This window comes from Roseburia sp. OM02-15, from assembly GCF_003481835.1.
Classification (GTDB): Bacteria; Bacillota; Clostridia; order Lachnospirales; family Lachnospiraceae; genus Eubacterium_I; species Eubacterium_I ramulus_A.
The window spans coordinates 1-55,000 of the sequence record NZ_QULX01000017.1 but is presented as its reverse complement, the minus strand read 5'-3'; the positions used below and the strand labels follow the sequence as shown (position 1 = coordinate 55,000).

Here is a 55,000-nt window from a genome sequence, read left to right as displayed (position 1 = left end):
GACGAAAAACGAATCAATAATCCAGTAGCCGCCAGCGCTACTCCAAGAAAGACGATCTCAATATAAAATGCGATTCGATATTCTTTCCATATTTTCTTCTTCCACAATTTTTTTAACTTCTTCATACCATCCCCCCTGTCATCACAAATTTTCAAGGTTCATTGATCCTTTTTTCGTTCCGTTTTTCCATAGATCATTTAACACTATCTTTCACTATATCTACAATTTTTAAGGTTCATTGAATCATATTTGCTTCAAAAATATATCCCTTTTTCACGATCGTGCGAATACAGCTTCCGTAATCCCCCAGTGCTTTCCTCACATTTTTCACATGCGTATCCACTGCACGGTCATTTCCTGTATATTCATAACCCCAGAGTTTTAAAATAATCTGCTCCCGCGTCAGAATGCGATTCGGATTTTTGAAAAAATAAGATAACAGACGATAGTCCAGAGACTGTAATTCCACCGGTTTTCCATCACAGAAAAACTGCTGTCGCTCCTCATTCAAAACAAGCCCTTTTTGAACCTCATACTTTTGCCCCCGCTGATATCGCTCCAATACTGCCTGGCATTTCGCCAGAAGCACCCGCAAAGAAAATGGTTTCAAAATATAATCATCGGCTCCAAGTTCATATCCCCGCAGCTGATCTTCCTCCAGCACACGCGCAGTCAGAAAAAGCACCGGCACCGATTCCCGTTCCCGGATTTTTCTGCAAAGCGTAAATCCATCCATTCCCGGCATCATAACATCCAGCAAGATCAGCTGATAACTTTTTGTCAGCACCATTTCCCATGCGTCCTCCCCATCTGCCACGGCATCTACTTCATATTCATGCTCCGACAGAAAATCCGTGATCAGCTCACGTAAATTGTCATTATCTTCTGCCAGTAAAATTCTGTTCATCTCAAAGCCCCCAATACACTTCTTTTTCGTTGTATTTATTGTACCATAACGATATGTATTCTTTATGTACTTTTTTGATAGTTTTGAAAATAATAGAAGATTGGATTAATTATCAAAGGATATTCGCAATCCGCCTTCGCTACTTGCTCATAACCAAATAGCTACTTCGCAGCTTATCAGAAGGGGCTTGCACCCCTCCTGATACAAGCAAGTCCCTACCCCTGCTTATTGCTTTTCGCAATTGAAGCAGGGGACTTCCTTGATTTGGTTAATATATGAAAGCAAAGTCGGAGAAAGTTTCATCGTTCACTTTCAAGAATGCTCCGGCATTCTTGTTGCGAGGTGCGCGTCATGCAATTGCATGACATACTTCAACTGCGCACCTCTGTAATCCTGCCGGAGGCTATATCAGATGGGGGATTGGCTCCCACCACTGATACTAGCTTGTTTCTCACCACCTATAGTAGAGGTGGGAGTCATCTCCCATCTGATATATCATAGATTGCAAATATTGTATTCACTATGTAAATGACGAAAACGAAGAATCCTGTCAGGGCAAGCGTTTCAGTGAGCAACTGAGTTTCACAAGGTTTTGCGCGAACGGGAAACGACCAGCTTTTATAGGAGTTGGAAGTGAGCGCGATGAAACCGCAGTGAAATGAAGGTAGTCGAACGGCTAGCTGTCATGACAGGATTCTTCGTTTTCGTTTTAAAATATTAAATTTTCACCAATAAATCACCCGGAAATACGTGAAATCGCTTCCCGCACATTGGATACTCCGATCAGTTGAATGCCATCGGTACGCACTTCATCAGTCAACGATACTTTCGGCAGAATACAGGTTTCAAATCCAAGTTTCTTTGCCTCCTGTACCCGCTGTTTTGCCATATTGACTGCACGCACTTCGCCACTTAAACCAACTTCACCAAAACAGATCGTCTTATCGGAAATCGCAATTTCCCGATAGCTGGACACAATTGCCAGAACGATTCCAAGATCAATCGCCGGCTCATTCATCCGGATTCCACCTGCAATATTGACATAAGCATCACAGGAGGATAACGGCATTCCGGCTCTTTTTTCCAGAACTGCCATCAGCAGATTGACACGATTCAAGTCTGCTCCTGCTGCGGTTCTGCGCGGCAGTCCAAATCCGGTTTTGCATACAAGTGCCTGGATTTCCAGCAAAATCGGTCTGGTTCCTTCAATGGAACAGGTTACAATGGAACCGGAAGCCCCTTCCGGACGACCGTTCAACATATATTCCGATGGATTTTTTACTTCCACCAGACCTGCCTGCTGCATTTCAAACACACCGATTTCATTTGTAGAACCAAAACGGTTTTTAACGCCACGCAAAATTCGATAAGCAGCATGACGATCTCCCTCAAAATATAAAACGGTATCCACCATATGTTCTAACACACGCGGTCCGGCTACCACGCCTTCTTTTGTCACATGACCGACAATAAAAATGGTAATTCCAAGCGATTTTGCCAGTTGCAGCAAAAGTGCGGTTGCCTGACGCACCTGAGAAACGCTGCCCGGTGCGGAATTGACATCCTCGCTGTACATGGTCTGGATGGAGTCAATCACTACCACCCTCGGTTTCTTTTTGCGCAATACCGACGCAATATCTGATAAATTTGTCTCGCAGAACAATTCCAGATCATCCGTAAAAGAACCGATCCGTTCTGCCCGGATCTTGATCTGCTGCATGGATTCCTCTCCGGAAATATACAGCACGCTATGATGTGCTTCTGCCAGATTTCGGCAGACCTGAAGCAACAGGGTAGATTTTCCGATTCCCGGATCTCCACCGACCAGTACCAAAGACGCCGGAACGATTCCGCCTCCAAGCACCCGGTCAAGTTCTCCGATTCCTGTGGTAAACCGCTCCTGATCCGTCATCTCTACTTTTGACAACGGAAGTGGTTCCACCGTCTGTCCAACACGCGAAGCACTGCTATGTGTACTGCGTTTTTCTTCTGCCGGTTCTTCTACAAATGTATTCCATTCCCGGCAGCCCGGGCACTGTCCCATCCACTTGGCAGACTCATACCCACATTGCTGACAGAAAAATACTGTTTTTTTTGCTTTTGCCATACGCTGTTTTTTATGTTTCTCCTCATTTATTGATACGGCAATTCTGATACTTTTTTCTCAAAAGTGCCGTTTTCTATCCTTCATTTTAACGCTATAAATTCATCATACAAAATCCGTTTTTTATGCTTCATTTTAACGCTATAAATTCATCATACAAAATCTGTTTTTTACCGCTTTATCTTAATGTTCAAAAACAATCTCATCTTTTTTCACACGGACTGTAACGGTATCTCCTCTGTGAACATTGCCGGATAACAGCTCATCTGCCAGCGCATCCTCCAGTTTTGTCTGGATCATACGGCGAAGCGGACGTGCTCCATATTTCGGATCATATGCCTTATCCACAATATACTGTTTTACTGCATCGGTAAGTTTCAGTTCCAGATCAAGCTGCTCTTTGCATCTGTGCTGAAGCTCTTTTGTCATAATGCCGACGATTTTCTTCATATGTTCCTTGGTCAGAGAATGGAACACGATGATCTCGTCGATTCGGTTTAAAAACTCCGGTTTGAAAATACGGCGTACTTCCTCCATTACATTAGATTTCATTCGATTATAATCGGCTTTTTCATCTTCTTTTGCCGCAAAGCCCAGTTTTTTCGGTTCCATGATAGACTGTGCACCGGCATTGGATGTCATGATGATGATCGTATTTTTAAAATCTACTTTTCGACCCTGTGCGTCTGTGATATGACCATCATCCAGCACCTGAAGTAAAATGTTAAACACATCCGGGTGAGCTTTCTCGATCTCATCAAACAAAATAACCGAATACGGATGACGGCGCACTTTTTCGCTGAGCTGACCGCCTTCATCGTATCCCACATATCCTGGCGGGGAACCGATCATTTTTGACACACTGTGTTTCTCCATATATTCAGACATATCCACACGGATCATTGCCTCTTCCATGCCAAATACTTCCTGCGCCAGTGCTTTGGAAATCTCTGTTTTGCCGACACCGGTCGGTCCAAGAAACAGAAAAGAACCAATCGGTCTGGACGGATCTTTCAGTCCGACTCTGCCACGGCGAACGGCTTTTGCCACCGCTGAAATCGCCTCATCCTGTGCAATCACACGCTTATGTAACGTCTTTTCCAGATGCTGCAGGCGCGCTGCTTCCCCTTCCGTCAGACGTTTTACCGGGATATGTGTCCAGTCAGATACCACATCTGCCACTTCATTTTCACCCACCTGAATTTTTTTCCGGGCAAGGCTCTGTCTGTATTTTTTCAAAACAGCTTCACTCTGCTGCTGTTTTTGCTGTTTTTCCTGACGAATCTGTTTTGCGTGGCTTAAATCTCCATCGATCAGTGCCTGCTCCAGCTCTGCATCCAGTGCTTCCAGTTCTTGCTTATACGCCTCTAACTGCACCGGTTTATCCATATTTCCCACATGTGCTTTCGAAGCTGCCTCATCCATCAGATCAATGGCTTTATCCGGCAGAAAACGGTCATTGATATAACGCTCTGACAGTTCTGCTGCTGCCCGGATGCCCTCCTCTGTGATCTGCACATGATGATGTTTTTCATAACGTGGGCGCAGTCCACGTAAAATCTCCACGGTCTGCTCCACCGTCGGTTCTTCCACTGTCACCGGTTGGAAACGCCGCTCCAGCGCTGCATCTTTTTCAATATGCTTACGGTATTCTTCAATCGTTGTTGCTCCAATGATCTGGATCAGTCCACGGGACAATGCCGGTTTCATAATATTTGAAGCGTCCAGCGCACCTTCCGCGCCGCCTGCACCAATGATCGTATGTAACTCATCGATAAACAGGATCACGTTTCCGGCTGCCTGCACTTCCTGCATCATGCCTTTGATCCGTTCCTCAAATTCACCACGGTATTTTGTGCCTGCCACCATACCGGAAATATCCAGCGTCAGAATCCGTTTTCCCTGCAAATGTTCCGGAACTGCCCCGGTTGCGATACGGCTTGCCAGACCTTCTACGATCGCGGTCTTTCCAACACCCGGTTCTCCGATCAGGCACGGATTATTTTTGCCACGGCGGCTCAGGATCTGAACCATCCGCTGCAATTCTTCGCTTCGTCCAATCAGCGGATCCAGTTCCCCTTCCGCTGCCCGTACCGTCAGATCCACAGTATATTTTTCCATCAGCGTTCCTTTGGCTTCCGGTGCTTTCTTTCCGGTGCGGAATTCTTTGCCTTCTTCCTTGGAAAACAGATTCTCTTTGCCCATCGCTGCCAGAATATCCGCATATACTTTTCCAAGATTAATATTCATGGCAAGCAGCATGCGTGCTGCCGCACTGGTTCGATGCTCAATAATAGAAAAAAGCAGATGCTCTGTTCCAACCAGTTCGCTGTCAAACCGCTCTGCAACTGCATAGGCTTCTTCCACAATGGCGCGGCTCTCCGGTGTCAGGAAATCCCCGTCTGCCACCTGTTCCTCTGTCTTTGGCAGAGAAATCTCGTGAATCAATGTCAGTATCTCCTCACAGTTTACAGAAAGCTGCTGCAGGATCTGTCCTGCCACGCCATCGTTTTCCTGCAGCAGACCTGCCAGAATATATTCACTTCCCATCCGCAGCTGCTGTTCTTTCTCTGCCAGACGTTCCGCGATCCGCATAACTTTTCGTGCCTGTCTGGTAAATCCTCTATACTGCATATATGTTCCTCCAAAAATTACTCATACTCATCAAATATCTCGTCCACAAGTTCATGCACTTCTGCACGGTTAATGCCTTTGCAAAATCCGCGTGCCAGAACAACGCGCAGACTGTCCCGCATTTCTTCCTCCGCTTTCAACCGGTCAATATCCAGCGCGATAACCGTTCCGCGGCGGCGGTCTAGGCGGAGCAGTCCTTCCTGTCGAAGAACTGAATACGCTTTATTTACAGTATGCATATTAATGCCGATCTCCTCTGCAAGCTGTCGCACAGATGGCAGCGCATCTCCTTCATGGAACTGTCGTGTCGCAATCCCATATATGATCTGATTGCGAAGCTGAATGTACAGCGCCTCATCACTGTTAAAATCTATTTCGATTGTCATATGTACCTCTTCTCCCTTTTTCTTCAGACTGTTATATCGATGATATAACAACCACCTCTGCCTGTCAAGCAGTACCAACTACTTTTTATAACGCTACATTGATATATGCAAATCTGCATCACTTTCACATAATCATTCTTTTCATTTTTTATAGATCGCTCTGTACCGTTTTCTACCAATCAAGAAAGTGTGCTATCACACACTTATGCGAATAACATTATTAATAGCACATCTTTCTTGCCCGCGCCGAACACGATTGCGAAGCAATGATTTCTTCTCGTGTGAGTGTGCATCGTCTGCACGAAGTGCTTTTATTTGATAGGAAATCCTTGTAATTTCCTATCAAATAAAAAACTGTGAAGCGATCATACTTACGATACGCCTCACAGTTTTCAAACTTCCTTTTAACTTATAAAATTATAAAAATTCAATATCATCCCAGGAACCGCCTTTACCGGATTTGGAACCTTTCTTTTTCTTCTCTGTCTGTTCCGGTTCTTCCGGATCTTCCTCATCGTAGAACTCATCTTCTTCATCATCAGGTCTCATCGTGGTCTCCACTTCCTGAATCATTTTTTTCAGATCCGCAACCAGTTTTTCTGTCTCCTCACTGACTACTTTCTCCGATGGATCATCGTCCTCTGCAAAAAGTTCTTTCGCTGATACATCTTTTGCCGGTTTTTCCGGAACTTCCTCTACTGGAGCTTCCGGGGCAGATGCTTCTTTCACCGCTGCCTCAGCTTTTTTCTTCTTCTCCGCTTTCTTTGCCTTTTTCTCATTCTTAACAGAATGATCTGCATCTCCATCAAAATCAACAATATCCACGGTGCTTCCAACGATATCTACACCAATGGTCGTATCATCATCAAACAGATCATCGTCCTCTGTCTCATCTTCATCCTCCGGGAATTCTTCTGTATCCAGATATTTCCGCAGACGATGATAACGAACGGATGTAACAATAAAAAGGATCAGCAGCAGTAATGCCACAATGCCAAGTCCTGCTGTCAGCATTCTTGTCATGCTGTCCAGTTCAAACACAGAATTATTGTCTGTCTGATCCGTTGCTTCTGCATTGTCAGCATTCTCCTGATACTGCATATTGGCAATGCTTCTCTGAATTGTCTGATCTGCGGAATCATATGTATACCAGCCACTTTCTCCCCGACTGTTTGTACCATATACATAGTAAAAATCAGAAATTGACGCATCTGAATCTGTCAGATCTCCGTCCGTTTTTCCCTGATATGCCATGATGCTTCCTTCTGAAAATGCACATTCTGTCTCCTGATAATAATCAGAAATCTCTGCTGCCACATCTTCCGGCACATTTGTCACTACAACAAAGGAATCCTGCACATCAATGCTTACAAACGGCACCGCCTCATCACGTTCCGTATCATATACAAATACATGTTTCTCACTGCTATCTTCTGTGTTCTGCAAATAAAGTAAGGTCACATCGCCCTGTTCCATTTTTGCTGCGGAAACGTCTTCACCTGCGTAGGTAATAGTCGTTGCCTCAAACCCTGTCGGAATCTCAGCTGTCGGAAATTTATCTGCGATTTCATAAGTTTTTCCAGAAATCTGGAATGTTCCGTCCTGTGCTTCTGTATTTTGATCTGATGTATCAGAGGAATCTGCCTGATCTGATGTGTCATCTTTTGCTGCTGTTCCGTTTCCGGATGAGATCATATCGCTTCGCACCCATCCGTCAGTCTCTGCTCCATTCCAGTCAAAGGTGATTTCATACCAGGTATAACCATCACCAGAAGTCTGCTCTCCTTTGATGGTTACCTCCTGATTTGCTTTCAGGGAACCGATCGGGCTGCCACCGATAGCACTTCTGACCCTTGTATTGTCATTAATAGCAGTTCCGGATGTCGGCGCTGCCCATGCTGTGATACTGCTTCCATTCCAGCATAATGCACCTGCAAGACAGATTGCTGCGCAGGAAACTGCCGCTTTTTTCATGTTTATTTTCTTAATTTTCATAGATCCTCCACTGTTGATTACTATTTTTTTCATCAATCCCCCTTATTATAAGGACGGGTTTCTCAAATGTCAACCGAACGCAACATTTTTCATTTTTTCATAAAAATTTCTTGAAATGTTCACATTTTTGTATCATTCTATAGGGTAGAGATTACAATAAGAATTTCAGGAAAGGAAAAGAGGAATTATCAAATGAAAAAGAAAAAATATATCGCACTGATCGCCGCACTGACACTTAGCAGTGCTTTTGTATTAAACGGATGCAGTCTTGCACTTCCGGGCGAAGAAACAAAAATAAGCACCGGTGCAGAGCTTTCCGCAGAGCAGGAAATCCTGACAGATGGAAATGTACAGCTCCATACCCGTTGGTACAATGCAGACGGTTCCAGACTTGCCGGCGCCACAGTCACTGTTTATGACGGTAATGACCAGTTATTCCAGGGGACGACAGATGAAAACGGAAATCTGGAAGCATGCACACTTCCGGGCAACAAAGAACTTCGTTGTGTGATCACGGATTCTTCTGAAAATGAACTTGCAAAATCTGATATTTTGTATAAGATTTCCGATAACTATCAGGCAATTACCGTTTACACAACACATGGTGAAGCTGATACGCAGAAAGTGGAAATTCCGACTTCCAAGACAGTACTCAGTGCCGCTATTTATCTGACAGAGAATAAAACACTCTCCCATGCAAATATTACAGAATATATTGCTTCTGATGAAGAAAATACGACAGATGCTGCAACAGACGGTACTGCAACAGATGCTGCGCAGCCGACAGATGGTCAGCAACAGGCAGATCCAAATTCCGCTGATGCAAATGCAACGGATGCAAATCAACAGTCCGATGCGGCTACCCAGAGTACCGATCAGGGAGCAGATCAGGCACAGACACAGCCGGCAACGGATCAGCAGCCGGTAGTAACACAGTAGATCTTGCTTGGGATGGCTTAAAATTTTCGGTAATGAAAGCGCCCAAAATTTATTTTACCTTGCTGGCTAACAATTGCTCATCAAGGAAAAATAAATTTTGGGCGCATTTACGTTGTGTTTGATCATAAAATTTAATTCCACGAATTAAGTAACAAAAAATCACGTATATTATAATGCTTGATCCCGTTACGACTCAGATCTAATTCGTCCAAAGATACTACATACTTCGGAAAATTATCCCGTATATTATCATACACACCAAATTCACGCTGAATTGTTTCTTCTGTGACTTTTTCTCAAGGAGCGATTGCCAGCGACTGAGATAAAATCGCAGGAGTTCCTATAAAAACCTAAATAGTAAATTTTTAAGCCACCCTAAACAAAGATTTCGCCCAGCACCCCAGCCACTTCCAGCATATGGCTCTCTTCCAGTCCGGAATAATTCAACACCAGCACATGCCGGTACAATTCTTTCTCCCCGATACAAAATTCAGAAAGACAGCACAGATTAATCCCTTTCATCCTTGCCCGCAGCTTGATTTCTTTATCGGAAAGCTTCGTTTTTAATTTTACCAAGATATGTGTACCGGTCTCCATACCCAAAATTTCTTCTGCCGGAATGGTCGGTGTCATCTGGATCGCATTTTTCAATTTTTCTCCCTGACTCAGATAATAGCGCCGCATACGATTTAAATGCCGGTCAAAATATCCGTCCCGCAGAAACGCTGCCAGTGTATGCTGCTCTAAATTAGAAGATGTATTTGAAAAAAAGTTCGCGGAATTGACGTACTGCTCCAGCAATTTTGGTGGCAATACCATGTAACTGATCCGGATTCCTGGGCTCAGTGTTTTGCTGAAGGTATTCATATAAATAACGCGCTGGCTTGCATCCAGACCATACAACGCCGGGATCGCATGTCCGCTGTATCGAAATTCACAGTCATAATCATCTTCTATAATATAGTGGTCCGCGGATTCCTCCAGCCACTTCAACAATTCCTGTCGCCGTCTGGCAGTCATGACAGTTCCAAGCGGATAATGATGCTCCGGGGAAGTATGTACCACCGTTGCACCGCTTTTTCGCAAACTTCCCATATGAATTCCATCTTTGCTCATGGACGTCCAGGTCCATTTTACCCCCAGGTCTTCATAAATCAGACGGATTTTTCGATAACCGGGGTTTTCCACCGCATACACTGCATTTGCAGGAAGCAGACCGATCAGTTTTGAATACAAGTATTCGATTCCGGTTCCGATGACAATGCAGTCCGGTGACACCACCATACCTCTGTTGTGATACAAATATTTTGCAATTTCATAACGCAGCTCCGGACTTCCAAGAAATTCTCCCCGCTTCATCAAATGCAGATTGTAGTCTCCAAGCACCTGACGCATGACTTTTGTCCACATGGAAAACGGGAACTTCTCATATACTGTGGTGTTTGCCGTAAAATCTACCATCCAGTTTTCATCCTGTTCCGGAGAGGCTTCTTTTATCTCTACCTTCTGGTATCTTAATGGTGAATCAAAATCAGATACCACATAATAGCCACTCCGCTCTCTGGATTCCAAATATCCCTCCATCAAAAGCTGTTCATAAGCATTCATAACCGTTCGAATACTGATGCCGTTTGCCTCAGAAAGCCGGCGTTTTGAGGGCATTTTCTCCCCTTCTGCCAGTTTTCCACTCAAAATATCTTCTTTCAGACATTGATACAGATATTCATATTTCGATTTTTTTCCCCTGTTTGTCAAATCATACACTAACACGATTCTGGTCTCCTATAAAAACATTTTTCTGGTTATTGTAAGATATCAGATTCTATTGTAATATAACATCAAGCAAAAGTAAAGCGCATCACAAATAAGGAGGTATCTATTATGAGTTGTAACAATCAGTTAAAAGAAAACTATGGGTTATTTATCGGCGGAGAATGGCGTCCGGCATCTGACGGAACAACCTACCAGAGTACCAATCCGGCAAACGGTGAAGTCCTTACACAATGCGCACAGGCTACCAAAGAAGATGTCGATGCAGCTGTCGCAGCAGCATGGAAAGCATTTCCGGAATGGAAAAAGACAACAAAAGAAGAACGTGCCGCAATCCTTGATAAGATTGCTGACCGCGTAGAAGAAAATCAGGAATGGCTGGCAAAGGTTGAGACCATGGATAACGGAAAACCGATCCGCGAGACAATGGCGATCGATGTTCCTTATTCTATCCGCCACTTCCGGTATTATGCAAGTCTGATCCGTACAGACGAAGGTGTTGCTTCTATTCTGGACGGCGGTATGATGAGTCTGGTTCTTCGTGAGCCGATCGGTGTTGTCGGACAGATTGTTCCATGGAACTTCCCATTCTTGATGGCGGCATGGAAACTTGCTCCGGCTATCGCTGCTGGTGACTGTATCGTATTCAAACCGTCATCCACAACATCCCTCAGCATGCTGGTATTTACCGAACTGATCCAGGATCTGCTTCCGGCAGGCGTATTAAACCTGATCACCGGTGCAGGTGGAAAATCCGGACAGTATCTGTTAGATCACCCGGATCTGTGTAAACTTGCTTTCACAGGTTCTACAGAGATTGGTAAAAACGTTGCTCTGGCTGCTGCCAACAAACTGATTCCGGCTACTCTGGAACTTGGCGGCAAGAGCGCAAATATTATTTTCAACGACTGCAACTGGGAAGCTGCCATCGACGGCGTACAGCTTGGTATCCTGTTTAATCAGGGACAGGTTTGCTGTGCTGGCTCCAGAGTATTCGTTCAGGAAGATATTTATGACAAATTCGTTGCAGAACTGGTAAATGCATTCCAGCATATCAACGTTGGTGATCCGTTAAATCCGGAAACTCAGATGGGTGCTCAGATCAACAGACATCAGGCAGACAAAATCCTCTCCTACGTACAGATTGCCAAAGAAGAAGGCGCAACCATCGCATGCGGCGGTGACTATTATACAGAAAACGGCTGTGAAAAGGGAAGTTTCGTTCAGCCGACACTGATCACAAACGTTACCAACGATATGCGTGTGGCTCAGGAAGAAATCTTTGGACCGGTTGCTGTTGTGATCAAATTTAAAACAGAGGACGAAGTCATTGCTCTGGCAAACCAGTCTACTTATGGACTTGGCGGTGCTGTATGGACCAAAGATATCCATCGTGCGCTCCGTGTCGCAAGAAGTATTGAGACAGGACGTATGTGGGTCAATACATACAACCAGATTCCGGAAGGCGCACCGTTCGGCGGTTACAAACAGTCCGGTATCGGTCGTGAAAACGACAAGGCAATTCTGGATGCTTACAGCCAGACAAAGAACATCATGATCAACTTAAATGATGCACCAAGCGGATTTTATCCGGCAAAATAAAACACTATAAATCAGCAATATCTTTATCGTGTAAAAATCAACATTGTAATATTGCAATTATGAGATTCAAGAATGCTCCGGCATTCTTGTTGCGAGGTGCGCGTCATGCAATTGCATGACATACTTCAACTGCGCACCTCTGTAATCCTGCCGGAGGCTATATCAGATGGGGGATTGGCTCCCACCACTCAGTTTTTATTGTAATATAATAACCGGAATAAGTACAAAAACTTGTCCGAACCAATTTCTGTCCAGCAGGACAGAGGTCCAACTTTATCCAGTCCTAATATAGTAAATGACAGACATTCCCAAGTTTCTGTCGATGTAAGAAAGCCTGAACTTTCTTATAAAAGGAAAAAAACGGAGCCGACAATATGCCGACTCCGTTTTACATTTTATCATTTACATATTTTCAATTTTCTTCACTGCATCTTCCAGATATGGATTATCTGCTTTGTAGAATAATCCCTGATCTGCCAGTTCTGCATAAGCCGGATCCAACGGCATTTTGCCAAGAACCTGCATTGCCAGCTCAGAAGCTACCTCATCAATATGACTCTCACCGAACAGTTTGATCTCTTTTCCACAATCCGGACATTTCAGATAGCTGTAATTTTCTACGACTCCAAGTACCGGAATGTTCATCATACCTGCCATATTGTAGGCTTTCTTTACGATCATCTGTACCAGTTCCTGCGGAGATGTCACGATCACGATACCATCCACCGGAAGAGACTGGAAAACAGTCAACGGAACGTCACCGGTTCCTGGCGGCATGTCTACAAATAAATAATCAAGGTCGCCCCATACAACATCACTCCAGAACTGTTTTACGGTTCCTGCGATAACCGGACCTCTCCAGATAACCGGAGCTTCCTCATCTTCCATCAGTAAGTTGATGGACATGATCTTGGTTCCGTCCTCTGCTGTGATCGGTAAAATTCCCATCTCGCTGCCCATAGCCGGTCCGTGTACACCAAACATTTTCGGGATGGACGGTCCTGTGATATCTGCATCCAGAATACCTACTTCGTATCCTTTTTTACGCATTGCAGTTGCCAAAGATGCGGTTACGAATGATTTTCCGACACCACCTTTACCACTGACAACACCGATTACTTTTTTTACGGATGAATACTCATTTAATTTTTCCTGAAAGCTCTGCGGCTGTTTGCTGCTTGGACATCCTTCACAGCTTTCGGAAGAACAGCTTCCTGCACTGCTGCAGCTGCTGCATGCACTGTCTGCCATATTTATACCTCCTGTGATTCTCAATAAGCATTATAATGATTCAGCATAGATTTATTATATCCTGCAACCAAATGCTGCTTGATATAAAAATAATTTTCTTTCCTGAGAACTTATCTCTGCTGAACCATTACTGCTTATTATACCCCACTCTTTCAAAAAAGTGAAGCATTTATTTCCTATATTCTACTAGGATTATAGGAAATTATACCATACGATTTGTTATACTTATTTATTTTTCTGAGCTGCCTCTTTTTTTGCAAAAATCTCTTTGAAAGATTCTGTGTAAGGAGGACGTGCGATACCGAACTCTGTTACGATACCTGCGATCAGCTCATGATCTGTTACGTCAAATGCCGGGTTGAACACTTTGACACCTTCCGGAGCCATGCGCTCTTTGTACCACATCTCTGTCACTTCTTCCGGTTTTCTCTGCTCGATCTTAATCTGATCACCGGTCGGTGTGTTCATATCGATGGTGGATGTCGGTGCTGCAATGTACATCGGCACATTGTACTGTTTTGCAACGGCTGCAACTACGGAAGTACCAATTTTATTTGCGGTATCGCCGTTTGCTGCCACGCGGTCACAACCTACGAAAATAGCGTCTACCCAACCATTTTTCATAACAGTTGCAGACATATTGTCACAGATCAGTGTTACGTCAACGCCGGAAGACTGAAGCTCGAAAGCAGTCAGACGTGCGCCCTGAAGCAGCGGTCTTGTCTCATCTGCAAATACGCGGAAATTGTAGCCACGCTCCTGTCCCAGATAGATCGGAGCTGTTGCTGTACCATATTTGCTTGTTGCAAGTTTTCCTGCATTGCAGTGTGTCAGAATACCATCACCCGGTTTTACCAGTGTCAGACCATACTCACCAATGGCTTTGCATACGCGGATATCCTCGTCCTGAATCTCGATGGACTCCTCTTTCAGAAGCTGTTTGATCTCAGAAACGGACTTGTCCGCATTGTTTAATATAACCTGCTCCATACGGTTTAATGCCCAGGAAAGGTTAACTGCTGTCGGACGGGAAGAATCCAGATATTCTTTCTGCTTCTTGAACTCTGCGTAAAACTCATCGTAGTTGTCTGTATCAATGCCTTTTGCCAGAACATAGATACCGTAAGCTGCTGCTACGCCGATGGCCGGAGCTCCACGTACCTGAAGCAGATAGATTGCATCCCAGATTTCCTGTGCAGTCTTTAATGCGATGATTTCTGTTGTTCCCGGTAATTTTGTCTGATCAATAATTACTACGGCACTGCTCTCATCGTCTAAGGAAACAGTATCGTAATCCATAATGTTTTTTTTCTGTTCCATTATTTATCCTCTTTCTGTTATTTTTCTGTCGTTTATGCCCTATTGTACATGAAATCGCAGAAAAATGCCAGAGGAATTATAATCTCTCCGGCATTTTCTTATTTAATTCTTCGCTACACATCCAGAGAATTCTTCCATGCAAGCATGATTATTTCCTGAATACATATAATAAGAACTTGTAAATCTAATTCAATTCTGCGATCCGCGTCACACCCACATAGATCTGAGAAATCTTATACCAGGTTGGGAAATCCACCACTCCAGACACCGGCAAATCAAAAATCCGCTGAAATGCTTCCACCGCTTCCCGGGTTCGTTCCCCGAAAACACCATCTGCGGTAATGGTTGGAATGGCAGGGTATGCCTGAGAAATCCGTGCAAGCTGCTGCTGCATCTGCCGCACTTTTGTTCCGGAAGATCCAACTGTCAGATCCGTTCCCGGCCAGGAAGATGGAATTCCTGCTATCTCCTCCGCGGAATTGATATAAATGCTGCTTCCGTAATAATAACGCAGAATCTCAATCGGACTGTAACCCTGATCTCCCAGATACCGCGATCCCCACTGAGTCATCCACCCGCTGCAGGTCACATTTTTACCATCACAATACTGTGTTAAAATCGGCTGCTGCACATTCGGGCGGGACAGATAATTGTTAAATATTTCGTCAACGATTCTGGAAATATTTCTGAAAATCGTACGACCAAAAGACCACTTCTGATCGTAAGCAGTAGAAGATGTAATGGTAAAATCGTAGCCTTTTCCTCTGTACCACTCCGTGTATACACGGTTCAGGGCAAAAGACATGATCGCCAGAATGTTTGCCCGTAGCGTTGCATCCGGCCAGGTCGAATAGATTTCACTGGAAGCTACATTTTTGATATAATCCCGGTAATGCACATAATAATCCTGTGCCCGGGTGTCTGTCGGTGGTCCGTCATGGACGATCACATACTCCGGAATTACTACACGGCTTAATACAATCTCTCCGGATTCATTGACCGGTTTTACTTCCTCCTCCGGAATCTTCGGTGGAAAATCACCCCACAGCGTATTCGGCGGAACAACAATATTTTCCTCCCCTTCTCCCTGCGAAATATCCAGCGGTTCCATGCGAATTTCCTGCAACGATGTTACGTCCGCAAAGACATCAACGGCTGACACCTCCACCGGACGATAACCATCTGCCTGTACGGTTACCGTATATTCTGAAAACGGCTGTGGCTGGTTTGGTTCCTGTGAATATTCCAGTGGCGGCGTGTCTAATGTCACCTCTTCCGTCTGACCGGAGGAATCCGTCTGCAATTCTTCTAATGTCCGCTGCCCTTCCCCTGTGTACGCAATACTGACGCGCGCATTTACAACAGGCTGCAAACCCAATGTTGATGTTACATTGACTTGCAGCCTTCCTCTGTCCACATTTTCTGTTTGTTGTACGTGTAAACCTCTATCTTGCATAAAAACCTCGCGTAAAATCCTGTTTACCATAATGTATGCGTTGGTTTCGAAAAAATGTATTTATTTCGGGTATTGTATACCGAGGGCATTGGGAATTTTGTCTCCTCCGCTAGCAATCGCGTTCGGAGAAAAAATTTCCAGCGCCCTCTGATTTACACAGTGGAAGTCTCCACAAAATTACTTTTCACTTATATTTCATAATATACATAATGTAAAAATCTACACGTAAATAGGGTTCCCTTTGATTTTTTCTTGGCAGGCGATTATTAGCCAGAAAGACAAAATCAAAGGGAACCCTTTCACATTTTTTTCCAAGAAGCAGCCTTTTAAATACCCCATTCGATTGCCATAGTTCCCCATGTCAGACCTGAGCCAAAGCCTGCAAGCATCAGTTTGTCTCCTTTTTTCAGCATACCTTTTCGATTGACTTCATCCAGAAGAATCGCCACACTGGCTGCGGATGTGTTTCCACATCTGTCCACGTTCATCGGGATTTTCTCATTCGGCACTTTCAGACGTTTTGCAATGGTTGCCGTAATTCGGGCATTTGCCTGATGGAACAAATACCAGTCAATGTCTTCGGTGGTCAGCTTTGCTGCTTCCAGTGTCTGTAAAATAGACTGTGGTACTTTTTTTACTGCAAATTTGAATACTTCACCGCCGTCCATGTACAGATAATCCATTGGTTTCTGCTCTGTCACAAACGGATTATAATTTTCTCTGTTTTTGACATAAATCGCACCGCCGCGGGTTCCGTCGCTTCCCTGTGTGGACGCGATCACACCGCGCTCTGCCGCGCGCACGACTGCTGCACCTGCACCATCCGCAAATAATACACAGGTAGAGCGGTCGCTCCAGTCCACAATACGGGACAACGTCTCCGCACCGATCACAAGTGCCGTTTTATAAATTCCTGCCTGCATGTAAGCATCCACCATATTCAATGCAAATACAAAACCGGAACAAGCTGCGCTGATGTCAAAAGCAACCGCATTGACAGCACCAAGCTCACTCTGTACCAGACATGCCGTATTTGGAACCAGCGTATCCGGTGTACAGGTTGCTACGATAATCAGATCCAGATCCTCCGCTTTCACTCCGGCTGACTCCAGTGCTTTTTTTCCGGCTTCTGTAGACATGGACGCCGTTGTCTCATTTATTGCAATATGACGCTGACGGATACCGGTTCTGCTGCTGATCCACTCATCGCTTGTCTCCACAATGGTGGAAAGAAAATCATTTGTTACTATTTTTTCCGGCAGACAACTACCGGTTCCTATAATCTGTGCTCTCATCTATCCCTCCAATTAGTTTGATTATCAAAACTTTCTATCATCAAAGTATACAAAAAAACTGTTTTCTTGTCAACAAAAAACACGTTACAAAGTCAGACAGCATCACCTGAGTCAAATAGTGATACTCCTATTTCAAAAATCTTCTCCGCATTCTTGTCACTAAATATGTAAAATCTACATCAGGTAAACGATTGCATTCCGCCATTAACATCATTTTGTTATTCAACTCCATAAATACAGAATCATCTCACATCTCATGTACTATTTTGAAAAAGCAAACATATATTACTTACATGTAACAACGCAAAATCAGAACAGGCATACAGATCATGCCCTTTCATCTCAGGTGAAAAGGCTTCCACTTCTATAAGTGGCGTGTACCAACATTTTTTCAGCAGAAATATCCTCTAAGACGAAGATAAGTGCTCTGTAAGGATGTGATCTGGGAATTCTATTATTTAAGGGGGAAAACTATGGAGGTAGATATTATTTTAGACGCCGGACACGGCGGTTTTGACAACGGCGCATCATATATGGGACGTGCAGAAAAAGATGATGTGCTTCGACTGACACTGGCAGTCGGTGCCAAATTAAAAGAAGCCGGGTACAATGTTTATTATACCCGCACAACAGATGTATACAATTCACCAAACGAAAAAGCACAGCTTGCAAATCTGTCCGGTGGAAATTATTTTATCTCATTTCACCGAAACTCCGGCATGGAGGATAATCTGTACAACGGTGTGCAGACACTGATTTACCAACATAACGATACCGTTGACACTCTGGCAGAAAATATCAATCGCCAGCTGGAAAATGTCGGATTCAAAAATCTTGGTGTTGAGGAAGTCCCGGGGCTCATCGTCCTGCGAAAAACAGAAATGCCGGCAGTTCTTGTGGAAACCGGTTTTATCAACAGCGACATTGATAACCAGCTTTTTGACAAAAAATTTGATGCCATCGTGGATGCCATTGTCACAGGCATCGAAGAAAGTATTCCACTTTCCGCACAACAGGTTCCGGAACATTATTACGTGCAGACAGGACTGTTCAAATATGACGTCAATGCCGCTTACCAGTTAGAACGCCTGCAAATCCTCGGCTTTGACGGACAGATTCACTACGAAGAACCATATTACGGAGTCTGGATTGGCAAGCCCAAAACATTAGACGAAGCCGTCTTATTACAGGACGAACTTCGCCGTTCCGGTTACAGCACCTTAATCGTAAGTAAAAGTTAAAGTAAAACGTAAATTCATAAAAGAAAAAATAGTACTAATGACCATGACATAACATCCTGAAAATTCCTTTTTCTACAAAAGATTATTAAGGAAAAAGTATCGCCAATAACTGTATCTATAATCAAAGGTATCTTTTTTATCAGTGATTATGGAAATAAACAGCAGCAATAACTGAAATTGGAAATCGGGAGAAATTTTTCTCTGACAGCGATTGTTAGCGGCAGAGATAAAATTTTCCCGATTTCCATTCACTACCTATCGTTTAGTCATAATTCCCGCATTTACTACCTATCGTTTAGCCACCTAAATTTTAAATTTATCTTTACATTTCCGAAATTCGCATATATAATAAATTTGTCTTTATCTTTTTGATGTCTAATCACATGAAACAATCATATATCGTTGCATTCTGGAGTCCGCTTGCGGCTTCCCATCCACATTTTTGTCTGGATTTTTTCATCCCATTTTTACAAAAATATGGCGACATCCAATGTCTCGATCTGCAATCCCGTCAGGATGCACGCACCATTCGTTTGCTCCGACAGGCAAATCTGGTCATTATCGGTCTTCCACCGATTCCCGCAGCATTCCGCCGCTATTTCTGTGACAACTGGATTCCGTTTTCAAATGTCTGTTATGCCTTTCTGGATTATCTTCCGGCTTTGCAGACAGATATACGACGTATCTGTCACACATATCGACTGGCAGAACCTTCTGTCATGCGAATTCCCTATAATATCCGTTTTCGTGAAGCCGTGCGCTCCGGGCAGTCCCACGACTATCTGAAAGAAGAACTCCCCCAATATAAAACAACAGATTTTCATCTATGTATCCAGGAGCTTACCCGTTCCGGTAAACTGATCCTGAAAACACTTGACGAAAATCTGCTGATTCGTTCCAATGGTTTCAAAAATGTCCATCACATATAATTTATCAAATCCCATCACCATTCAAGAATGCTCCGGCATTCTTGTTGCGAGGTGCGCGTCATGCAATTGCATGACATACTTCAACTGCGCACCTCTGTAATCCTGCCGGAGGCTATATCAGATGGGGGATTGGCTCCCACCACTGATACTAGCTTGTTTCTCACCACCTATAGAGATGGGAGTCATCTCCCATCTGATATAATTTTGTTCCTCATCACATATAGAGATGGGAAGTCATCTCTCATCTGATATAAAAACCATATTCAGACTGAATTATCCTACTTCTACTGACGACTCATCTGTGCCGCAAATGCCTCCCAGCTTCCGCCAAGGAATCCACCTGCTGCCTGTTTTGGCTCATCATCCAGATGATCTAATTCTTCCATCCAGATTCTTGCACTTGCATCAGACGGCATACGCAGATCACCACGCGGGGATACTGCAACTGTTCCGACTTTTGGTCCATCCGGCAGACAAGAGCGTTTGAACTGCTGGCTGAAAAATCTCCGATAGAAAGTTTTTAACCATTTCTGAATTGTCTCTGTATCATAGGTTCCGTCAAAAGCATATTTTGCCAGACGGTAAATTTTCTTCGGTGTACATCCAAATCTCAGAATATAATACAGGAAGAAATCATGTAACTCATATGGTCCCACGATATCTTCTGTTTTCTGGGAAATCTTGCCATCTTCCGGTGGAAGAAGTTCCGGGCTGACCGGAGTATCCAGTACATCATACAGTACCTTCTGAAGTGTCTCGTCTCCGCAGGTATCCGCATAATAGCGCACCAGATGGCGCACCAGTGTTTTCGGTACAGAAGCATTGACACCATACATAGACATATGATCGCCATTATAAGTCGCCCAACCAAGAGCAAGTTCTGACATATCTCCGGTTCCAATGACCATACCGCCACTCTTGTTTGCAATATCCATCAGAATCTGTGTACGTTCTCTGGCCTGTCCGTTTTCGTAAGTCACATCATGCACAGCCTCGTCCTGACCAATATCACGAAAATGAGTACGGACAGAATCTACGATGCTGACTTCCCGGAAAGTTGCTCCCAGAGACTTGATCAGACTGACGGCATTATCATAAGTGCGGTCTGTGGTTCCAAATCCAGGCATTGTCACTGCCACAATGTCTTTGTGATCCCGGTTCAACAGATCAAATGCTTTTACCATAACAAGCAATGCCAGTGTAGAATCCAGTCCACCGGAAATTCCAACCACTGCTGTGGCAGCATTGGTGTGCTCCAGACGTTTTTTCAATCCCATTGCCTGGATCATAAAAATTTCTTCACAACGTTTTTCGCGGTCTGCCTTATTGCCCGGTACGAACGGTGCCGGATCTACAAAACGGGTCAGTTCCGTCTGTTCTTCCTTTAAGCTGAACTCAATATTGATATAAGTCTCATTGGATGCCGGGAACGTACTCATACGGCGACGCTCCTCATTCAGACGTGCAATATCCAGTTCTGTATAAATGCTCTCATTGCAGAAACGTCTGGATTCTGCCAGCAGGGAACCGTTTTCCGCGATCAAGTTATGACCGGAATAAACGACATCCTGTGTGGACTCTCCATCGCCCGCGCTGCAATAAATATAGCCGCAGATCAGGCGACCGGACTGACCGGTCACAAGACTCTTGCGATAAATATCTTTGCCCGTTGTCTCATCGCTGGCAGACAGGTTTACCAGAACGGTTGCTCCTGCCAGTGCATGATCCACTCCCGGCGGATTTGGTGCCCAGACATCCTCACAGATCTCTGCTGCAATTTTTAATGCAGGCATCTGACGGCACTGGAATAAAATCTGTGTGCCCATCGGCACGATAATATCCTCGTCCAATGCAACCGGAACCGGCTGTTTCATGCCGGATACAAAATGTCTGCGCTCATAAAATTCATTATAATTCGGGATGTGTGTCTTTGGAACCAGTCCAAGTACTTTTCCCTGTGCGATAGCTGCTGCCACGTTATACAATTTTCCCTGATGCTCCAGTGGAAGTCCCACAAACACCAGACAATCTTTGCGCTCGGTATATTTTGCGATCGCCAGCAGCTCTTTTTTTGCTTCTCTTAAAAGTAATTCCTGATAAAACAGATCTCCGCAGGTATAACCTGTAATGCACAGCTCCGGAAATACCAGTATTTTGGCACTTTTTTCCTGTGCTTCATCGATCAGCATGCAGATCTGTTCCCGGTTATATGTCGTATCCGCAACTTTCACCTTCGGTGTCAAAGCCGCTACTTTGATAAATCCCTGTCTCACTGTTTTAAGATCTCCTTTAATTCCTCAATGCTGAATGTGTATGCGGTATTACAGAAATGGCATTTTACTTCGATCGGTTTGCCGTCTGCCACCATTTCTTTTAAATCTTTCTTTCCGATGCTGATGATCGCTTTTTTCACGCGGTCTTTGGAACAGTTACAGTAGAAAGATGCCGGGATTTTCTCTGTAATTTCCACACCGAAATCGCCTAAAATGTACTCCAGCATGCTCTCCGGGGTATGTCCTTCTTCCAGTAAATTGGTAACAGAAGTGATCTCGGAAAGTTTTTTCTCCAGCGCATCAATGATCTTATCATCCGTAAATGGCATTAACTGGATGATAAAACCGCCTGCCTGACGTACCGTATTGTCCTTGTTCATCAGAACGCCAAGTCCCACAGAGGACGGTACCTGCTCCGATGTGGCAAAATAGTATGTTAAATCTTCGGCAATCTCACTGGTCTGTAAAACGGTGGTTCCCACGTATGGCTCTTTTAACCCCATATCTTTGATGACACGCATCATACCGACACCGACTGCTCCGCCTACATCTAATTTGTGCTGTTTGTTTGGCGGCAGCATAACATCATTTACCACCGGATAACCTTTGACATGTCCTTTGGAATCCGCGGTAACGGTCATTCCTTTCATCGGACCGCCAGACTGGATCTGTACAGTCAGCAGATCCTTGTCCCCTTTCATCATGACACCCATCATAGCTCCGCCGGTCAGCAGTCTTCCAAGTGCTGCTGTCACTACCGGACTTGTCTGATGGCGCTGTCTTGCTTCCTCTACAATTCCTTTTGAAGTCATGGCAAATGCGCGGATAGAACTGTCTGCCGCAGTTGCCCTTACAATATAATCTTCCATGTTTTTCATTCCTTTTTCTATTATGTTTTTAAAATATATGCGGCTGTGGTCTTCTTGCCACAAAATATGCCCGCTCACAATCTGCCTTTGGCGGCTCTTTGGTTCCTTCGCCACAGACTGCCAGTAATTCCAGACCTGATGCCTTGATCAATTCTTCTACCTTTTCCAACTCATAAGCTCTCTGATAATGAAACTCCTCATAACGGGCATACAAGCCACTTTCCTGCTCGACAAACAGCGTCAGCGCATATTCGTTGATACTGCTTTCTTCGTCAAAACAATTTTCCCAGATAAAACTTTCATGCTCCCGGTTCTCACAGATGGTCGCATCTCCGATCAGATCCCGGTATTTGTACAGCGTATTCATATCAAAAATAAAGATTCCGTCCTGATCCAGATAATTATGCACCAGTGAAAATACTTCTGCAAGGTCTTCCTCCTCCAGAAGATAATTCATGGAATCACAGACACATACCACTGCCTTCACGGTTCCATATAATTCAAATTCCCGCATATCCTGCTGTAGATACAGGATTCCGTCATCCGGATGTTCGCGTGCGATCTCCAGCATCTCTGCCGAATTATCCACACCGATCATGTCATATCCTTTTTCTCGCAGCAGACGTGTCATCGTTCCGGTTCCGCATCCCAGATCCAGCACCAGACCGTCTTCTATCCCATGTGATCGTAAAATCTCACAAATCGCCTCACACCATTTTTCGTAAGGCACGTTATCCATAAATTTTTCGTATACATTGGCAAACTCTGTATAAGCTTCCATTTTTCCTCCATACTGCGCAATTTTCTGTCTGAATGTTTGTCACTTCCATTTTTATCATACAAATTCATGTTTTATACAATTCAAGTCGAACGCACGTGAGACTTGGTGCGTGATTCTGGTCAGCGCAAGCTGACATCTTCTTTTCAGAATCACTGCACTCTACACTCCGTTCCGGTCGGCGCAAAACACCATCCTTATCTCTGGAACAGACCCTTAATAAACGCGATCAGCTTTGCAAAAAATCCCTGCGCCTGATCTGTCAGCGCTGCCGTATCAATATTCAGTCCCATATCTTTTAATTTTCCATACAGGTTCTGTGCCTGATTTTTCAGGTTACCCCAGTCCAGATCCAGTCCCTGTAACTTTTTCAGAAGTTCCAGAAGCTGATCGATCTGATCCTGTGTCAGACTGACATTAAATTTTTCAGAAGCCTCATCAATGGCATCTTTGATCTCGGAATCAGACAGATTTTTACCGCCCACCTGATCTTTCAGATACGCAACCATTCCCGCTACCTCATCGGTATTTCCAGTCTCATTTCCAATGTCACCGGTTACGACGATCTCGTTGACGGCTCCGTCAATGACATCAGTATCTACCTGTTCTCCACTCATAACAGAATATGCTTTGATGGCTCCGATCAGCGCTGCGGTTCCCGACATATCAAACGGTCCCACAACGACAACATTGGCATCTTCCACGCCTGCGGTTGCCAGCGCATTTTCATACATGCTCGCGGTACAGTAATTGATATTTTTGGTTGTTACTTTGATACCGCTGCCTTTTTTCGCATCCATAACGGCTACAGAAGACAATGCACGGCTTCCGATATGATCATTGGTCACATAGGCATCCAGATACTGATGTTCTTCTGCGTTTGTGACTGTATTTACATTGCATTTTTCCAGATCCGCTTCTGTCAGTCCAAAATAGTCCAGAACCTTTGCTTTCTCATCTACCCGCAGATCCGCACCAAAGGAAATATATGGTGTCTCACCGTCTGCGATCGTTACTTTTGTATCACTGTTACTGTCACTCTCACTGGCAAACGCTGTCAGGCATGTGCCAAGACTCATCACGACTGCCAGCATCAGCGCCAAACCTCTGTGTAATACCTTTCTTTTTTTGCTCATATTGAACCTCCGTTCCAGTCTGATATCTTTTTCTTTCTCAGACCTGTTGCAAAAAATTCTGCAAAATCATTATATTTACGGATCAAGCAGAAATTCCCGTTATTTTCAGTTTCACCCGCGGTGTCTCATAATAAGTATCAATCTCAGGATAATAAGTAAAATGCAGTGCCGCGTTGTGGACACAACGATTTGCCATCGTATCGTCTGCCACTACCTTACCATATTTTTCTTCCAAAGGTAACCGTAAATTGTCCGGATCTCCAAAATATACTGCCTGAACTTTTGCTCCGGACGAACTGTGTAATGTTAATTGTACCACACGTCCCGTTGGTCCGTAAATTTTCAACCGCTCGATCACCAGATTTCGATCCGCAAACACTGGTTTATCATTGCCTTTTCCGAATGGTTCCAGTAATTTTAACTGCTCGATCAGTGGGAATGTGATATATCCGATAGGCATCGGCACATCGATCACAACTTTTGCCTGTAATTCTTCTTCCGTCAGGGTACACACTTCATTCAATCTGCGGCGGAATGCCCCAATATTTTCCTCCGGCAGAGAAAATCCCGCTGCCATGGGATGTCCGCCAAACGAACTAAGCAGATCCGCACATTTATTCAGTTCTTCAAACATCGAATAACCCTCGATGGATCTGCCGGAGCCTTTCGCGCCTTCTTCCCCACGGGTGATTACCAGGGTCGGTCGATGGTATGCCTCCCGGATTCGTCCGGCTACAATACCTGCCAGACTTTCATGGCAGTCCGGCAAAAAGATGACAAACACCCGGTCGTTTTCATATCCGCCATCCGCGATCATCTGTTTTGCCACTTCTACGGCCTGCTCCGTCAACAGCTTCCGGCTGTTATTCAGATCCACCGCTTCCTGCGCCAGCACTGCCGCTTCCGCTTCTGACTCACAAAGCAGCAGTTTTAAGGCAATACGCGCGGTTTCCAGTCGCCCGGTGGCATTTAAGCATGGTCCCAGTCCGAATCCGATATCACCGGAACGGATCTCACCCAGTTTTCGATTACTCTGCAGGATCAGTGCCTTCATACCGATATTTTGTGTCTGATTTAACATTTTTAATCCCAGTTTTACCAGCACGCGGTTCTCGCCCTGCAGATCCATGACATCGCCTACTGTCGCAAAACCGGCATTTTCAATGAATCGATCTGCTTCTGACACCGAAATCCCTGCCTGTTCATATAATACCTGTACCAGCTTCCATGCCACCGCTGCGCCACAAAGCTTTTTAAACGGGTACTGACACGCTTCCTGTTTCGGATTTACAATGGCATCCGCCTCACTGATTTTTTCCCGGCGCACGCCATTTTCTTCTATGTAAGGCACCTCATGGTGATCGGTCACCACCACCGTCATGCCAAGTTCCTTTGCCAGATGGATCTGATCAATGGCAGAGATTCCGTTATCACAGGTCAAAATTGTGTCGATTCCGGCTTCTGCCGCCTGTGTGACCAGATGCTCGTTCATGCCATAACCATCCCTGATCCGATGTGGAATGACATAATCTGCCTCTGCTCCGATCCGTTTCAGCGCACAGTATAAAATGTACGTGGACTGGATGCCATCTATATCATAATCACCGATAATTCGGATTTTCTTCTGTTCTTTTACTTTTTTCAGAATGATCTCGGCTGCCAGATCCACATCTTTGAGCAAATGCGGATCGATCAAATCCTTTTCATCCCCATGCAGGTAATACTCCATTTCATCCAGATCCGTCAGACCGCGGTTTCGCATGATCCGGGCAATCACCGGATCAATCCCGAAATGTTCACCGATTGCTTTAAAATCAGCACCTTTAGCTGATACAACCCACTTTTCTTTCAATCGTATACTCCTTTTTCCATCACTTTCATGATGTACGTAAAACTTTTCATGTAATTCAACAAAATGCACGGATCTGTTTTTTCCATAATTCATGTGCATCAATATACTACTTCCCACAAGGTCAGTCCCTGTGCCGGCATTGTCGGACCTGCCTCTGCCCGGACTTTTGACTCCAGGATCTCAGCTACATGCTCCGGCGGATAAACTCCGGTTCCCACATCCACCAGCGTTCCGGTCACAATGCGGATCATATTTTGCAAAAATCCATTTCCGGTATAAGTGAAACGGATCTCACCGCCGATTTCTTCTATGGAAATCTCATGAATCGTTCGCACCGTGGATTTCTTCATCTTCGCATTTCCGCAAAATGCCGCAAAGTCATGTTTTCCAAGCAGATATTCTGCTGCCTGACGCATAGCTTCCACATCCATGTGCCGCGTATCATGCAGCATGTATTTCCGTTCAAATACGTTTGGATATGCCGCGTTCCAGATCCGGTATACATAAGTCTTTTTCACGACGTTTAATCGGCTGTGGAACCGTTCTGATGCCACCCGCACCTCTGTCACTGCAATGTCTTCCGGCAGATACTCTGCAAAAAGCGCCAGCAGCTCATCACAAACATCTTCTGGTGCCTTTCCATCACACAACGCCTCCGGAATCCGAAAATTTGCCACCTGTCCACGGGCATGTACCCCTGCATCCGTCCGGCCGGAACCATCGATTTCAATGGTGCGCCCATACCGTCTTGTTAAAATTGCCTCAATCTTGCCCTGAATCGTCTGATCCGTGGTGCGCTGTCTCTGCCATCCTTTGTAGCGGGTTCCATCATATTGAATATATATTTTGTAATTCGCCATAAATGTCCTCTTTGTCTAAGAAAGGGAGGTCGGCATGCACCAAACCTCCCCTTTTTCATTTTTTATTACAGTTCGCAGTTATTTACTGTTCTTGGGAACGGGATTACGTCACGGATATTGCCCATACCTGTCAGGTACATCACGCAACGCTCAAATCCAAGTCCGAAACCTGCATGTCTTGCAGAACCATATTTTCTCAGATCCAGATAGAAGTCATAATCTTCCTCTTTCAGTCCAAGTTCTTTCATTCTGCCAAGCAGTTTGTCGTAGTCATCCTCACGCTGACTTCCGCCGATGATCTCACCGATGCCCGGAACCAGACAGTCCATAGCGGCAACGGTTTTGCCATCCTCGTTCAGTTTCATGTAGAACGCTTTAATCTCCTTCGGATAATCCGTTACGAATACCGGACGTTTGAAGATTTCCTCTGTCAGATAACGCTCATGCTCTGTCTGCAGATCTGCGCCCCAGAATACTTTGTAATCGAATTTATCATTGTTTTTCTCAAGGATCTCGATTGCTTCTGTATAAGTTACATGACCAAAATCAGAATTTAATACATGGTTCAGACGGTCAAGTAATCCTTTGTCAACGAACTTGTTGAAGAATTCCATTTCTTCCGGCGCATGCTCTAATACATAACGGATCACATATTTTAACATGCTCTCTGCCAGTACCATATCGTCCTTCAGATCTGCAAATGCGATCTCCGGCTCGATCATCCAGAACTCAGCTGCATGACGGGTGGTATTGGAATTTTCTGCACGGAAAGTCGGTCCAAAGGTGTAGATATTTTTGAATGCCATGGCGTAAGTCTCACCGTTTAACTGTCCACTTACGGTCAGGTTGGTCGGTTTTCCAAAGAAGTCCTGTGTAAAATCAACGCTTCCATCGTCTTTTTTCGGCACATTGTTCAGATCCATGGTTGTTACCTGGAACATCTCACCGGCACCCTCACAGTCACTTCCTGTGATCAGTGGTGTGTGTACATACACAAAATCACGCTCCTGGAAGAATTTGTGAATTGCGTATGCGATCAGGGAACGTACACGGAATACTGCCTCAAAGGTATTGGTACGCGGACGTAAATGAGAAATTGTTCTCAGATATTCAAACGTATGACGTTTTTTCTGCAGCGGATAATCCGGTGCGGATGCGCCCTCGACCTCAACGCTTTCTGCCTGGATTTCAAACGGCTGTTTTGCTTCCGGTGTCGGAACCAGTTTACCGGTTACGATGATGGCAGCACCCACGTTTAATTTGGAAATCTCTGCAAAGTTTTCCAGATGATCCCCATAAACAATCTGTAATGGTTCAAAAAATGTACCGTCATTTACGACGATAAATCCAAATTTTTTGGATCCGCGAACGGAACGTACCCATCCTCCGATGGTTACTTCTTTGTCAAGATACTCTTCTTTGTTTCTGAATATGTCACGAATGTTTGTCAGTTCCATAATCATTGCCTCCCAACTGTTAGCCCCTCAGCTAATTTCATCAATCTTTTTTGTTTTTTTCAAGTCGAACGCACGTGAGACTTGGTGCGTGATTCTGGTCAGCGTAAGCTGACATATTCTTCTCAGAATCACTGCACATTCTCGCGTAGCGTTTATCTCAGTCGGAGATTATACTCCGACTGAGATAAAACAGATCTTCACGATCCACTTTTTTCTAAAAGTATTACCTGCTGTCAGATTTTTACTCTGCATCTGCAGAGCTGTCATCTGCACCGGTAGAAGAATCAGAGGAAGATGTGTCTTTTACAGTTGTCTTTACGCTGTCCATAATTTTTGACAGTGCCTGATTCTCAGCGTAGCTTAATTTGATGTAATCCTCTCCGCCGTACTCCTCATAAAATGCATCTCTGCTGTCAAAATTGTAGCTGGATACATACTGATCTACGAAGGATTCAAAGCTCTTTTCTGAAATAGAAAGTTTCATATCTCTTACGATTGCTTCCAGGATCAGCTCCTGTTTGATACTCTCTTCCATTTTAGTATCAATATTTTCGTAAAACTCATCTTCTGTCTTACCGGTGTAATCCTCAAAGCTCTTACCACTGTCCTCTACAATCTTGTTAATACGATCTTTATACTCTGCGATTCTCTGGTCAAGCAGTCCATCCGGAATTGTAACTTCACACTCATCTAAGAGTTTTGCAAGAACCTCTGTCTGAACCTCCTGCATTTTTGTAGAGTAAACCTGCTGCTCCAAGCCGCTACTTACCTGGGATTTCAGCTCATCAACGGTTGTGATTCCCTGTGTTCCAAAGTTTTCGCTGACATATTCATCGGTCAGATCTTCGTATCCGATATCTTTCTTTGTCTCAATACCGTTAATTGTTACTGTAAATACAACATCTTTGCCTGCCAGATCAGTATTAGAATAACTATCCGGGAATGTCAGGTTCAGATCTACTGTATCACCAACATTTTTTCCGATCAGACCATCCTCGAATCCATCGATAAAAGATCCGGAACCAATTTCCAGATGCTGTCCTGTTGCGCTTCCGCCGTTGAACTCCTCGCCGTCTACTTTTCCGACATAATCAATATTTACGATGTCACCGTTCTCTACGGTTGTCTTGTCAGTGGTCTCATATTCCGGATACATGGACAGCAGGTACTCAATGTATTCCTGAATCTGTTCATCGGTAATAGAATAATCCTGGGATAATTCTACCGTCATATTCATGTAGTCATTCAGTTTTACATATTTCTGCACTTTATAATCTGTTGCTTTCATCAGCTCTTTATAGCTGATCTGCACATCTTCTTTCTCAGCAGATACGCTGGTTCCTGTTTCTGCACCTTTCTGTCCACAACCGCCCAGTGTTGCAGAAGCGACCATGACTGCCATCAGTATCATTACAAGTTTCTTCTTCATCTTTTATAGTTTCCTTTCTTACGAACACGTTCTGTTCCATTTCTGTATTCTTTTCAGAAGACATCACTGCTTTTAAAGATACCATATTTCCCTATAAATGAAAAGTCATTCTTCTTAATTTTTTCTTGAGTTTTCATATAATCAATGATACAATAGCATACAGACTTAGTATTACTATCGACTAAAAATACCGATGAAGGAGGAAATATATCTGTGACAACAGCACATATCATTACACTTATTGTTGTTATTGCCGCTTGTGTTGGCGCAATCATCCTGCTCTATTTCATGGGCAAAAGAAATATGAAGAAACGTGACGAACAGCAGGCTGCCATCGACCAGGCTGCACAGTGGGTCAACATGCTGATCATTGACAAGAAAAAACTCCGCATGAAAGAGTCCGGACTGCCACAGCAGGTCATCGACCAGACACCGCGTTTTGCAAGACTTGCCAAAGTGCCGGTTGTAAAAGCAAAAGTTGGACCTCAGATCGTTACTCTGATTGCTGATAACCAGATTTACGATCAAATCCCAGTGAAAAAAGAAGTAAAAGCTTCTCTGAGCGGTCTGTTCATTTCAGATGTTCGCGGTGTACGCGGACCTTTGGAAAAACCGGAAAAGAAACGCGGATTCTTCGCAAAACTTACCGGACAGAAATAAGTTTGTAATGGAATACAGCATAACAAATAAAAACATCGGTGAATGGATTTCTGATCAATCCACTCACCGATGTTTTTTATTATCACATTTTTTGCTATGTATTGCGCTTACAATCTTTTTTTATTCTAAACATATTCATTCAAGTCGAACGTATGTGGGACTTGGTACACGATCCTGGTCAACATAAGCTGACATATTCTGCTCAGAATCACTGCCTTTTAATAATCTTCAATGTGGATCAGTTGTGTGGTATCCACGCCATACGGCAAAATAGAATTTGCAAAATTCTTAAACTTGTTTGCCGCATCACTGACATAAAACTCATGCATCGCACCCTCATAAGATTGTTTGCCATCATTATTTAATCCGTCCCGCTCCAACAATGCTTTCAGCTCTCTGGCAGTCTCATATGCCGGATTTACCAGATTGACTTTTTCTCCCATGATCTGACGAAGCGTAGAGCGAAGCAATGGATAATGAGTACATCCCATGATCAGTGTGTCAATACCGGATTCCAGCAATGGCTCCAGATAACGGTTTGCCACTTCTACGGTTACCGGATCTTTTAACCATCCTTCTTCCACCAACGGCACAAACAACGGACATGGCTTGCCCAACACCTGAGCGTTTGGTTTATGGGAATGGATCTCTTTTGTATACAACTGACTTTCAATGGTACTTTCGGTAGCGATCACACCGATTTTTCCATTTTTTGTTACTTTTGCAGCTTCCTTTGCACCTGCTTTGACCACGCCAAGAATCGGAATGTCAAATTCCGGCTGCACAGTCTCCAATGCCAGCGCACTGGCGGTATTACAGGCGATCACGATTGCCTTTACCCCTTTGCTCTGAAGGAAACGGATGATCTGTCTGGAAAAACGGATGATCGTCTCCTGCGATTTGCTTCCATAGGGAACGCGGGCGGTATCGCCAAAATAAATGATGCGCTCCTTTGGTATCTGACGCATGATCTCACGCGCCACGGTCAGTCCACCCACACCGGAATCAAAGACGCCGATGGGTGCATATCTAAAATCCTGATTTTCTGCCATTTTTCTATCCTTCCTGTTTATAAGAATATTTTTCTGTTTATTTGTAAATCGGTAAACACATTTCTGTGTGTTGTCTTTCTTATTGTTTGTATTTTTTCTTATTTTTTATGCCGTACATCTTCGTGGAACTTTTATCTCAGTCGGAGATTGCGATAAAATCAGACTATCTCGGCTGCTTTGCCTGAACTTTTAAAGTCAGGGAACATTTTGCCAGATATTCTTCCTCCACTTCCAGATCATACTCCAGATTCAGATGGATCATATCCTCTGACTCCAGCACACGGATCATTTTGGAATCAAATCCAAGCATCAGACTTCCATACGGTGTCTGATAAGAGGTACGTGTCTTCTTATCTCTCTGAAATATCATATGTACCCCGGATGCACCTTTTTTTGACAGGTCTACACTGTCATCGCCAATCTTTATCATGCATTTGGTTACTTCCGCAATTCCCTCCTGAACTTCTTCATAGAGAATATAATGTTTTCCGTTGCGGAAATAATATTCACCCGGTGTGACGGTTTCAATCGGCTCATCTGTCTCACCGTCTCTTTTCTGAATCCCGCAAATGGTAATCAATACATCTTTTGTCATATTTTGTCCTCATCTTCATATCATGCACATTTCCTGTTCTGACTTATCGGTCAGATCCTATTTTCAAACAACTATCTGCAAAGGAAACAACAGACTTCCTTTGTTTAAATTCCTTTTGGTCAAGCGGATATTCGCAATCCGCTTCGCTACTTGCTCATAACCGAATAACTGCTCCGCAGTTTATCAGAAGGAGCATGCACTCCTCCTGATACAAGCAAGTCCCCACCCACTGCTTATTGCTTTTCGCAATTGAAGCAGGGGACTTACTTGATTCGGTTAAAATTGTGCTATCCCACATTGTAATCGTTTTTCCCTGATTATTCAAGCACGCGATTGAGAAATCCAAGCATTTTAAAACGCACCTTATAATTTCCGCTTTCCAGAACTGCTGCATACTCCTCCGGCTCCAGCACTTCCCGCAATTTTTCCCCTGAGGAAGCATCTACCTCATACATACTGTTTGCAAAACAGAGATTCGGGTACATGACGCACCACCAGTTATGCCCTTCCCCGGAACCGATCACAACCCGCAGTGCTTCATAGGTTCCGGATGGGAACGTATAATCACCGTAACTTTTTTCCGGAAATGCACAGTTTTCCAGCGCCGCATGTACCGGATAATCATAACCGTTTTCCCTGATCACATTTGCTGCACAGGTTTCAATTTCCTGCAGGTTTTCCGTCACCACATCAGTACTTTCTTCCAGTGAATCTGCATTTTGCAATTTTTCTGCCATCATGGTTCCGACACGGTCTCTGACGGCACATTTTAACGCCTGATCTGCCTGACTGTCGCTGTTTGCCAGCACATGAAACCGCAATACTTTCTGTGACATATCCCGCTGCAGCATGGCTGTGTGTATCGTTGTGGAAAGCAATACGCAGGCTGCTGCCGCCAGACATACTGCAATAAATCTTTTTTTCATGGTCTTTCCCCTGTTCTTTCTATACATAATTTTATAAAATAGCGCTCATCACTTATATCATCCAAGTCAACTGCTTATAAAATTTTCTGCACGATTCTGAGCAGTATAATCATACATTTTTTTCTTGAACTCACATTATATTCTCAATGAGCTTTATTCAGAGTCTTGCCATATTTTTCCAGTTTATTCCATAAACATTTATTCCACAAAAAGCCGGATTTTCAAATCCGAAAGATACTGCGCCGGTTCCTCACGATACTGTTCCCACAAACTGCGCTCCTGCCCTGCCAGAAGCAGAAATGAATTCGCCAGATCCATGCCCGCTTCCTTTTGCTGCGTAGTCAGAAACGTCAGCAAACGGTCTGCCAGTTCCTGTTTTCCCTGCTGCCTTTGGTCTTCTTGATCTGCATCCCAACTCAATGCACTCACGGTACTATTTCCCCGAACCGTTACTGTCAACACCGGATATTGATTCCCTGCTTCATCCACCGCCGCCGTGATCTCACGCTCTGTCTGTACCTGTTCCAGCAAAAAACGTGTCCCATCCTGCATCGTAAATGCATAACGTTTCAAATTATTTTGCAGAAGCATCAACTGCTCTCCTTCCCGCAGTGACAGTTCTCCCATCGGCTGCAATCCGAACAACACACAAAAGCCACCGATCTGAGGCTTTTCTTCCGCATCCGAAATCTCCAGAACTGGCACACACAGCGTTTCATTCCTGCTGTAATACTGACTCATCAGCGTTCCCACCGTCACCTGCGCTCCCTGCCGCACATCTTCCCACTCCTCTAACAGATCTTCCAGATAGATACCAAGGGACTCCGGCAACTTCAGATCTTCTGAAAAAATATCCTTCAGCGGTTCTTTTGTCACCATCACATACGTATTCCAGGCTGCATCCTGTTCCTCCTGAAAAAAATGCAGTAATTGTTCTGTCTTGGTCGTATCTTCCAGAATTGCCTGATCCAGAATCAGCACTTTCAGGTGATTGAAATCCGCATTTTTATTGCTATTTGCTGACATCTGTTCCTTTCCGGTAAACAAATCCTGCCCTTTGCCATTCCAGAACACATCAGAGGACAACGCATTTTCTGCTGCCTTGTCATCCTGCAGATCCGGATACGCCATATAGATTTCCAGATCATCCTCTGACGTTTTTTCCACGCCAAGTGCCAGCGGAAACGCATGATTTTCCAGTTCATTGGCGCCACATCCCGTCAGAAAAACAAGCCAGCAGATGATCATCATGATCCCAATTCCATAAAACAGATACCTCTTTTCGCTTTTCATGCCCTTTTACTCCTTCTATTTCTGCCTGATACGTTTTTTCAGACATTCCACGATTGCCTGCACCACCGGCAGAAAAAGCAGCAGCGGCACAACGAACCATACACAGACCTGAAACATGCGCTCCGCCCGTTCTGCCGAATGTAACAGCCATACTGCCAGCGCTGCCATTGCCAGACAGCAGATTCCCGTTGCCTTTGGTCTTCCCTTTTCAGAAAACAGCTTTTCCAAGGGTGCCGACGCATAATACAGCATTGAATTTAACAATGCAAACAGACAGAAAAACCAGATTCCCATCATCAGCGCATCCTGCCGCTCCAGAAAGTTTCCCGGCAATTTGACCACCGCCATCAGATCAATGATCGGATAAGACAAATGACTTAACAAGCCCACTTGAAACACACCAAGTAAAATCAGATATATGATGGCGTTCCATATCACAACGGCACACAGACTCCACCTTGTCGCCCGTAAAAGCTGCTCCGGTCTGCTACACTGACTTTTGCTGCAAAATGCCAGCAGCGACAATGAAAATATCAATACACATAACAAGATCCCTTTTCCAAAATTCTGCCAGGAAGTGTCTACCACCGGCGTCCAGTAATCCGTGCAAACGCCACTGCAGGCAGCAAGCAAAATGAAACCCAGGGGCAGTATCAAAATCCAAAAAAGCACCTCATATACACGAAGCCGGCTCTCCAGTCCTTTCCATAAGCCCCAGAATGCCGCACCTGTCAACGTCAGAACAATCGCCGCTTCATAGGATTTTCCCAACAATTGTTCTTCAATTAAGGTGCTCAGAAAATACATCACATAGGCGGCGATTCCAAGAAACGCACCTATATATATTACCATGGTCGTATTTTTCAATACTTTTGTATTGCAATATTGCTCACTTGTATCATTTTGTTTTACATTTGTATCGTACCGATTCCACGCAACAGACAACAGATAGGTCAAAACACCGCCAAATAAAATGGCAAATACACCATCTGTCCCGCACAGACGCGCCAGTGCCGGTGGCAGCAACAGCGTACTGAGCCCAAGCATTTCCAGAAAAAGCGCACGACTGATCTGTCTGGCAGAAACCTGTTGATTATCCGAAAAAATAATTCGATCCCGCATTGTTTTCCTCTACATCCTTCTGAAATCTTCTATTCCCGCTTTTCAACTTGACTTTTTTCCAAAGAACAATTCTTATTTTTCCCTATCGGTATTCGTATTTTTTCCCTGCTTTTTGATTCGTAACCGAATACGGTTATTTCTTTTTGCATAGATTGGACGTCTGTGCAACGACCACATAGGTGGACGCATCAATGTATCCTGTGCGTCCTTATATCCACTGAGTTCTGCCCCCACAACCGGCATCAGATACGGAATACCAAAGCTCTCCAACTGCGCCAGGTGAATGAGCAGCACCAGAATTCCAAGCAAAAATCCATAAAATCCAAGCGCCGCTGCCAGACCGATAAAAGCAAATTTCAGCAGACGAAACGCTGTCGCAAAGTCTTCATTCGGAATTGCAAAAGAACACAGCGCCGTAAATGCCACTACGATCACCACCATGGGACTGACGATATTCGCATCCACCGCTGCCTGCCCGATGATCAGTCCGCCCACGATTCCAATGGTATTTCCCATGGCTCCGGGCAGACGTACCCCCGCTTCCCGCAAAAGTTCAAAAGACAGCTCCATCAAAAGAATCTCCACCACCCCCGGAAACGGAACGCCCTGACGTGCTGCTGCAAAAGAAAGCAACAGTTTGGTTGGCAGCAGCTGTGTATGAAAATTTGTCATTGCAAGATACAATCCCGGCAAAATCATAGACAACACCGATGCCACATAGCGCAATGCCCGGGTAAAAGTGGCAATCTCCCAACGGGTGTAGTAATCATCTGTTGTTTTAATAAAAGAATTATAATCCGTCGGAAAAATCAGTGCTTCCGGGGAATGGTCCGACAATAAGACTGCCCGTCCTTCCAGCAGTGCCATTACCGCCCGATCCGGTCGGCGGGTTGTCTGAAACTGTGGAAACGGCGAAAACCACTGGGTTTCCGTCAACTGTTCGATCACCCCGCTGTCCTGAACACCGTCAATTTCAAACTGACGCAAACGTTCCTGCATTTCTTCCACCACCGCATATCTGGTGATATTTTCCATATACAGAATGTCGACATTCGTGTTGCTCTGCCTTCCGCATTTGCATTCAGTTACTTTCAAATTTACCGACCGGAGGCGTTTTCGAATCAATGCCGTATTCAGCTTGATCGATGTGCCAAACCCTTCATTGCTTCCCCGCAATGCTTTTTCCGATTCTGTCTCCTGCAAAGACATCCCCGGATAGCCTTTGTCCGGAATCTTCAACGCCTGATCAAATCCATCCACAAAAAGAATCGAATCCCCCGTCAGCATTCCATTGGCAGCATCCAGTAAGGTAGAAAACGGTGTCGCATCCGACATACCAAGGGCATTTTTCTGTAAAGCGCTGCCCAGTTCTTCTGAAGACATTTCCTTCAATCGGGATAACATTTTTCCCAGTGCGGATTCCTGCAGCATATCTTTGCCACCTGTAATCTCGATATAACTTAAAAATGCTTTCACATCCATCTGTTTTCCCAGATACATCTCCCGCATTTTGATATCCGCACAGTCCGAAAAAAGCTGCTTCCACCAGGCAATATTCTGTTCTATGTCTTTGGAGACTTCTTTATCTTCTAACAGCTTTTCCTTTTTCTCCTGCATGTACTTCCCCCCATCCTTGGATCGATTTCCCCCGCTTACCTCTCCTTTTGATAAAGAGAAGTCTCCCGCAACTTATTGATTTGTACAAGAAAAGCAAAGAGACTTTCTTATATTTACCTAAAAAAAGAGAGCAGGTATCAACCTACTCTCTAGTCTGTGCTGTTTTTTGTGTTCTATTCTTCTAATTTTACTTCTTCTACTCCTGATCGCGAATGATCTTTTTCACTGCCTCTGCCTGATTATGAAGGTGCTTCTCCACATAAGCAACTGCCTGTTTCTGATCCTTTTCCTTCAGTGCATCATACATTCTATGATGCTCCTCGATCAGACGCGGGTAAATAGCTGCATCTTTCAGATATTCCACACGATAACGATACATCTGCTCTCTCAAATTGCTCAAAAGCTGCTGCAGTTTCGGATTGTTGGATGCTTTATAAAGAATCTCATGAAATTTGACATCTGCTTTTGCCATCTCTACAAACTGACCGGATTTTGTTTTCTCTTCAAAATCCTCCATAGCCACTTTCAGTTCCTGCAAAGCTGCCGGTGTAATATTTTCACAGGACAGGCGTACTGCCAATGCTTCCAGAGAAAGACGGATCTGTAATACATCTTCCATGTCTTTTTCTGTCATTTTCGCAACTTCTGCACCTTTTCTCGGAATGGTAACAGCAAGTCCTTCCTGCTCTAACATACGGATTGCCTCACGGATTGGTGTACGGCTTACGCCAAGCTTCGATGCAAGCTGTAACTCCATCAGACGCTCCCCCGGTTTCAGATCACCTTTCAGGATTGCACCACGCAATGTCTGAAAAACGACATCACGAAGTGGCAGATATGCATCCATCTGTAATTCCAAGTTGTCTGTCATTTTTTATTTCCCCCTCTTCTTCGCCGCTTATCTTCTATTATTATGGATATCGGATGTGTACACATTTTTTGCCAGTCCGGACTGTTTCAACGCTTCGTATGCCCGGCGGATTTCTTTCTCATTCGGGAATAATCCAAATACGGTCGGACCACTTCCACTCATCATGGCATTTAATGCACCATTCTCCAACATCAGTTTCTTAATATCCTCAATCACCGGATACATTGGAATCGTCACGGTCTCAAGGATATTTCCCATATGAGAAGCAACCCCTTTGAGGTCTTTTTGCTGAATCCCTTCCATCACACCATCAATATCCGGATGCTCCATGCCGTCATATAATTTCAAACCTTCATAAACTGCTTTGGTGGATACAGAAATCGCCGGTTTTGCGATCAGTACCGGACATTTCGGCATCGGCGGCAATGCAGTCAGTTTTTCACCGATTCCCTCTGCCAATGCTGTACCACGCATAATACAAAACGGAACATCTGCACCGATCTTCAGACCAAGTTCCATCAGTTTATTCTGTTTCAGGCCCAGATTAAAAATACGATTCATTCCTACCAGCACTGCTGCCGCATCTGAACTTCCGCCTGCAAGACCTGCTGCCACCGGAATGAATTTCTGAAGAACGATCCGCACACCTTCTTTAATCTGAAACTCATCTTTCATCAGTTTTGCTGCACGGTATACTAAATTATCCTCATTCACCGGCAGATAATACAGATTGGTTTCCACATGAATATGCGGAGATCTTGTTTTCTTGATCTCTACTCTGTCATACAGATGGATCGTCTGCATGACCATACGCACTTCGTGATAACCATCTTCCCGTTTTCCCAAAACATCCAGTCCAAGATTGATCTTGGCAAGTGCTTTTAAACTTATCTCGTCCATTTTTCATTCCTCGTTTCTCTTCTATGCTGTAGCGAAAACGAAATCTTCAGCGGTTTTTCATGCTGTAAGATACAATTTTCGTATTTTGTATACATTCTTATGTATTATTTTATATACAATCCGATAATTTGTCAATAAATTCTTATTTGTCGTTTAAGGAACAAGTTTGAAAAAACTCCAATGCAGGCACGACCGATTTCCTATCTTCGCTGCGCCGCCTCTCTCCGCCCGCTTCCGCGAACTTGCCAACAGCAAAAACAGCTGTTGCCTCAACCACTCTCCCGCGGTCGGGCTATGCTCGCTCCGATAACGGAAATCAGTCTACCGCCTTGCCTTGGAGTTTGTTTCTAACTTGTTCCATTTACACGACGGCACCGCCTGCCACACATGCACACACGATATTGACAAAATAAGCACTGTGTTGCATGCGCAATTAAAAACATCCTGCGTTCCATATGGCACTTATTTAAGAAACACTGTACCAGTGTTTTTTCACATTCATAAAGTGAATCAGCGTGCACAACATAGCGGTAATCTTATTATAATTTATATGTGCACGTGGCAGGCGGTGACGTCGTGTAAATGGAACAAATTCAAGTCGAACGCACGTGAGACTTGGTGCGTGATTCTGGTCAGCGCAAGCTGACATCTTCTTTTCAGAATCACTGCACTCTACACTCCGTTCCGGTCGGCGCAAAACCATTGTCTCCCAGACAATGTGCGCCCTCGCGGAGCATTTATCTCAGTCGGAGATTGAACTCCCACTGAGAAATACTTGTTACTACTCACCACTTGCAGAAGTGGGAGTCTCAACTCAGACTAAGATAAAAAATAACTCCAAGAGGATAATTGTAAAATTTTCGTTGTGACCGCTGCATCCAGCCCGTCCGCGAGAGTGTGTCTGAACCCGCTGGTTTTGCGGGTGAGTTCGCGGAAGCGGACGGAAATAAGCGATGCTGTGGTCACAACGAAAATTTTTCATATCCTTTTGGAGTTATTTTTTATTTGTTCCTTAAACGACAAACAAGAGTTTTCTTAAATAGCTTCCAGAGCCTGCGCCAGATCTGCGATCAGATCTTCTTTGTCCTCGAGTCCACAGGACATACGCACCAGTCCTGCCGGGATTCCAGCCGCCTCAAGCTGTTCGTCTGTCATCTGACGATGTGTGGAAGTTGCCGGATTTAAACAGCAGGTTCTTGCATCTGCCACATGTGTCTCGATGGCAGCTAATTTCAGATGTTTCATAAATGTTTCTGCCGCTGCACGGCCGCCTTCTAATTCGAAAGATACGACACCGCATCCACCCTTCGGCATATATTTCTGTGCCAGATCATAGTATTTATCGCCCGGAAGTCCGCTGTATGTAACGTTGACTACCTTTGGATGATTTGCCAAAAATTCTGCTACTGCCTGTCCGTTTTCTACATGACGCGGCATACGAACATGCAGGGATTCCAGACCAAGGTTCAGATAAAATGCATGCTGCGGAGACTGGATGCTTCCAAGGTCACGCATTAACTGTGCGGTACATTTTGTGATAAATGCACCACCCTGACCAAATTTTTCTGCATAAGTAATTCCGTGATAGGAATCATCCGGTGTGCAGAGTCCCGGGAATTTATCTGCATGTGCCATCCAGTCAAAGTTTCCGGAATCAACGATTGCTCCACCTACTGCTGCGCCATGTCCATCCATGTATTTTGTCGTAGAATGGGTTACGATGTCTGCGCCCCACTCAAACGGGCGGCAGTTTACCGGTGTCGGGAATGTATTGTCCACGATCAGCGGTACACCATGTGCATGTGCTGCTTTTGCAAATTTTTCAATATCCAGAACGGTCAGTGCAGGGTTTGCGATGGTCTCACCAAATACCGCTCTTGTATTCTCCTGAAATGCTGCATTGAGTTCTTCTTCTGTACAATCTGGTGCTACGAATGTTGCTGTAATACCCATTTTACGCATGGTTACTTCAATCAGGTTGAAAGTTCCACCGTAAATGGCAGAAGATGCCACGATATGGCTTCCGCACTCGCATACATTAAATAATGCAAAAAAGTTTGCTGCCTGTCCGGAGGATGTCAGCATTGCCGCTGTACCGCCTTCCATCTCTGCGATCTTTGCTGCTACCAGATCATTGGTCGGATTCTGCAGACGGGTATAGAAATATCCGGAATCCTCCAGATCGAATAATCTACCCATTGCCTCGCTTGTCTCATAACGGAAGGTTGTGGACTGAACGATTGGAATCTGTCTCGGCTCTCCATTTCCCGGACGATATCCTCCCTGTACACACTTCGTATCTAATCTGTAATCACTCATTTTTTCCTTCTCCTTTTCCTAATCTTCTGCCCTTTATAACAGAAGAAAACGTTTTCATAAATACATTTTATATACGGATACAGTTTTATGTCAACAAAAAAATACAGCTTGCACTGCTATTACACAGACAAACTGTACTTTTTCAAACTTACTCACTCCGCTTATTCATCGTCAGAATCGGAACCAGATGATTATATACCAAAAATGTGATCACCACACTGATCATCGCCTTAATAAACGTAAACGGCATATTAAATACGATCAGACTCTGCAGGATGCTTTTTACCCCTGGGAAAATTGCCTAATATGCTGCCAGAATCGTATCTGCCGGCATGAAATTATAATATACCGGATATACAACGAAATAATTGGATACAATACTGACAACCGCCATCAGGACTGCGCCAAGAATGGCTCCGCCACAGGCACTCTTTTTCGATTTCTTTTTCTTATACAATAAACCTGCCGGCAGAATAAATACCGCATTTAAAATAAAGTTAGAAAGTTCTCCGACACCGCCAGTAGATGTCACCGTCAGATGTAACAGATTTTTGATCAGTGCAATAATAATGCCGCCCACCGGACCTACTGCCAAACTGCCGATCAACGCCGGGAAATCAGACAGATCCATCTTGATAAACACCGGCATCAACGGAACACTGAACTCCATAAACATCAAAATATACGCAATGGCAGATAAAACACCTACAATTGCCATTTTTGGAATATTTGATTTTATTGGTTTTTTCGCTTTTGTTGCCATACTTTATGAACCTCTTTCTCTATCGTTTTTTCTTTTTTGACCGAAAATGACTGATAAACACGGACGCGGTAAACAGAATCGCCAGAAAATAGCCGATGGCTCCCAGTGCCGGAATTCCAAGTAATTTCGGTTTCATATCGGTGGTGCAGATAATACTGGAACTGATCAGAAGCGCCATGATCAAAAATCCCATGACCAACCGCCGCACCAGCGCATTCAGCATCACCGTCAGATCATCCGTCGCGTGCAGATCCAGATTGATACTGGTCTGTCCCTGCATATAGCTTCGTAACAGATCTGATATATAAGATGGTATCTTGATGCCTTTCTGTAATGCCTGCCAGATTTCTTTTCCACTCATGCGAAGTTCCTTTTTCAGATCAAAATCAGACAGTTTATTTCCTGACATTCGTACAGATGCAACTTGAACCACATTGATGTCCGGCGCAATCTCAGCGATCACTCCCTCAATAGTTGTCAGACCACGCACCAGCATCGTCAAACTGTGTGGCATTGATACCCTGTTTTCTTTCATAATATCGATCAGATCCTGCATCAGCGTTCCCATATTCAGACCGCCGAAATTTGCAGAACCGTATTTGGCAAGCCAGTCACCAATATCCGAATACAGCAGCTTCTGATTTGGTTTGTCGTGAAATTCTCCCAAGGATAATACGGCTTCCACGATCAGACTGACATCATGCGTTGCCACGCCTTTAATGACCTTGGTCAACAGAGCCTGATCCCGCTGGGAAAAACGCCCCATCATTCCCATGTCAATCCAGACGATCTTGCCACCTCGAATACGCAGATTGCCCGGATGTGGATCTGCATGGAAAAATCCATCCTCCATGATCTGCTTTACATAATTATCTGCCATCTTGGTTCCGATCTCATCCAGATCATAGCCAGCTGCCAATAATTTGTCCTTTTCGTCCACACCAATTCCTTCAATATACTCCATTACAAGCACTTGTGTGGTCGTATATTCCCGGTAAAGCATTGGACTGGTCACAAATGCCACGTCTTTATTCAAACGTGCAAATTCTTCCATATTTGCCGCTTCTGCAAGGAAATTCATTTCTTCCTGTGCAACCACCCACATCTCATCCAGAACCTGATTCATATCTACCAGACCTGCCATATTAATCGGCGGCATCAGTTTTACGGCACGATGCAAAAATGCAATATCCCGGGACATGGTTTCATAAATTCCCTGACGCTGCACCTTGACCACTACTGTCTCACCGGTTTTGAGTTTTGCCTTATGCACCTGAGCAATGGAAGCGGAACCAATCGGTGTTTCTTCAAAGTCTGCAAATACTTCGTTAAGCGCTGTTCCATAAGCGTGTTCGATCACCTCTTGCACTTCCGAAAAAGGCATCGGTGTTACTTCGGAACGCAGACGCATAAATTCATCACAGATTTTCTTTGGGAAAATATCCGAACGCATAGACATAATCTGACCCAGCTTAATATAAGTTGGGCCAAGATCTTCCAGAATCAGGCGTAACTTTTCCGGAGTTACGCCCCTGGCAATTTGATGTTTGTGAATGACTGATATAATTTCCCGCAATCGGGTTCCATTCGTATCTTTTTCACTCATAATTTCAATTTCTTTCAATCTGTTTTCATTGTGCCTTCCTTTTTTCCTTCTGTTTGGAAAGCACGATTCCTTTTAAGTCACACACAGGAGACTTAACACCTGATTCCAGTCAATGAAAATTAATAGTTTCTTCTTAGAATCACGATATCTTCTACTCTTCTGCTGCTTCCTCTTTTGTCTCTTCTGCTTTTTCTTCTGTAGCTTTTGCTTCCATGTTTGCAATTGCAGCTTTTAATGCCTCGATCTGCTCCGGAGTCATTCCTTTTAATACATCAGCAGGATCCTGCTCATCTTTTTTGAATGTCTGTTTTACATTATGCTTTAATTCTTCATTCAAGACTTTTCCCTGCTCTACGGTCAGCTCACCTTTTTTTACCAGATCATCCAGAATCTCTTTTGATTTCTCAGCAGTCGTAGCTGCTGCACCGATACCTGCCAATAAGATTTTTTTCATGCTGTCACTGATTTTTTCCATAATAAAGTTCTCCTTTCTCATGTCAGGAAGAATCTCACCGCCTATAGAGACGGGAGTCGTCTCACATCTGATATATGTTCAGTATACACTACTTAAAGTTATTTTGCACCACAATTTTTCTTCACAAAAATGTGTTACAGCTCACTCATCATATGCATTCAGATAATGATCATGCCTGCATCAAAAATTGCCCGGATACATAATAATGAAAAGAATGTCTTTTTATGAACAAAAACTCGGTCCAGTGTTCTATTTTTGCATCTCATATCCATAATGCTCAAAATAAAAGCCAAGTTTTGCATTGATCTTGTCCCGAAGTTCCGGTGTCAGCTCAAATTTATTCTTCTGATAATTCTTCTGGCTTTCCAGATATGCGTCAAAATACGGTTTTGCCTCCTCGAACCCATCAATGCCAAGATGATCGTAGATCTGTTTGACATATCCTTCCGGATCTTTGCAGAAATCTTCATATTTGATATCAATATGATCCTCCGGCGGCATGGCATCCAGCTCACGGAATGCTTTTTTATAAATGCGCTCGAACAGATCAATGGTCACATCTTCGATCACCTGATGAGACGCCGGCTCATTTAAGCAGAACAGCCCCATTTCCTTGGTAAACATATTGATGGTGGACATGACAACGGTATACGGATTGCGGTAAATATTGATAAATTTTGCTCCCGGATAACATTTTTTCAAAGCACCGATCCTGCATGTATTTTCCGGGCTTTTCAGCAGAAGCTGTTTGCCCCCGTACAGATACGTCACTTTTTTCAAAATGTAGTCATACACCTTGCTCCATTCCTGCTGCCTTTTCTCATCCTGCTCGTCAATAAAAGCAGTCTCAATGTATTTGACACCTTTTCCGCCATCCGGAAATACCAGCATGTGACTGATCGCCTGGGTAGAAATCGTTGCCTGCGCAAATACTTCCTCCATCGGAAGATCCAGCGTATATTCCAGATTATCCATCGGACGCGCGCCCTGCAGCAGCTTCTTCTGTGCTTTTGCCAGAATCCCTTTCATAAAAATACAGTTGCTGAAAGTCACAGTACGAACCGGATCAAACCATCCAAACTGCGGATCTCTGGTCAGCAGATTTTGCAAAAATGTTGTTCCAGAACGCCAGTAACCCACAATGTATACTGGATCTTTTTTGATTTTTGTCCGTTTGATCGGCACATAAAAGACCAGCCATTCCAAAAATGCCGGAACTGCCAGAACCGACGACACTGCCGTGATCAGCCGCGCCTGTGCTTTATTTTCCGCGGTGATCGGGTTGCTTTTTTTCAAACGTAACCAGTTGTCCAGTCGACATCCCATCAGATTGTGGGACAGATTTATCTTTTTTCCCATGGTATCTCACACTTGCCTTTCTGCCAGTTTCCTCTAAATTCCCATTTGACTCATTATTTTTACTAATCTTACGAAATAAACGTAGGAAACTCTTATAAAATTAAAAAGTATCTTTAAAACCTATTTCTACTGTTTTATCAAAATACAATAAACAATACACAGCTGTCTATATCTTCCATATATCGGAAGGAACTTAATCCCGGACAGAATTTTGCAATTCCATATTCTTCCACAAAATACTGCATCGCCTGCTCATACAGATCCGTACTTGCGAACTTCACCTGTACCATATTTTCGCCATTCTGATAAGCCTGTGCAAAAATCGCTCCGATCGTTTCCGGATTCCATTCCGTAATATACCGCCCCTCGTGCACATAGTAATTATCTGCGGTCGCGGTACACTCCGGCAGACTGATCCGTTCATCCGCGGTATGGGACTGCATGATATCCGCCGTGGAAGCACCAAAATAATTGTAATCAATATACTTGGATACCACATTTTCCTTCTGTTCATCCTGACGGGACAGATACTGAGAGTTTCCCCATGTAGTATCAATATAATAGTAGTCCCCGTCCAGCTTTGCCAGATTCCATGCATGCGGTCCGTCGCTGACATTTCCAAGCACTGTTGTACAGGAAATCCCCAGTTTTTCCAACAGGTACTGCGTTGCATACGCATATCCCTGACAAATGGTTTCATGATTCAAAAACACACTAATAATGTTCTGGTTGTCAGCAGAATCATCCACATAATCTACTTCCGTGATCAATTTTTCAAATACATACAGTGCCTTATCATAGTCCGTTCCATCCGTCGGCGCATCTGCCAGCATCCGGTCTGCTTCCTCATCGATCTGCTTCTGCGTCTTTTTCTGTTCTTCTTTGCTCATGCTGTATTCCGGCGTCACCATGATTGCTGTGATCTCATCGCCACGGTTATAGGTCACATAGGAAAACTGTTTCAGCCAGAACAGGTTACAGTAATCACAGCGCACTGCCAGATATGCCAGTTCCATTTCATCGACATCCGTCGTCGCAATCTGCACCTTTTCTTCCCGGTGCATGATAGCGTACAAAATCTCATCATAGACAAGTTTCGTATTGTCCGGCAGCGTGTTGTAAGCATATTTATCCTGTGATACCGTCTTTACCTCCAACGGATTGTTTCCCGTGACAATTTTTTCCATACGATCTGCCACTTCATCAGCATTTTTCCCACATCCGGTCAAGCCAGACACTAAAACCATCAGGAATAGAAAAATCGGCAAACATTTCCATCCTGTTTTTTTCATTTTTTTCACTCAAATATACCCGCTCTTTCTAAATCGGTAATTACATTTTGATTGCTTTTTTCTAATTTCAATTTTATAATATTTGTAATAGGAACGACAACACAATTTCCATTCCCAATGTGTATCATCCAGATTACTACAAATCCAAAAGATAATGATACCATAATCCACATTTTTTGTTAACAGGAGATTCTGCATGATTGCATTAAAAATAACCGATATTGGCACCTTTATCAACAAATTACTAAAAGAAGGCATGTGCGATCACTTTCTTTTGCAGGAAGCAGTCATTACACAGGCGGCAACCTTTACGATTGACGGTTCCCTTCAGGCAGATTATTTCGATTCTGAAGAAACAGAAAACCTTCAATTGCAGGATCTGTCCTATGTGCCATTTTCCCTGATGCGTCCGCATTGTCTGAAACTGATGCAGGGCAAAAAGAAACCTCTTTATTTTAAATTTGTGTTTCTTCTCTCTCCGGCAAATCAGTTAAACACGGTGGAACGCGCAGGTACTTCCTTTTTACCGGAAGATGTCAGTGGCATGTATCTGCATTTCACTTATAAAAACGAAACCCTGACCTGCACCACAGGAATCTCCTACCGGAAATTTTCTCTGGATAAGACGCTGGATCAGGAGTGGGATCGCTTAGTTCCCGTCTTTCTTCGTAAAAATGGTATTGCGGCAGAACCTGTCTGAAAGGACTGCCGCATTTTTTCTTTTCCTTATCATCTTATTGTTCCTCAGAGTGTCCATACAAGCTGTAAGACATCTATTTATCTCAAATATTTGTTATCACATCTGAGTTTCGCTCTGCGCTAACACTGCTTTCCGATCTCGCGCAGCATCAGCACTGCCATTCCGATAAATACACAAAAATCCGCAATGTTAAAAATCAATTTTTTCAAAAATGGAATCGGAACTTTAAACTGTACGTAATCCGTCACATATCCATGCCGAAAACGTTCCAGCAAATTGGCAAGCCCACCGCCAAGGATCAGTGCCAGACCAGCCTTTAAAGCACTTTTTCCTTTCAATGTCATTGCAAGCAGAAACATGATCGTAAGAATACTTACAACACCGATACCGATGCCTTTGACAAGCTGTGGCTTTTTCTCCAGTGTATTATTTGCCATTCCTTCGTTATGGTATTTGCGCAGACGAATCGGAAGTCTGCCCACCTCCCGGTTTTCATTTGTTGAAAAATTTTTATTCACCCGACGGCGAACAAAAAATTCTGCCGCACAGATCGCCACAATGATTCCCACATAAATCATACCCGTATCTCTCCTTTCTTATGCCGGTTTCCTTATTTATTCTCTAGTCATCTCAGATCTAATACAATTCTTTTTCCAGACGGCGGTATACTTCCCGAAATGGCAGATGCTGCTCTCTGGCAATTGCCGCTACACTCTCATATTCCAATGTCGGTACTTCGCCGTTTTTCTTTTTCATGGTTTTTACCGCCACATTACCCAGAGAAGTCTGCTCTGTTGATTTTCTGCGCTGTAAGATCGTGCGCTGCATCAGTGCACGGCGAATGCCAATGGTCGTTGTCTCCTCAAAAATAATGTCTTCTAACCGCTCCCGATCCTCCGGACGGCACAAAACAGTCAACATATATGCCGGGCGGTTCTTCTTCATATAAATCGGAAGATAGCAGGCATCCAAAGCACCATTTTCCATCAGACGCTCCATTGTGTAGCCAAGCACTTCACCGCCGCAATCATCAATGTTACACTCCAGTTTCCAGATTTCATTTGGTGTCGTTGTGTCTGTGCAGACAATGTCCTCTGCTACTGTCTCATGTTTTGGTTCCTCTGCCTGAATTTCATCCGGTTCCTTTTCTGGTGCAACCTGACTGATAATACTTTCCTCTAAAAACTCCAGGTCATCGTCCCAGTCAGAATTTTGCTCTGGTGCTTTCGTAACACTTTCTGTATTTTCTTCTTCAGAAACTGGGGATTCTTGCAAAATATGTTCCTGCTCAGCTTCTTTTTCTGGAAAATCGGCTTCTATATTCTTCTCTATCTCTTCTTTCTCCGGAAAATTAGCTTCTATATTTTTCTCTACAGCTTCCTTTTCCGAAAAATCAGCCATTCCACTCTTCTCTGCATTTCCGTCTTCAAGCACCATGATCCGCAGCACGCCATTGCTTCCATCCGATGCAGTACCACGACCGGTTCCGATCTTGCTGACATGGTACTCCTCCGGCAGATGATCCGAAGTACGGCATGCCGCCAGAAAAGCAGCTCCTTCCGGTGTCACCCATGCACTATCGCGTTCCATACGGTGCATTGCGATCTCAGCCCCCATCAGAATATATAACGTTTCCGGCAACGGTACCGACACCGGTTCATGATCAATATAAATTTGTCCATATCCATCGTACACGATCGGACAAATGATCGTATCTGCTTCCAGACGTTCCATACAAATAGACGCTGCCAGCATAGCAATCACTTCATCATAATCTTTTTCCTGAAATTCTACATGTGCAATATTCACTCTCTGCACCGCTGCCTTTGCATGAAGCCAGATGTCATATGCACGCTGAAACAACTCCTCTGCTCCCTCTGGAAGTGCAAAATCTTTGATTTTTCTTGGCAGTTTGCGAATCATCGCCGCCTTTACCTCTGCCGGGCAGTCCAGTGTAAGCAGCTGGTCTACTGTCGCCTTCGCCTGTGTCTGTTCCGGCATCAGATTTAACAATGCCTCAACCATCATTTTCGCACTCAGTCCTTCATAGCATTGTATGTATATTGTCTTTCCCATTTATCTTTCCTCCGGTTCTCAAATCTTTCCCTCCCGTGGAGGTGGAAAACATCTCTTATCTCTGAAATTTCTCCACTGATATCCTCTTGTTATTCCTTACCTATAGCGGTGGGAGTTATCTCATATCTGATGTATCCTGTTAAGATACAGTATAAAATAAAAATGAGAAAAATACCATTGCTTTCTTTTTGCTCACATCTTCTTTTTCGTTTTCTATAAATTCTGTTTTTAAGCTAAAGATTACATTTTTATCCAATACAATCTTTCTTTCCAGGATCTTATGATAATTCATTTTGGTTTTATCATACTGCAATTTCACCAGTTATCATGCAGTCTCACAACAAATTTTACCCTGATTACTTTTTAGTCATATGAATTATGCACAATTTATTTTTCAAAATTTGTGAATCATTGTGAACACTTGCGTCTACACATTTGCTATTATAATAACTGTAAAAACCCCAATACATTATAAGTTTTTTGCTACCCCCATAGTAAAAAATACCTTCTCCTTAGAAGACAGCCGTTCGGATTTGGCTGTCTTTTTATTTTACAATTTTTCAAAACACAAAGAATCCTTTTTACAGTTATTGAAAAGGACTTCAGTAAAGCGGTCATTCACTGCTTGCTCATGAACGCCGTCACTTTACTTATTCTGTATTTATCTTTTGCGAATGTACATATCTTCTAATTTCCCCGCAAACGGCTCAACGCCTGATATACTTCCAGCACTCCATACCCATATACCGGATTGGGATACGTCCGGTCCTCATCCCGCACCGCTCCGCGGATCAGCAGATTTTTCAGATCTGTCGTATTCAGATACAACATATTATTTTCCACAATTCCCCATTGAAAAAGCTGAGCGCAGGCACCGGCAGTCAGCGCAGCACTGATACTTGTACCGCTGCGAAGTTCATAGCGGTCCCGAAGCACAGGTCCCAGTACATTTACTCCCGGCGCGACAATATCTGGTTTCACCGCATCCAGACTGGAAAATCCTCTGCCGGAATCCGGGTCAATGCTTCCTCCGATTGCCTGATACGCTCCGGTGGTGATCGCCACCCGCGACATTCCCGGCATAGTGACCGTCGTGTTCGGATCAGATCTCAGGAAAAATACTTCTCCACTCAACAGTTGCGACAACGGAAGCCAGCAGAATATATTTCCACTCAGCACAAAATCTGCCTGCAATTCCACCGTCCAGATTCCACTGAGCGGTTGTTCAAACCGCAGCATGATCTGCTGCATGCTGTTTCTGGTTCCCACAATGGCATATTCTGCCGTTAATTTTGTTTTTTCAAACAAAAATACATATTCCTGCCGTTCTCCCGGACGTACCACAGTCTTCGGGAACCGTTCTCCGGTAGGCGATACGATCGACAGTTCATAAATCTCCGGAACCATCGTCCAGATTTCCATCTGAAATCCTGCAAGATTACTGCCAACGGACAGTTCAATACTCTCAACCGCGCCCTCTTCCATTCCCCTTTTTTGATAATGCCGCCGCTGATTTGCCGCATTTCCTGCTGCCACAACAACTGCCCGCTGCCGTCTTCGTCCAAACTCATCACACTGGATCGCCAGCGGTTCATCCCCGACATGATTTCCAAGTCCGCTCCCCATGCCAATACATAATACCAACGGCATTCGCCGCTCATATGCAAAACGGTTCAGCCAGCTGATTCCCATCATCAGATCATTTTCCTGATAACATTCCTGTCCCTGTGGAATAAAATAATAATCCCGCAGATATGGTTTCGCCTGTTTGCATTTTACAACTGCAATCTGAGCCAGCGGTGCTGCTCCCGAAAAATCTGCCGTGCCATCTGTGCTTCCACATGCTACCCCCGCCAGAAATGTACCATGTCCGTTTTCGTCCTGTTCCGGCACAATCTCCCGCGGTCGTTCTGACCGGAGTGCTTCATTAATCTGTTCCTCTCCATAAAATGCCCCGTAAACCATCCCATTCGGCGGTGTTCCATCTTCCGCCGTCTGATCCCAGATACCGACAATCCGTGTGGTTCCATCCTCATTTTGGAAAGCCGGATGTTCATACGTAATTCCCGTATCAACAAATCCGATCAAAACGCCCTGTCCCTGCAGATCCAGTGCTGATGGATTCTGTAAACGCAAAATCCCGCTGACTTCCAGCGCTGTCATATCCATCGGCACCAGACAATGCGGGATCGTCAGATACGGATAATCCACCAGATTCAACTCCGGTGCCCGCTCCCTGCTGTAAAATCCAATGTCATACGTATTGTCCACCTGTAAGATGCATTCCGGATTTCCCAGTGGATACCCACCGATATAATCAATGATCAGGTCGTAATAATCATTCGAATAAATCACTTTTTTGCAGATATTATCGTCCATATTTTTCTCAGAAAGCTTTTATCTATAAGTTATGCGAAGAAAAACCTTTTTGTTTCTTCTAAACACCTCTGTCATCTGCCCAAGAATATATCCCCCACTGACTATGATTGTTGTACAAGTCAAGCGGATATTCGCAATCCGCTTCGCTACTTGCTCATAACCGAATAACTGCTCCGCAGTTTATCAGAAGGAGCTTGCACTCCTCCTGATACAAGCAAGTCCCCACCCACTGCTTATTGCTTTTCGCAATTGAAGTAGGGGACTTACTTGATTCGGTTAATGTCTAAAACTCACTGAATCTAGCACAAGTGAATATATGCAATTGAAGTAAAAAGTCTCCTTAATTTAGCTAAATCATGCAAAATCACAGCAGATTCTAAAATGATTACTTTTTGGTCTTATAAAATTTGTATAGTTTTTTCCTGTTTTTTTATGAATGATTGTGAACACTTACGTGCACACATTTGCTATTATAATAACTGTAAAAACCCCAATACATTATAAGTTTTTTGCTACCCCCATAGTAAAAAATACCTTCTCCTTAGAAGACAGCCGTTCGGATTTGGCTGTCTTTTTATTTTGTCTTTTTATAGTCCAAACTTCTGTTCAAGAATGCTCCGGCATTCTTGTTGCGAGGTGCGCGTCATGCAATTGCATGACATACTTCAACTGCGCACCTCTGTAATCCTGCCGGAGGCTATATCAGATGGGGGATTGGCTCCCACCACTGATACTAGCTTGTTTCTCACCACCTATAGAGGTGGGAGTCATCTCCCATCTGATACTAAGTTTGTTTTCACCTTTGTGTAAAAAACTTATTTTATGTTCCTTTTGTCTAAAATTGGTCCTTCCTGTGCAATTATTACAAGGCTTTTGAAACTGATTACTTTTTGGTCTTATAAAAATTGCATAGTTTTTCTGTGATTTTTTATGAATGATTGTGAACACTTATGCACGTACATTTGCTATTATAATAACTGTAAAAACCCCCAATACATTATAAGTTTTTTGCTACCCCCATAGTAAAAAATACCTTCTCCTTAAAAAGACAGCCGTTCGGATTTGGCTGTCTTTTATTTTTGTTTAAAAAATACTACTATGAGAAATGTCTGTTGTACTACACACATAATAGTTTTACCCAAAAGTATATACACTACAAGGTAAAACTTTTTATTTTAGTTTCATTCATTTTCTATTAACTATTCGCTACATCTTCTATCGCAGTTTTCTTTATATGTTTTCCAATGATCTCAGACACGTCACTGACCGTAATAAATGCAGAAGTATCAACTTCTTTGATCAGACGTTTCAGTTCATAGATTTCAAGACGATTCAACACACAGTACAATACAACTTTCTTTCCACTAATCAGACCTTCGCCCTCCAGCATTGTCACAGTTCTGCCAAGCTTCTGATAAATCTGATCCGCGATTTCTTTTCCCTCGTCAGTAATGATCATAGCCGCTTTCGCCTGCTCCAGACCAGTCTCTACCTTATCAATAATTTTCGATGTAATAAAATAAGTAAGAAGACTGTACATTGCGCGGTCAAATCCAAAAAGAAGTGCCGCTACAATATAAATAATCACATTAAAAATCAGCACCGTCTGTCCCACCGGGAACTTGAATTTGCGGTTCAGCAAAATTGCCACTGTTTCCGTCCCATCCAGACAGCCGCCAAATCGAATGACCAGACCCACACCTGCTCCAAGGATCACACCACCGAAACATACTGCCAGCAAATACTGATCTGTGGCATTTACCCACGGCGCAAACACTTCCAAAAATATGGAAAACATCGCCATAGCGTAGCCGGATTTTACGATAAATGTCACACCAAGTTTTCGGGAACCAATCAGAAGAAACGGAATGTTCAGAACGATGGTCAGAATACTTAACGGGATATGGGTTAGGTTATTTACCATGATGCCGATACCAATGACACCGCCATCCAAGATCGTGCAGGGCACCAGAAATTCTTCAATGGCAAATGCAGCGATGGCAGATCCCACGGTCAACATCAGAAAATCTAAAAACAGTCGCATTTTCGGGTTCAATTCTCTCATTCAGATTCCTCCTTTTTTAATCCAGCTATTTTGTTACTTTCCTTTTTCTCTGATGATCATTACAATCAGTCAGCCAGGCAAATGTCCTCACTCTTCTTACTTAGTCAAGCGGATATTCGCAATCCGCTTCGCTACTTGCTCATAACCGAATAACTGCTCCGCAGTTTATCAGAAGGAGCTTGCACTCCTCCTTATACAAGCAAGTCCCCACCCACTGCTTATTGCTTTTCGCAATTGAAGCAGGGGACTTACTTGATTCGGTTAAAGTAAAAACAGAGGGCTTAATAGGTCTAAAAATGGCAGGGGAAATAAGCACCTTTGCTCTTTCTCCTGCCACGTTTCCTCTCTGCTTATTGTTCTTCGCAATGGAAGCAGGGATTTAATTATTCAATTCAAGTCGAACGCACGTGAGACTTGGTGCGTGATTCTGGTCAGCGCAAGCTGACA

The 55,000-nt window shown here is 44.0% G+C and carries 43 protein-coding genes (1 of these 43 cut by a window edge); 6 read left to right on the top strand and 37 right to left on the bottom strand.

The features are described 5' to 3' along the window. The 6 genes from DXB15_RS13485 to DXB15_RS13460 form a co-directional block, all read right to left on the bottom strand. On the bottom strand, nt 1–125 hold the 5' end (the start) of the coding sequence (locus DXB15_RS13485) for a sensor histidine kinase (protein ID WP_118703248.1). The gene continues 1,513 nt to the left of window position 1, outside the view; the window shows 125 of its 1,638 coding nt (coding positions 1–125); the start codon lies at nt 123–125; its stop codon lies beyond the left edge, outside the window. 110 nt (nt 126–235) lie between these two features. Beyond that, a complete protein-coding gene (locus DXB15_RS13480; RefSeq protein ID WP_109216950.1) occupies nt 236–907 on the bottom strand; it encodes a response regulator transcription factor in 672 nt (223 codons plus the stop codon). A 736-nt stretch (nt 908–1,643) separates the two neighbouring features. Continuing rightward, the gene (gene radA, locus DXB15_RS13475) at nt 1,644–3,014 is read right to left on the bottom strand and encodes a DNA repair protein RadA (protein WP_118703247.1); all 1,371 of its coding nucleotides are present in this window, start codon (nt 3,012–3,014) and stop codon (nt 1,644–1,646) included. A 180-nt stretch (nt 3,015–3,194) separates the two neighbouring features. Next, nucleotides 3,195–5,645 (bottom strand): ATP-dependent Clp protease ATP-binding subunit, encoded by a 2,451-nt coding sequence (locus DXB15_RS13470; protein ID WP_118703246.1) that lies wholly within the window; start codon nt 5,643–5,645, stop codon nt 3,195–3,197. Nucleotides 5,646–5,662: 17 nt separating this feature from the next. Beyond that, the gene (locus tag DXB15_RS13465; protein ID WP_109217020.1) at nt 5,663–6,031 is read right to left on the bottom strand and encodes a GntR family transcriptional regulator; all 369 of its coding nucleotides are present in this window, start codon (nt 6,029–6,031) and stop codon (nt 5,663–5,665) included. A 417-nt stretch (nt 6,032–6,448) separates the two neighbouring features. Then, nucleotides 6,449–8,059 (bottom strand): SH3 domain-containing protein, encoded by a 1,611-nt coding sequence (locus DXB15_RS13460; protein WP_118703245.1) that lies wholly within the window; start codon nt 8,057–8,059, stop codon nt 6,449–6,451. Nucleotides 8,060–8,218: 159 nt separating this feature from the next. Here DXB15_RS13460 and DXB15_RS13455 point away from each other — a divergent pair, with 159 nt between their 5' ends. After that, nucleotides 8,219–8,965 carry a hypothetical protein gene (locus DXB15_RS13455; RefSeq protein WP_109217018.1) on the top strand — a complete coding sequence of 249 codons (747 nt, stop codon included), beginning with the start codon at nt 8,219–8,221 and terminating at the stop codon, nt 8,963–8,965. Nucleotides 8,966–9,340: 375 nt separating this feature from the next. Here DXB15_RS13455 and pdxR read toward each other — a convergent pair whose 3' ends face one another. Then, nucleotides 9,341–10,735, bottom strand: coding sequence for a MocR-like pyridoxine biosynthesis transcription factor PdxR (gene pdxR, locus DXB15_RS13445; RefSeq protein ID WP_118703244.1), 1,395 nt, complete (start codon nt 10,733–10,735; stop codon nt 9,341–9,343). A 111-nt stretch (nt 10,736–10,846) separates the two neighbouring features. On the opposite strand from pdxR, the gene DXB15_RS13440 reads away from it, so the two are divergent. After that, nucleotides 10,847–12,337 (top strand): aldehyde dehydrogenase family protein, encoded by a 1,491-nt coding sequence (locus DXB15_RS13440; protein ID WP_118703243.1) that lies wholly within the window; start codon nt 10,847–10,849, stop codon nt 12,335–12,337. A gap of 402 nt (nt 12,338–12,739) precedes the next feature. On the opposite strand, the gene DXB15_RS13435 is transcribed toward DXB15_RS13440, so the two are convergent. The 4 genes from DXB15_RS13435 to DXB15_RS13420 form a co-directional block, all read right to left on the bottom strand. Next, a complete protein-coding gene (locus tag DXB15_RS13435) occupies nt 12,740–13,588 on the bottom strand; it encodes an Mrp/NBP35 family ATP-binding protein (RefSeq protein WP_118703242.1) in 849 nt (282 codons plus the stop codon). A 225-nt stretch (nt 13,589–13,813) separates the two neighbouring features. Then, complete coding sequence (mtnA, locus tag DXB15_RS13430) at nt 13,814–14,908, bottom strand: S-methyl-5-thioribose-1-phosphate isomerase (RefSeq protein WP_118703241.1); 1,095 nt, start codon at nt 14,906–14,908, stop codon at nt 13,814–13,816. Between the two features lie 184 nt (nt 14,909–15,092). Beyond that, nucleotides 15,093–16,364, bottom strand: coding sequence for a peptidoglycan-binding protein (locus DXB15_RS13425; protein ID WP_118703240.1), 1,272 nt, complete (start codon nt 16,362–16,364; stop codon nt 15,093–15,095). 326 nt (nt 16,365–16,690) lie between these two features. Next, nucleotides 16,691–17,659 carry a beta-ketoacyl-ACP synthase III gene (locus DXB15_RS13420; RefSeq protein ID WP_109216935.1) on the bottom strand — a complete coding sequence of 323 codons (969 nt, stop codon included), beginning with the start codon at nt 17,657–17,659 and terminating at the stop codon, nt 16,691–16,693. Nucleotides 17,660–18,132: 473 nt separating this feature from the next. Here DXB15_RS13420 and DXB15_RS13415 point away from each other — a divergent pair, with 473 nt between their 5' ends. Together DXB15_RS13415 and DXB15_RS13410 are read left to right on the top strand one after the other, a co-directional pair. Further along, nucleotides 18,133–18,900 (top strand): N-acetylmuramoyl-L-alanine amidase, encoded by a 768-nt coding sequence (locus DXB15_RS13415; RefSeq protein WP_118703239.1) that lies wholly within the window; start codon nt 18,133–18,135, stop codon nt 18,898–18,900. A 383-nt stretch (nt 18,901–19,283) separates the two neighbouring features. Beyond that, nucleotides 19,284–19,829 (top strand): hypothetical protein, encoded by a 546-nt coding sequence (locus tag DXB15_RS13410; RefSeq protein WP_109216933.1) that lies wholly within the window; start codon nt 19,284–19,286, stop codon nt 19,827–19,829. Between the two features lie 284 nt (nt 19,830–20,113). Here DXB15_RS13410 and DXB15_RS13405 read toward each other — a convergent pair whose 3' ends face one another. From DXB15_RS13405 to tig, 8 genes are all read right to left on the bottom strand, one after another. Further along, a complete protein-coding gene (locus DXB15_RS13405; RefSeq protein ID WP_118703238.1) occupies nt 20,114–22,102 on the bottom strand; it encodes an NAD(+) synthase in 1,989 nt (662 codons plus the stop codon). Beyond that, nucleotides 22,099–22,971 carry an Hsp33 family molecular chaperone HslO gene (gene hslO, locus DXB15_RS13400; protein ID WP_109216680.1) on the bottom strand — a complete coding sequence of 291 codons (873 nt, stop codon included), beginning with the start codon at nt 22,969–22,971 and terminating at the stop codon, nt 22,099–22,101. Before hslO ends, DXB15_RS13405 begins: the two co-directional genes overlap by 4 nt. A 28-nt stretch (nt 22,972–22,999) precedes the next feature. After that, a complete protein-coding gene (locus DXB15_RS13395) occupies nt 23,000–23,752 on the bottom strand; it encodes a class I SAM-dependent DNA methyltransferase (RefSeq protein ID WP_118703237.1) in 753 nt (250 codons plus the stop codon). 194 nt (nt 23,753–23,946) lie between these two features. After that, nucleotides 23,947–24,885: a DUF1002 domain-containing protein gene (locus tag DXB15_RS13390; RefSeq protein ID WP_118703236.1), complete on the bottom strand. Its 939-nt coding sequence runs from the start codon at nt 24,883–24,885 to the stop codon at nt 23,947–23,949. Between the two features lie 82 nt (nt 24,886–24,967). Continuing rightward, nucleotides 24,968–26,737: a single-stranded-DNA-specific exonuclease RecJ gene (gene recJ / locus DXB15_RS13385; RefSeq protein WP_243115655.1), complete on the bottom strand. Its 1,770-nt coding sequence runs from the start codon at nt 26,735–26,737 to the stop codon at nt 24,968–24,970. A 98-nt stretch (nt 26,738–26,835) separates the two neighbouring features. Further along, nucleotides 26,836–27,597: a tRNA pseudouridine(38-40) synthase TruA gene (truA, locus tag DXB15_RS13380; RefSeq protein ID WP_109216683.1), complete on the bottom strand. Its 762-nt coding sequence runs from the start codon at nt 27,595–27,597 to the stop codon at nt 26,836–26,838. 65 nt (nt 27,598–27,662) lie between these two features. After that, nucleotides 27,663–29,054, bottom strand: a complete 1,392-nt coding sequence (gene asnS, locus DXB15_RS13375; protein ID WP_118703235.1) for an asparagine--tRNA ligase — start codon at nt 29,052–29,054, stop codon at nt 27,663–27,665. 241 nt (nt 29,055–29,295) lie between these two features. Next, nucleotides 29,296–30,483 carry a trigger factor gene (tig, locus tag DXB15_RS13370; protein ID WP_118703234.1) on the bottom strand — a complete coding sequence of 396 codons (1,188 nt, stop codon included), beginning with the start codon at nt 30,481–30,483 and terminating at the stop codon, nt 29,296–29,298. Nucleotides 30,484–30,696: 213 nt separating this feature from the next. Here tig and DXB15_RS13365 point away from each other — a divergent pair, with 213 nt between their 5' ends. After that, nucleotides 30,697–31,143 carry a hypothetical protein gene (locus tag DXB15_RS13365; protein WP_109216686.1) on the top strand — a complete coding sequence of 149 codons (447 nt, stop codon included), beginning with the start codon at nt 30,697–30,699 and terminating at the stop codon, nt 31,141–31,143. A gap of 218 nt (nt 31,144–31,361) precedes the next feature. Here the strand turns inward: DXB15_RS13365 and murI are convergent, their stop codons facing one another. The 14 genes from murI to DXB15_RS13295 all read right to left on the bottom strand — a co-directional run bounded on the left by murI (nt 31,362) and on the right by DXB15_RS13295 (nt 47,333). Next, entirely contained in the window at nt 31,362–32,195 is an 834-nt protein-coding gene (gene murI, locus DXB15_RS13360; RefSeq protein WP_118703233.1) for a glutamate racemase, read from the bottom strand. Nucleotides 32,196–32,358: 163 nt separating this feature from the next. Continuing rightward, nucleotides 32,359–32,790, bottom strand: coding sequence for a DUF1934 domain-containing protein (locus DXB15_RS13355; protein WP_118703232.1), 432 nt, complete (start codon nt 32,788–32,790; stop codon nt 32,359–32,361). 317 nt (nt 32,791–33,107) lie between these two features. Then, on the bottom strand, nt 33,108–33,716 hold the full coding sequence (gene spoIIR / locus DXB15_RS13350; RefSeq protein ID WP_118703231.1) for a stage II sporulation protein R: 609 nt from the start codon (nt 33,714–33,716) through the stop codon (nt 33,108–33,110). Between the two features lie 198 nt (nt 33,717–33,914). After that, nucleotides 33,915–35,009: a Ger(x)C family spore germination protein gene (locus tag DXB15_RS13345; RefSeq protein ID WP_118703230.1), complete on the bottom strand. Its 1,095-nt coding sequence runs from the start codon at nt 35,007–35,009 to the stop codon at nt 33,915–33,917. Between the two features lie 15 nt (nt 35,010–35,024). Next, nucleotides 35,025–36,131: a GerAB/ArcD/ProY family transporter gene (locus DXB15_RS13340; RefSeq protein ID WP_118703229.1), complete on the bottom strand. Its 1,107-nt coding sequence runs from the start codon at nt 36,129–36,131 to the stop codon at nt 35,025–35,027. Between the two features lie 72 nt (nt 36,132–36,203). Then, nucleotides 36,204–37,748, bottom strand: coding sequence for a spore germination protein (locus DXB15_RS13335; protein ID WP_118703228.1), 1,545 nt, complete (start codon nt 37,746–37,748; stop codon nt 36,204–36,206). A 196-nt stretch (nt 37,749–37,944) separates the two neighbouring features. Then, nucleotides 37,945–38,619 (bottom strand): GntR family transcriptional regulator, encoded by a 675-nt coding sequence (locus tag DXB15_RS13330; RefSeq protein WP_109216693.1) that lies wholly within the window; start codon nt 38,617–38,619, stop codon nt 37,945–37,947. A 27-nt stretch (nt 38,620–38,646) separates the two neighbouring features. Then, on the bottom strand, nt 38,647–39,519 hold the full coding sequence (ispE, locus tag DXB15_RS13325; protein WP_118703227.1) for a 4-(cytidine 5'-diphospho)-2-C-methyl-D-erythritol kinase: 873 nt from the start codon (nt 39,517–39,519) through the stop codon (nt 38,647–38,649). Between the two features lie 1,035 nt (nt 39,520–40,554). After that, the gene (locus DXB15_RS13320) at nt 40,555–41,838 is read right to left on the bottom strand and encodes an O-acetylhomoserine aminocarboxypropyltransferase/cysteine synthase family protein (protein ID WP_109216696.1); all 1,284 of its coding nucleotides are present in this window, start codon (nt 41,836–41,838) and stop codon (nt 40,555–40,557) included. A 301-nt stretch (nt 41,839–42,139) separates the two neighbouring features. Beyond that, nucleotides 42,140–42,601 (bottom strand): ECF transporter S component, encoded by a 462-nt coding sequence (locus DXB15_RS13315; protein ID WP_330427529.1) that lies wholly within the window; start codon nt 42,599–42,601, stop codon nt 42,140–42,142. A gap of 19 nt (nt 42,602–42,620) precedes the next feature. Continuing rightward, entirely contained in the window at nt 42,621–44,207 is a 1,587-nt protein-coding gene (locus tag DXB15_RS13310; protein WP_109216704.1) for an ABC1 kinase family protein, read from the bottom strand. A gap of 151 nt (nt 44,208–44,358) precedes the next feature. Beyond that, on the bottom strand, nt 44,359–44,682 hold the full coding sequence (locus tag DXB15_RS13305; protein ID WP_109216698.1) for a phasin family protein: 324 nt from the start codon (nt 44,680–44,682) through the stop codon (nt 44,359–44,361). A gap of 249 nt (nt 44,683–44,931) precedes the next feature. Then, nucleotides 44,932–46,041 (bottom strand): sulfotransferase family protein, encoded by a 1,110-nt coding sequence (locus DXB15_RS13300; RefSeq protein ID WP_118703226.1) that lies wholly within the window; start codon nt 46,039–46,041, stop codon nt 44,932–44,934. 137 nt (nt 46,042–46,178) lie between these two features. Then, entirely contained in the window at nt 46,179–47,333 is a 1,155-nt protein-coding gene (locus DXB15_RS13295) for a transglutaminase domain-containing protein (protein WP_330427530.1), read from the bottom strand. Between the two features lie 196 nt (nt 47,334–47,529). Here DXB15_RS13295 and DXB15_RS13290 point away from each other — a divergent pair, with 196 nt between their 5' ends. Beyond that, a complete protein-coding gene (locus tag DXB15_RS13290; RefSeq protein ID WP_109216701.1) occupies nt 47,530–48,033 on the top strand; it encodes a DUF5721 family protein in 504 nt (167 codons plus the stop codon). 119 nt (nt 48,034–48,152) lie between these two features. On the opposite strand, the gene DXB15_RS13285 is transcribed toward DXB15_RS13290, so the two are convergent. The 4 genes from DXB15_RS13285 to DXB15_RS13260 all read right to left on the bottom strand — a co-directional run bounded on the left by DXB15_RS13285 (nt 48,153) and on the right by DXB15_RS13260 (nt 54,553). Further along, the gene (locus tag DXB15_RS13285; protein WP_118703225.1) at nt 48,153–48,611 is read right to left on the bottom strand and encodes a signal peptidase II; all 459 of its coding nucleotides are present in this window, start codon (nt 48,609–48,611) and stop codon (nt 48,153–48,155) included. A gap of 58 nt (nt 48,612–48,669) precedes the next feature. Further along, nucleotides 48,670–50,109: a LarC family nickel insertion protein gene (locus tag DXB15_RS13280; protein WP_118703224.1), complete on the bottom strand. Its 1,440-nt coding sequence runs from the start codon at nt 50,107–50,109 to the stop codon at nt 48,670–48,672. A gap of 687 nt (nt 50,110–50,796) precedes the next feature. Further along, nucleotides 50,797–52,488, bottom strand: coding sequence for a S8 family peptidase (locus DXB15_RS13270; protein ID WP_109217014.1), 1,692 nt, complete (start codon nt 52,486–52,488; stop codon nt 50,797–50,799). Between the two features lie 1,195 nt (nt 52,489–53,683). Continuing rightward, nucleotides 53,684–54,553, bottom strand: coding sequence for a YitT family protein (locus DXB15_RS13260; protein WP_109216487.1), 870 nt, complete (start codon nt 54,551–54,553; stop codon nt 53,684–53,686). Between the last annotated feature and the right edge of the window lie 447 nt (nt 54,554–55,000).

What these genes read in the sequence shown, in the direction of transcription:
- DXB15_RS13435 (WP_118703242.1), bottom strand. Translation starts at nt 13,588, where the DNA reads ATGGCAGACAGTGCATGCAGCAGCTGCAGCAGTGCAGGAAGCTGTTCT.
- DXB15_RS13335 (WP_118703228.1), bottom strand. Translation starts at nt 37,748, where the DNA reads ATGCAGGAGAAAAAGGAAAAGCTGTTAGAAGATAAAGAAGTCTCCAAA.
- DXB15_RS13310 (WP_109216704.1), bottom strand. Translation starts at nt 44,207, where the DNA reads ATGAGTGAAAAAGATACGAATGGAACCCGATTGCGGGAAATTATATCA.
- spoIIR (WP_118703231.1), bottom strand. Translation starts at nt 33,716, where the DNA reads ATGAAAAAAAGATTTATTGCAGTATGTCTGGCGGCAGCAGCCTGCGTA.
- DXB15_RS13415 (WP_118703239.1), top strand. Translation starts at nt 18,133, where the DNA reads ATGGAGGTAGATATTATTTTAGACGCCGGACACGGCGGTTTTGACAAC.
- DXB15_RS13345 (WP_118703230.1), bottom strand. Translation starts at nt 35,009, where the DNA reads ATGAAAAGCGAAAAGAGGTATCTGTTTTATGGAATTGGGATCATGATG.
- DXB15_RS13320 (WP_109216696.1), bottom strand. Translation starts at nt 41,838, where the DNA reads ATGAGTGATTACAGATTAGATACGAAGTGTGTACAGGGAGGATATCGT.
- DXB15_RS13460 (WP_118703245.1), bottom strand. Translation starts at nt 8,059, where the DNA reads ATGAAAAAAATAGTAATCAACAGTGGAGGATCTATGAAAATTAAGAAA.
- DXB15_RS13295 (WP_330427530.1), bottom strand. Translation starts at nt 47,333, where the DNA reads ATGAAAAAAACAGGATGGAAATGTTTGCCGATTTTTCTATTCCTGATG.
- DXB15_RS13305 (WP_109216698.1), bottom strand. Translation starts at nt 44,682, where the DNA reads ATGGAAAAAATCAGTGACAGCATGAAAAAAATCTTATTGGCAGGTATC.
- mtnA (WP_118703241.1), bottom strand. Translation starts at nt 14,908, where the DNA reads ATGGAACAGAAAAAAAACATTATGGATTACGATACTGTTTCCTTAGAC.
- DXB15_RS13470 (WP_118703246.1), bottom strand. Translation starts at nt 5,645, where the DNA reads ATGCAGTATAGAGGATTTACCAGACAGGCACGAAAAGTTATGCGGATC.
- DXB15_RS13390 (WP_118703236.1), bottom strand. Translation starts at nt 24,885, where the DNA reads ATGAGCAAAAAAAGAAAGGTATTACACAGAGGTTTGGCGCTGATGCTG.
- DXB15_RS13280 (WP_118703224.1), bottom strand. Translation starts at nt 50,109, where the DNA reads ATGGGAAAGACAATATACATACAATGCTATGAAGGACTGAGTGCGAAA.
- DXB15_RS13315 (WP_330427529.1), bottom strand. Translation starts at nt 42,601, where the DNA reads ATGGCAACAAAAGCGAAAAAACCAATAAAATCAAATATTCCAAAAATG.
- radA (WP_118703247.1), bottom strand. Translation starts at nt 3,014, where the DNA reads ATGGCAAAAGCAAAAAAAACAGTATTTTTCTGTCAGCAATGTGGGTAT.
- ispE (WP_118703227.1), bottom strand. Translation starts at nt 39,519, where the DNA reads ATGGACGAGATAAGTTTAAAAGCACTTGCCAAGATCAATCTTGGACTG.
- hslO (WP_109216680.1), bottom strand. Translation starts at nt 22,971, where the DNA reads ATGGAAGATTATATTGTAAGGGCAACTGCGGCAGACAGTTCTATCCGC.
- DXB15_RS13480 (WP_109216950.1), bottom strand. Translation starts at nt 907, where the DNA reads ATGAACAGAATTTTACTGGCAGAAGATAATGACAATTTACGTGAGCTG.
- DXB15_RS13300 (WP_118703226.1), bottom strand. Translation starts at nt 46,041, where the DNA reads ATGGGAAAAAAGATAAATCTGTCCCACAATCTGATGGGATGTCGACTG.
- DXB15_RS13465 (WP_109217020.1), bottom strand. Translation starts at nt 6,031, where the DNA reads ATGACAATCGAAATAGATTTTAACAGTGATGAGGCGCTGTACATTCAG.
- DXB15_RS13330 (WP_109216693.1), bottom strand. Translation starts at nt 38,619, where the DNA reads ATGACAGACAACTTGGAATTACAGATGGATGCATATCTGCCACTTCGT.
- DXB15_RS13420 (WP_109216935.1), bottom strand. Translation starts at nt 17,659, where the DNA reads ATGAGAGCACAGATTATAGGAACCGGTAGTTGTCTGCCGGAAAAAATA.
- tig (WP_118703234.1), bottom strand. Translation starts at nt 30,483, where the DNA reads ATGAAGAAGAAACTTGTAATGATACTGATGGCAGTCATGGTCGCTTCT.
- DXB15_RS13410 (WP_109216933.1), top strand. Translation starts at nt 19,284, where the DNA reads ATGAAACAATCATATATCGTTGCATTCTGGAGTCCGCTTGCGGCTTCC.
- DXB15_RS13440 (WP_118703243.1), top strand. Translation starts at nt 10,847, where the DNA reads ATGAGTTGTAACAATCAGTTAAAAGAAAACTATGGGTTATTTATCGGC.
- murI (WP_118703233.1), bottom strand. Translation starts at nt 32,195, where the DNA reads ATGGCAGAAAATCAGGATTTTAGATATGCACCCATCGGCGTCTTTGAT.
- truA (WP_109216683.1), bottom strand. Translation starts at nt 27,597, where the DNA reads ATGGCGAATTACAAAATATATATTCAATATGATGGAACCCGCTACAAA.
- DXB15_RS13285 (WP_118703225.1), bottom strand. Translation starts at nt 48,611, where the DNA reads ATGATTTATGTGGGAATCATTGTGGCGATCTGTGCGGCAGAATTTTTT.
- DXB15_RS13395 (WP_118703237.1), bottom strand. Translation starts at nt 23,752, where the DNA reads ATGGAAGCTTATACAGAGTTTGCCAATGTATACGAAAAATTTATGGAT.
- DXB15_RS13270 (WP_109217014.1), bottom strand. Translation starts at nt 52,488, where the DNA reads ATGGACGATAATATCTGCAAAAAAGTGATTTATTCGAATGATTATTAC.
- DXB15_RS13425 (WP_118703240.1), bottom strand. Translation starts at nt 16,364, where the DNA reads ATGCAAGATAGAGGTTTACACGTACAACAAACAGAAAATGTGGACAGA.
- DXB15_RS13290 (WP_109216701.1), top strand. Translation starts at nt 47,530, where the DNA reads ATGATTGCATTAAAAATAACCGATATTGGCACCTTTATCAACAAATTA.
- DXB15_RS13455 (WP_109217018.1), top strand. Translation starts at nt 8,219, where the DNA reads ATGAAAAAGAAAAAATATATCGCACTGATCGCCGCACTGACACTTAGC.
- DXB15_RS13340 (WP_118703229.1), bottom strand. Translation starts at nt 36,131, where the DNA reads ATGCGGGATCGAATTATTTTTTCGGATAATCAACAGGTTTCTGCCAGA.
- asnS (WP_118703235.1), bottom strand. Translation starts at nt 29,054, where the DNA reads ATGGAACTGACAAACATTCGTGACATATTCAGAAACAAAGAAGAGTAT.
- DXB15_RS13355 (WP_118703232.1), bottom strand. Translation starts at nt 32,790, where the DNA reads ATGACAAAAGATGTATTGATTACCATTTGCGGGATTCAGAAAAGAGAC.
- DXB15_RS13260 (WP_109216487.1), bottom strand. Translation starts at nt 54,553, where the DNA reads ATGAGAGAATTGAACCCGAAAATGCGACTGTTTTTAGATTTTCTGATG.